Origin of the sequence: Pseudomonas chlororaphis subsp. piscium (assembly GCF_003850345.1) — a bacterium.
In the GTDB taxonomy this organism is placed as follows: Bacteria; Pseudomonadota; Gammaproteobacteria; order Pseudomonadales; family Pseudomonadaceae; genus Aquipseudomonas; species Aquipseudomonas piscium.
In genome coordinates this window covers 6959976-7016427 of the sequence record NZ_CP027707.1, presented here as the reverse complement: position 1 = coordinate 7016427, position 56452 = coordinate 6959976, and the positions used below count along the sequence as shown (strand labels likewise).

The 56452-nt window shown below is 64.5% G+C and carries 52 protein-coding genes (2 of these 52 only partly in view); 24 read left to right on the top strand and 28 right to left on the bottom strand.

The window, feature by feature from the left end; all coding sequences use genetic code 11:
* Nucleotides 1-376: the beginning of a GDP-mannose 4,6-dehydratase gene (gene gmd, locus C4K38_RS31995; RefSeq protein ID WP_007924592.1), read on the bottom strand. It extends 596 nt beyond the left edge of the window; only the first 376 of its 972 coding nucleotides appear in the window; the start codon lies at nucleotides 374-376; its stop codon lies off the left edge, out of view.
* Nucleotides 373-1284, bottom strand: a complete 912-nt coding sequence (locus C4K38_RS31990) for a GDP-mannose 4,6-dehydratase (protein ID WP_053276765.1) — start codon at nucleotides 1282-1284, stop codon at nucleotides 373-375. Before C4K38_RS31990 ends, gmd begins: the two co-directional genes overlap by 4 nt.
* Nucleotides 1285-1714: 430 nt before the next feature.
* Between C4K38_RS31990 and C4K38_RS31985 the strand changes: the two genes are divergently transcribed.
* The 5 genes from C4K38_RS31985 to C4K38_RS31965 are packed head-to-tail and all read left to right on the top strand — an operon-like array spanning nucleotide 1715 to nucleotide 7491.
* On the top strand, nucleotides 1715-3328 hold the full coding sequence (locus C4K38_RS31985; RefSeq protein WP_053276764.1) for a glycosyltransferase: 1614 nt from the start codon (nucleotides 1715-1717) through the stop codon (nucleotides 3326-3328).
* Nucleotides 3328-4632 carry a glycosyltransferase gene (locus C4K38_RS31980; RefSeq protein ID WP_053276763.1) on the top strand — a complete coding sequence of 435 codons (1305 nt, stop codon included), beginning with the start codon at nucleotides 3328-3330 and terminating at the stop codon, nucleotides 4630-4632. Before C4K38_RS31985 ends, C4K38_RS31980 begins: the two co-directional genes overlap by 1 nt.
* Nucleotides 4632-5519, top strand: a complete 888-nt coding sequence (locus tag C4K38_RS31975) for a class I SAM-dependent methyltransferase (RefSeq protein ID WP_053276762.1) — start codon at nucleotides 4632-4634, stop codon at nucleotides 5517-5519. Before C4K38_RS31980 ends, C4K38_RS31975 begins: the two co-directional genes overlap by 1 nt.
* Entirely contained in the window at nucleotides 5516-6673 is a 1158-nt protein-coding gene (locus tag C4K38_RS31970; protein ID WP_053276761.1) for an acyltransferase family protein, read from the top strand. The genes C4K38_RS31975 and C4K38_RS31970 overlap by 4 nt, the downstream gene beginning before the upstream one ends.
* Nucleotides 6667-7491 (top strand): class I SAM-dependent methyltransferase, encoded by an 825-nt coding sequence (locus tag C4K38_RS31965; RefSeq protein WP_053276760.1) that lies wholly within the window; start codon nucleotides 6667-6669, stop codon nucleotides 7489-7491. Before C4K38_RS31970 ends, C4K38_RS31965 begins: the two co-directional genes overlap by 7 nt.
* 148 nt (nucleotides 7492-7639) lie before the next feature.
* Here the strand turns inward: C4K38_RS31965 and C4K38_RS31960 are convergent, their stop codons facing one another.
* The gene (locus C4K38_RS31960) at nucleotides 7640-8266 is read right to left on the bottom strand and encodes a LysE family translocator (RefSeq protein WP_053276759.1); all 627 of its coding nucleotides are present in this window, start codon (nucleotides 8264-8266) and stop codon (nucleotides 7640-7642) included.
* 145 nt (nucleotides 8267-8411) lie between these two features.
* Here C4K38_RS31960 and C4K38_RS31955 point away from each other — a divergent pair, with 145 nt between their 5' ends.
* Nucleotides 8412-8885, top strand: a complete 474-nt coding sequence (locus C4K38_RS31955) for an Lrp/AsnC family transcriptional regulator (RefSeq protein WP_009051665.1) — start codon at nucleotides 8412-8414, stop codon at nucleotides 8883-8885.
* 129 nt (nucleotides 8886-9014) lie between these two features.
* Here the strand turns inward: C4K38_RS31955 and lpdA are convergent, their stop codons facing one another.
* The 7 genes from lpdA to C4K38_RS31920 form a co-directional block, all read right to left on the bottom strand.
* Nucleotides 9015-10415 carry a dihydrolipoyl dehydrogenase gene (lpdA, locus tag C4K38_RS31950; protein WP_053276758.1) on the bottom strand — a complete coding sequence of 467 codons (1401 nt, stop codon included), beginning with the start codon at nucleotides 10413-10415 and terminating at the stop codon, nucleotides 9015-9017.
* 221 nt (nucleotides 10416-10636) lie between these two features.
* Nucleotides 10637-11569 (bottom strand): phosphatidate cytidylyltransferase, encoded by a 933-nt coding sequence (locus C4K38_RS31945; protein ID WP_053276757.1) that lies wholly within the window; start codon nucleotides 11567-11569, stop codon nucleotides 10637-10639.
* 1 nt (nucleotide 11570) lies between these two features.
* Nucleotides 11571-12194, bottom strand: a complete 624-nt coding sequence (locus tag C4K38_RS31940; protein WP_053276756.1) for a lysophospholipid acyltransferase family protein — start codon at nucleotides 12192-12194, stop codon at nucleotides 11571-11573.
* Nucleotides 12195-12203: 9 nt separating this feature from the next.
* Entirely contained in the window at nucleotides 12204-12659 is a 456-nt protein-coding gene (locus tag C4K38_RS31935; RefSeq protein WP_025806920.1) for a hypothetical protein, read from the bottom strand.
* Nucleotides 12649-13992 (bottom strand): phosphatase PAP2/dual specificity phosphatase family protein, encoded by a 1344-nt coding sequence (locus tag C4K38_RS31930; RefSeq protein ID WP_053276867.1) that lies wholly within the window; start codon nucleotides 13990-13992, stop codon nucleotides 12649-12651. Before C4K38_RS31930 ends, C4K38_RS31935 begins: the two co-directional genes overlap by 11 nt.
* Complete coding sequence (locus C4K38_RS31925) at nucleotides 13992-15749, bottom strand: bifunctional alpha/beta hydrolase/class I SAM-dependent methyltransferase (protein ID WP_053276755.1); 1758 nt, start codon at nucleotides 15747-15749, stop codon at nucleotides 13992-13994. The genes C4K38_RS31930 and C4K38_RS31925 overlap by 1 nt, the downstream gene beginning before the upstream one ends.
* Nucleotides 15750-15759: 10 nt before the next feature.
* Nucleotides 15760-16425, bottom strand: coding sequence for a CDP-alcohol phosphatidyltransferase family protein (locus C4K38_RS31920; protein ID WP_053276754.1), 666 nt, complete (start codon nucleotides 16423-16425; stop codon nucleotides 15760-15762).
* Between the two features lie 240 nt (nucleotides 16426-16665).
* Between C4K38_RS31920 and hflK (C4K38_RS31915) the strand changes: the two genes are divergently transcribed.
* From hflK (C4K38_RS31915) to cfaB, 5 genes are all read left to right on the top strand, one after another.
* A complete protein-coding gene (gene hflK / locus C4K38_RS31915) occupies nucleotides 16666-18630 on the top strand; it encodes a protease modulator HflK (RefSeq protein WP_053276753.1) in 1965 nt (654 codons plus the stop codon).
* A complete protein-coding gene (gene hflC, locus C4K38_RS31910) occupies nucleotides 18627-19670 on the top strand; it encodes a protease modulator HflC (protein WP_053276752.1) in 1044 nt (347 codons plus the stop codon). The genes hflK (C4K38_RS31915) and hflC overlap by 4 nt, the downstream gene beginning before the upstream one ends.
* Complete coding sequence (gene hflK / locus C4K38_RS31905) at nucleotides 19667-20725, top strand: protease modulator HflK (protein ID WP_053276751.1); 1059 nt, start codon at nucleotides 19667-19669, stop codon at nucleotides 20723-20725. The genes hflC and hflK (C4K38_RS31905) overlap by 4 nt, the downstream gene beginning before the upstream one ends.
* On the top strand, nucleotides 20722-22626 hold the full coding sequence (locus C4K38_RS31900) for a cation-translocating P-type ATPase (protein WP_053276750.1): 1905 nt from the start codon (nucleotides 20722-20724) through the stop codon (nucleotides 22624-22626). The genes hflK (C4K38_RS31905) and C4K38_RS31900 overlap by 4 nt, the downstream gene beginning before the upstream one ends.
* Before the next feature lie 246 nt (nucleotides 22627-22872).
* Nucleotides 22873-24060, top strand: coding sequence for a C17 cyclopropane fatty acid synthase CfaB (gene cfaB, locus C4K38_RS31895; protein WP_053276749.1), 1188 nt, complete (start codon nucleotides 22873-22875; stop codon nucleotides 24058-24060).
* 1 nt (nucleotide 24061) lies between these two features.
* On the opposite strand, the gene cls is transcribed toward cfaB, so the two are convergent.
* A complete protein-coding gene (cls, locus tag C4K38_RS31890; protein ID WP_053276748.1) occupies nucleotides 24062-25501 on the bottom strand; it encodes a cardiolipin synthase in 1440 nt (479 codons plus the stop codon).
* A 274-nt stretch (nucleotides 25502-25775) separates the two neighbouring features.
* On the opposite strand from cls, the gene C4K38_RS31885 reads away from it, so the two are divergent.
* Nucleotides 25776-26297 (top strand): DUF3617 domain-containing protein, encoded by a 522-nt coding sequence (locus tag C4K38_RS31885; protein ID WP_025806930.1) that lies wholly within the window; start codon nucleotides 25776-25778, stop codon nucleotides 26295-26297.
* Nucleotides 26298-26429: 132 nt separating this feature from the next.
* Here the strand turns inward: C4K38_RS31885 and thrS are convergent, their stop codons facing one another.
* The 8 genes from thrS to folE2 are packed head-to-tail and all read right to left on the bottom strand — an operon-like array spanning nucleotide 26430 to nucleotide 34030.
* Complete coding sequence (gene thrS / locus C4K38_RS31880; RefSeq protein ID WP_053276747.1) at nucleotides 26430-28328, bottom strand: threonine--tRNA ligase; 1899 nt, start codon at nucleotides 28326-28328, stop codon at nucleotides 26430-26432.
* Between the two features lie 41 nt (nucleotides 28329-28369).
* The gene (locus tag C4K38_RS31875; RefSeq protein ID WP_053276746.1) at nucleotides 28370-29707 is read right to left on the bottom strand and encodes a dihydroorotase; all 1338 of its coding nucleotides are present in this window, start codon (nucleotides 29705-29707) and stop codon (nucleotides 28370-28372) included.
* Nucleotides 29708-29709: 2 nt separating this feature from the next.
* Nucleotides 29710-30270 carry a gamma carbonic anhydrase family protein gene (locus C4K38_RS31870; protein ID WP_009051649.1) on the bottom strand — a complete coding sequence of 187 codons (561 nt, stop codon included), beginning with the start codon at nucleotides 30268-30270 and terminating at the stop codon, nucleotides 29710-29712.
* The gene (hisI, locus tag C4K38_RS31865) at nucleotides 30267-30704 is read right to left on the bottom strand and encodes a phosphoribosyl-AMP cyclohydrolase (RefSeq protein ID WP_053276745.1); all 438 of its coding nucleotides are present in this window, start codon (nucleotides 30702-30704) and stop codon (nucleotides 30267-30269) included. Before hisI ends, C4K38_RS31870 begins: the two co-directional genes overlap by 4 nt.
* On the bottom strand, nucleotides 30701-31585 hold the full coding sequence (locus tag C4K38_RS31860) for a metal ABC transporter substrate-binding protein (RefSeq protein WP_053276744.1): 885 nt from the start codon (nucleotides 31583-31585) through the stop codon (nucleotides 30701-30703). Before C4K38_RS31860 ends, hisI begins: the two co-directional genes overlap by 4 nt.
* Before the next feature lie 11 nt (nucleotides 31586-31596).
* Nucleotides 31597-32463, bottom strand: coding sequence for a metal ABC transporter permease (locus C4K38_RS31855; RefSeq protein ID WP_053276743.1), 867 nt, complete (start codon nucleotides 32461-32463; stop codon nucleotides 31597-31599).
* The gene (locus tag C4K38_RS31850) at nucleotides 32463-33137 is read right to left on the bottom strand and encodes a metal ABC transporter ATP-binding protein (RefSeq protein WP_053276742.1); all 675 of its coding nucleotides are present in this window, start codon (nucleotides 33135-33137) and stop codon (nucleotides 32463-32465) included. The genes C4K38_RS31855 and C4K38_RS31850 overlap by 1 nt, the downstream gene beginning before the upstream one ends.
* On the bottom strand, nucleotides 33134-34030 hold the full coding sequence (gene folE2, locus C4K38_RS31845; protein WP_053276741.1) for a GTP cyclohydrolase FolE2: 897 nt from the start codon (nucleotides 34028-34030) through the stop codon (nucleotides 33134-33136). Before folE2 ends, C4K38_RS31850 begins: the two co-directional genes overlap by 4 nt.
* Nucleotides 34031-34160: 130 nt before the next feature.
* On the opposite strand from folE2, the gene C4K38_RS31840 reads away from it, so the two are divergent.
* The gene (locus C4K38_RS31840) at nucleotides 34161-35381 is read left to right on the top strand and encodes an N-acetylmuramoyl-L-alanine amidase (RefSeq protein ID WP_053276740.1); all 1221 of its coding nucleotides are present in this window, start codon (nucleotides 34161-34163) and stop codon (nucleotides 35379-35381) included.
* A 101-nt stretch (nucleotides 35382-35482) separates the two neighbouring features.
* Here the strand turns inward: C4K38_RS31840 and C4K38_RS31835 are convergent, their stop codons facing one another.
* A complete protein-coding gene (locus C4K38_RS31835; protein WP_053276739.1) occupies nucleotides 35483-35863 on the bottom strand; it encodes a hypothetical protein in 381 nt (126 codons plus the stop codon).
* 134 nt (nucleotides 35864-35997) lie between these two features.
* On the opposite strand from C4K38_RS31835, the gene dksA reads away from it, so the two are divergent.
* The 4 genes from dksA (at nucleotide 35998) to C4K38_RS31815 (ending at nucleotide 39476) form a co-directional block, all read left to right on the top strand.
* Complete coding sequence (gene dksA, locus C4K38_RS31830) at nucleotides 35998-36402, top strand: RNA polymerase-binding protein DksA (protein WP_053276738.1); 405 nt, start codon at nucleotides 35998-36000, stop codon at nucleotides 36400-36402.
* Nucleotides 36403-36427: 25 nt separating this feature from the next.
* Entirely contained in the window at nucleotides 36428-37636 is a 1209-nt protein-coding gene (zigA, locus tag C4K38_RS31825) for a zinc metallochaperone GTPase ZigA (RefSeq protein ID WP_053276737.1), read from the top strand.
* Nucleotides 37636-38346, top strand: a complete 711-nt coding sequence (locus C4K38_RS31820; protein WP_053276736.1) for a DUF1826 domain-containing protein — start codon at nucleotides 37636-37638, stop codon at nucleotides 38344-38346. The genes zigA and C4K38_RS31820 overlap by 1 nt, the downstream gene beginning before the upstream one ends.
* 167 nt (nucleotides 38347-38513) lie before the next feature.
* Nucleotides 38514-39476 (top strand): CobW family GTP-binding protein, encoded by a 963-nt coding sequence (locus tag C4K38_RS31815; protein ID WP_053276735.1) that lies wholly within the window; start codon nucleotides 38514-38516, stop codon nucleotides 39474-39476.
* Nucleotides 39477-39615: 139 nt separating this feature from the next.
* On the opposite strand, the gene C4K38_RS31810 is transcribed toward C4K38_RS31815, so the two are convergent.
* Nucleotides 39616-40011, bottom strand: a complete 396-nt coding sequence (locus C4K38_RS31810; protein WP_053276734.1) for a DUF3301 domain-containing protein — start codon at nucleotides 40009-40011, stop codon at nucleotides 39616-39618.
* A gap of 116 nt (nucleotides 40012-40127) precedes the next feature.
* Between C4K38_RS31810 and pdxY the strand changes: the two genes are divergently transcribed.
* A complete protein-coding gene (pdxY, locus tag C4K38_RS31805) occupies nucleotides 40128-41000 on the top strand; it encodes a pyridoxal kinase PdxY (protein WP_053276733.1) in 873 nt (290 codons plus the stop codon).
* A gap of 63 nt (nucleotides 41001-41063) precedes the next feature.
* Here pdxY and C4K38_RS31800 read toward each other — a convergent pair whose 3' ends face one another.
* Entirely contained in the window at nucleotides 41064-41546 is a 483-nt protein-coding gene (locus tag C4K38_RS31800) for an acyl-CoA thioesterase (protein WP_025806946.1), read from the bottom strand.
* 264 nt (nucleotides 41547-41810) lie between these two features.
* Here C4K38_RS31800 and C4K38_RS31795 point away from each other — a divergent pair, with 264 nt between their 5' ends.
* A complete protein-coding gene (locus tag C4K38_RS31795) occupies nucleotides 41811-43574 on the top strand; it encodes a cation:proton antiporter (protein WP_053276732.1) in 1764 nt (587 codons plus the stop codon).
* On the opposite strand, the gene C4K38_RS31790 is transcribed toward C4K38_RS31795, so the two are convergent.
* From C4K38_RS31790 to uvrD, 5 genes are all read right to left on the bottom strand, one after another.
* Nucleotides 43571-44335 carry a dienelactone hydrolase family protein gene (locus C4K38_RS31790; RefSeq protein WP_124345349.1) on the bottom strand — a complete coding sequence of 255 codons (765 nt, stop codon included), beginning with the start codon at nucleotides 44333-44335 and terminating at the stop codon, nucleotides 43571-43573. The genes C4K38_RS31795 and C4K38_RS31790 overlap by 4 nt on opposite strands.
* Before the next feature lie 147 nt (nucleotides 44336-44482).
* A complete protein-coding gene (locus C4K38_RS31785; protein ID WP_007927598.1) occupies nucleotides 44483-44890 on the bottom strand; it encodes an SMI1/KNR4 family protein in 408 nt (135 codons plus the stop codon).
* Nucleotides 44891-45029: 139 nt separating this feature from the next.
* Nucleotides 45030-45908, bottom strand: a complete 879-nt coding sequence (locus C4K38_RS31780; protein WP_053276731.1) for a Tim44 domain-containing protein — start codon at nucleotides 45906-45908, stop codon at nucleotides 45030-45032.
* Nucleotides 45909-46077: 169 nt separating this feature from the next.
* The gene (locus C4K38_RS31775) at nucleotides 46078-46518 is read right to left on the bottom strand and encodes an EamA family transporter (protein ID WP_053276730.1); all 441 of its coding nucleotides are present in this window, start codon (nucleotides 46516-46518) and stop codon (nucleotides 46078-46080) included.
* 68 nt (nucleotides 46519-46586) lie between these two features.
* Nucleotides 46587-48770: a DNA helicase II gene (gene uvrD, locus C4K38_RS31770; protein ID WP_053276729.1), complete on the bottom strand. Its 2184-nt coding sequence runs from the start codon at nucleotides 48768-48770 to the stop codon at nucleotides 46587-46589.
* Nucleotides 48771-49016: 246 nt separating this feature from the next.
* Between uvrD and C4K38_RS31765 the strand changes: the two genes are divergently transcribed.
* From C4K38_RS31765 to C4K38_RS31755, 3 genes are all read left to right on the top strand, one after another.
* A complete protein-coding gene (locus C4K38_RS31765) occupies nucleotides 49017-51881 on the top strand; it encodes a putative bifunctional diguanylate cyclase/phosphodiesterase (protein WP_053276728.1) in 2865 nt (954 codons plus the stop codon).
* Nucleotides 51882-52050: 169 nt separating this feature from the next.
* Nucleotides 52051-52917 (top strand): transcriptional regulator HexR, encoded by an 867-nt coding sequence (hexR, locus tag C4K38_RS31760; RefSeq protein ID WP_007927594.1) that lies wholly within the window; start codon nucleotides 52051-52053, stop codon nucleotides 52915-52917.
* 111 nt (nucleotides 52918-53028) lie between these two features.
* On the top strand, nucleotides 53029-53241 hold the full coding sequence (locus tag C4K38_RS31755) for a PA3496 family putative envelope integrity protein (RefSeq protein WP_025806953.1): 213 nt from the start codon (nucleotides 53029-53031) through the stop codon (nucleotides 53239-53241).
* Here C4K38_RS31755 and C4K38_RS31750 read toward each other — a convergent pair.
* On the bottom strand, nucleotides 53183-54145 hold the full coding sequence (locus C4K38_RS31750) for a LysR family transcriptional regulator (protein ID WP_053276727.1): 963 nt from the start codon (nucleotides 54143-54145) through the stop codon (nucleotides 53183-53185). The two genes, C4K38_RS31755 and C4K38_RS31750, sit on opposite strands and share 59 nt — an antisense overlap.
* A 353-nt stretch (nucleotides 54146-54498) precedes the next feature.
* On the opposite strand from C4K38_RS31750, the gene C4K38_RS31745 reads away from it, so the two are divergent.
* Both C4K38_RS31745 and oadA read left to right on the top strand, forming a co-directional pair.
* Nucleotides 54499-55914, top strand: a complete 1416-nt coding sequence (locus tag C4K38_RS31745; protein ID WP_025806955.1) for an acetyl-CoA carboxylase biotin carboxylase subunit — start codon at nucleotides 54499-54501, stop codon at nucleotides 55912-55914.
* Nucleotides 55915-55925: 11 nt separating this feature from the next.
* A protein-coding gene (oadA, locus tag C4K38_RS31740; RefSeq protein ID WP_053276726.1) for a sodium-extruding oxaloacetate decarboxylase subunit alpha crosses the window boundary here: on the top strand, nucleotides 55926-56452 show its 5' end (the start). It continues 1282 nt past the right edge of the window; only the first 527 of its 1809 coding nucleotides appear in the window; its start codon is at nucleotides 55926-55928; the stop codon falls past the right edge of the window.

The following is a 56452-nucleotide window of genomic DNA, read 5'->3' as shown; positions in this document are numbered from 1 at the left end:
TGGACGCCTGGTAGAAACGGGTGTGCGGGCTGAACTGGCGGATCGCCTCGAGCAGGTGGGTCACGCCCAGCCCGTCGACGATGCCGGTGGTCACCGGCTGGTCCCAGGAAGCGGCGACAAAGCTCTGCGCCGCCAGGTTATAGAGTTCGTCGGGCGCCGCCTTGATCACCGCCCGTTGCACGGAGCAGGCGTCGGCCATGTCGCCATCCAGGTAACGGATCTCGCCCTCGATGCCCATCTCACGCAAGCGCCAGCGCGAGTCGCTGCTGCGTCGCGCCACCAGTCCGTGAACCTGATAGCCCTTGTCCAGCAGCAACTTGGCCAGATAGGCGCCGTCCTGCCCGGTGATCCCTGTGATCAGTGCACTCTTTGTCATTCTTGTAGTACCCGTGACTCCCAGTCGGACAGGATCGCCCGCAGGGATTGTTTTATTGTGGTTTCAGGCGTCCATCCGGTGACTTGTTGCAGCCTGGCGTGACTGCCACAGACACGACGCTGTTCTGCCCGTCGCAGACGGGCGGGGTCTTGAACCAGTTCCATTTCCACCTGAGCGATGTCCGCCAACTGCTGGATCAGGCTGCGGATGCTGTGCTCCTGGCCGGAGCAGATGTTGTAGACCTGGCCCGGCACGCCACTGCGCAACAGGGCCAGGTAGGCGTTCACCACGTCAGCGACATCGAGGAAGTCGCGGGTGACGTCGATATCGCCGACTTCCAGCCTGGGTGCCTGCAGGCCGTGCTTGATCCGGGCGATCTGGCGCGCGGCGCTGGCGACGGCGAAGCTGTCCAGCTGCCCGGTGCCGATATGGTTGAACGGCCTGGCCACCATCACGTGCCAGCCTTCGCTCATGCCCCACTGCAGGCACAAGAGTTCGGCCGAGGCTTTGCTCACCGCATAAGGATTGCGCGGGCAGGGTGGCTGGTGCTCGTCGATGGGCAGGTCGTTTTCGCCGACCTGGCCGTAGACGTCACCGGAGCTGACGTACAGGAAGGTGCTGCTGAAGCCGCGGGCTTTCAGGGCTTGTAACAGGTTGAGGGTGCCCAGCAGGTTGATCTGCAAGGTCCGGGCAGGATCGCGGAAGGACTCGGGGACGAAGGTCTGGCCAGCCAGGTGAATCACCGCATCCGGTAGTTCGGGCCACAGGTCTTGCAGGCTTTGCGGTTGGGTCAGGTCGAAGGGCGGCGCGGGCAACAGTTCCCAGCCTGAATCGGCGGTGCTCAAGCGGGATCGCAGATGACGTCCCACGAATCCATTCAGGCCTGTTACAAACAAACGCTTTTTCAAGCAGCAGCCTCTCAGACGGAGACTTCGGCAATATTTCGACACATAAGTCATGTGAAAAAATTGAAAACCCTTCTACTTCTAAGAGTTTTCCTATTGACGAAGTTTGTTGTAGTTGTTTGGCGGTCAATCTGTGCCAATTGCGTTGGAATTTCAACAAGTCCTACCGTGACCGGTAAGTTCTCGTTTTCCAGCATAGGAAAAATCTTGTCGGGAGGTTCCCGAATCTTAAACGGATGTGTTTAGAATGCCCCTCGTCTCGACCCCAAAGCGATCAGAGTGGCTGTCTCGGAGCCATGCAAAACTGACCAATAGAACAAGAACGTAGACGGGCATGAGAACGATGGACGCACGCCCACAACACAGGCGTGGTGCCATGGCTCTACCGTCATTGTGTGAAGGTGCCAGGATGGCGGCTTCATCGTGAGATGCCATGAATTTCATTCTTTATTCGGATGTTAACGACGGCTCCATCAGCCAGAGCCTCGGGCGTCCGGAATACAGTTATTACTTCGTGCTCAAGGCCTATCGCCCGGTGCTGGAAAGCCTTGGGCGCGTTCACGTGGTGCAGGCGCCCGCCGAGGTTGATCGGCTGTATCACGAGCTGTGGCTCAAGGGCGAAGACAGTCTTTTTCTTTCGTTCACCCCACCCCAGAAAACCCCGCTCGACCTGGACTGCCCGACCCTGTGCGTGGTGGCCTGGGAGTTCGACTCGATCCCCCACGAATACTGGGATAACGACCCGCACCAGGACTGGAGCCGCACCCTTGGCCGCCATGGCCGGGTGATCACGTTGTCCAGCCATACGGCCCGGGCGGTGCGGCGGGTGCTGGGTGAGGATTTTCCGGTGTTGGTGCTGCCTACCCCGTTGTGGGAGCGCTTCGACGGCGTCCGCGGGCAATACCCCAATGTGTCGGTCAACGCCGGCACCACCTTGCAAATCAAGGGCTGCATCATCGACAGCCGGGCGCTGGGGCTTTCCGCCGACGGCCTGATCGCACCGGTGCTGGAGGAGGCGCCGCCTCCTCCAGCTCCCGTCGAGGCCGAAATCGTCGAAGCCCCACCGCTGACCGCCAGGCGTCGGTTGTTCATCGCCAAGCACTATCTGCGCGAATGGTATCGGGCGCTGGTCGGTGGCGAATGGCGCCGGCCGTTGTTCATCAGCAAGCACTATGTTCGCGAATGCTACCGCGAGGGGTTGCGCGACCGGGTCCCTGAGCGCCTGCGGGCGCTGATGGCGAAATCGAGCCCGGAGCACGCGGCACCGCTGCCCGTCGTTTTGCCGGAACCCGAGCCTGCGCCTGAGCCGGAACATCCCCAGGCCGTCCTCCCGGCCACCGACCAGCAGGTAGAGTTCCAGGTCGATGGCGTGGTCTATGTCAGCGTGTTCAACCCCGACGACGGTCGCAAGAACTGGCATCAGTTGATCACTGCGTTCTGCTGGGCGATGCGCGACACCGAAGACGCTACCCTGGTGTTGAAGATGACCCAGAACGACCTGTCGACCTATTACGTCGAGATGTTGACCCTGTTGTCGCAGCTGTCGCCCTTCAGCTGCCGGGTGGTGGCCATGCACGGTTATCTGGACGACGAGCAGTTCGCCCGGCTGTACGGCGCGGCCAGTTTCTACGTCAACGCCTCGCGTTGCGAAGGCCTGTGCCTACCGCTGATGGAGTTCATGGCTTGTGGCAAGCCAGCGATCGCGCCGCTGCATACGGCCATGCTGGATTACATCGACGAGGAGGTAGCCTTTGTCGTCAAGTCCAGCCAGGAGCCGGCGATCTGGCCGCAGGACTCGCGCATCCTGTTTCGCACCCTGCGCCACCGCCCGGACTGGGGCTCGTTGAAAACCGCCTACCAGGACAGCTACCGCATGGCCAAGGAAAACCCCGAGGGCTACCAGTCGATGTCCCTGGCAGCGGCCCGGCGCATGCAGGAGTACAGCAGCTTCGCCAGCGTCCAGGGGCGCCTGCGGGACTTCTTCGCCCTGACCCCACTGACCGAGGCCGACGGCGCGTCCTCCCTGGCTGTGGCGGGTAACGCCTGATGCTGATCCTCATCCATTCGGAAACCAACAAGAGCAACATCCAGCAAAACCTCGGCCGTCCCGAATACAGCTACTACTTCGTGCTCAAGGAGTTCCGGCCGGTGCTGGAACGCCTGGGCCAGGTGCTCGAGGTCAGCAACCCGGACGAGTTGGTGGACCGCCTGTATTTCGACTGCCAGAGCCGGGGCGAGGCGTGCATTTTCCTGTCGTTCTCGCCGCCCCATCGCACGCCCAACCATTACGCCTGCCCGACCATCCCGGTGTTCGCCTGGGAGTTCAGCACCATTCCCACCGAAAGCTGGCAGGGCGAGCCGCGGCATGACTGGCGACTGGTCCTGGGCACCGCGGGCGCGGCGATCACCCACTCCAGCTTTACCGTGCGAGCGGTGCGCGATGTGATGGGCGAGGACTATCCGATCTGTGCGATCCCGGCCCCGGTCTGGGATCGCTTCGCCAGCCGTGGCGAGCAACTGGGCAAGCAGGCGCGGGCGTCCCAGGTGATCCTCAACCTGCATGGCTTGCTGCTCGACAGCCGCACCCTGGACCTGAGCGGCTACGGCCCGAGCACGCTGCGCGAAGGCATGCCGCTGGCGCTCGATACCCAGGCCCGCGATTGCCAACTGCTGCTTGACGGGGTGATCTACACCTCGGTGTTCAACCCCTACGACGGGCGCAAGAACTGGCAGGACATGATCAGCGCGTTCTGCACCACCTTCCGCGACTGTGCCGACGCCACCCTGGTGCTGAAACTGACCCACCACGATATTGGCAACGCGCTGGCCGACATGCTGCACCACCTCTACAAGAACCAGTCCTACCAGTGCCGTATCGTGCTGATCCACGGCTTTTTGTCCGATCCGGACTACGAACGACTGGTGGAGGCCACCAGCTATGTGGTGAATTCCTCGTTCGGCGAAGGGCAGTGCCTGCCGCTGATGGAGTTCATGTCCTGCGGCAAGCCGGCGGTGGCGCCGTGCAACACCGCGATGGCCGACTACATCGACCACGACAACAGCTTCATCGTCGACTCCACCGACGAGCTGACCGCCTGGCCCCACGATCCCCGGGCCGCCTATCGGACCCTGCGCTACATCACCAACTGGGATTCGCTGTGCTCGGCCTATCGCGCCAGCTACGACGTCGCCCTGCGGGACCCGGAGCGTTATGCACAGATGTCGACCCATGCGATCGACAGCCTGCGGCGCTTCTGCAGCCAGGCCACGGCCGAACAGCGCCTGGGCGAGTTTTTCCGGCAGGTGCTGGAGCAACGCAAGGCGCCTGCCACCCCCGGGCTTGCTGGGTGATGCGGGCGTTTCTGCGGCGTTTGCGCAGGGGCGCGCCATTGCCTGCGCCGCTGCTGGCTGATGCGCCCAGGCCCGCGGTTTCTCCCCGCGATTGCGGCTTGCGCGACGCCATGCTCGACGGCTGGTTCCGTTCCGAAACCGGTGAGCTGCTCAAGGGTTTTGCCATCAGCGCTGAAGACACCCTGCTGGATGTCGGCTGCGGCGAAGGCGTGGCGACGCTGTTCGCCATGCGCCAGGGCGCCTCGGTGATTTTCACCGACAGTGAATTTGACAAGGTGCGCGAGCTGGCCCGGCAAGTCGCCGAGCAGTCGGACGTGCCCGCCCTGGGGCTGGTCAGCAACAGCCTGCCGTTGCCGCTGGCCCAGGGCTGCGCCAGCAAAGTGGTGTGCATGGAAGTGCTGGAACACATCGAACAGCCCGAGCCGTTTCTCGCCGAGCTGGTGCGCATGGGCCGCCCTGGCGCGCAGTACCTGATCAGCGTTCCGGACCCGGTGGGCGAGCATCTGCAGAAGGGCATCGCGCCGCCCGGCTATTACCGCGCGCCGAACCATGTGCAGATATTTTCCCGCGAGGGCTTTGGCCAGATGATCGAGGCCGCCGGGCTGGTCATCGAACACCGGCAGGCCACGGGCTTTTTCTGGGTCATGGGCATGATCTTCTTCTGGGCCAGCGAACGGGCCGCCGGACGCGAGCCGCCGGGCGCCGTGCGTGACCGCATCCAGGCGCCGTACCCGGCGCTGATGGAAGGCTGGGCACGGACCTGGGAGGAGCTGCTGGCGCAACCCGACGGGCTGGCGATCAAGCAGGTGCTGGATGGCTTCATGCCGAAGAGCCAGGTCATCATCGCCCGCAAGCCGCTGTCCGGCGCAGTGGCTGAGCCGTCTTGAACGACAAGCGGATCATGGACATCGAGCTGCTGCGGGGCATCGCGGTGCTGGGCGTGGTGTTCCATCATCTGCAAGGCAATCTGTTTCCAGGCGGGCTCGCCTGGCTGGGCAGCGTCGCGGCCTACGGCCAGTTCTGGTGGGGCGTGGACCTGTTTTTCGCCATCTCCGGTTTTGTCATCGCCCGCAGCCTGATCCCGCAACTGCGCGCCTGCACCAGCGCCGCGCAGTTCTGGCAGCGGACCCGCGACTTCTGGATTCGTCGCGCCTTCCGCCTGTTGCCCTCGGCCTGGTTGTGGCTGCTGCTGATGTTGCTGGCGAGCCTGTTCCTCAATCGCTCGGGGGCCTTCGGCAGCCTGCACGCCAACCTGTGGGCCACGGTTGCCGGCCTGCTGCAGTTCGCCAATTTGCGTTTCGCCGACAGTTTTTTCCACTATGAATACGGCGCCAGCTTCGTCTACTGGAGCCTGTCGCTGGAGGAGCAGTTCTACCTGTTGCTGCCGTTGCTGGTGCTGTTGTGCCGCAAGTACCTGGTCTGGGTATTGCTGGCATTGGTGGTCGTGCAACTGGTGAGCTTGCGTTCGGTGCTGTTGATGTTTATCCGCACCGATGCCATGGCCCTGGGTGTGCTGCTGGCGCTGTGGACCGCCCGCGCCAGCTACCGGCACTGGGAACCGAAATGGCTGGGGCGGCATCCGGGGCTCGGCCTGCTGCTGTTGATCCTGCTCGGCCTGGGCATGGGCTGGCTGGCCACCGATAAGTTCAATGTCACTCACTACCGGGTCGGTGCCCTGGCCGTGCTCTGCGCGCTGCTGGTGTGGATCGCTTCCTACGACCGTGACTACCTGTTGCCCCGCGGCCCGTTGAAAAGCCTGCTGGCCTGGGTCGGCAGCCGTTCCTACGGGATCTACCTGATCCATGTCCCGGTGTTTCTGCTGGTCCGCGAAGCCTGGTTCCGCCTGGCGCCTTTGGGCACGACCGGGCTGAACGAGCAGCCGCTGCTGGCGCTGGCCTGTGCCCTGGGCTTGCTGTTGTTGTTGAGCGAACTCAACTACCGTGTCATCGAGTTGCCCCTGCGCAATCGGGGTGTCGAGCTGGTGCAACGCCTGGGTCCATCCCGTTCTCCCGTTCCTTCCACTGGAGTCACTTCATGCTGAGCCTTCTGAAAAAACTCACGGCGAGCGCTCCTGCGGCCGTAACGCCCGACACACCGCCGCCGGCCAAGGTCGATCCGTACATGCTGGGCCTGCAGGACGCCATGCTCAGCGGCTGGTTCAACCAGGAAAACGGCGAGTTGTTCACCGGTTTTCCGGTGACGGCCGAGGACACCCTGCTGGATGTCGGCTGTGGTGACGGCGGCAACGTGCATTACTGCGCGATGCGCGGGGCGAAGATCATCATTGCCGACATCGATGCGGCCAAGGTCGAGGCGACGCGCCAGCGTCTGAGCGATACCCCGGCCCGCGGCGTGGAATGCCACGTCACCGACTGCAACCCGCTGCCGATCGCCGACGGCACCGCCAGCCGCGTGGTGTCCACCGAGGTCATCGAGCATGTGGACGATCCGGCGCAGTTTCTCTCCGAGCTGGTGCGGGTCGGCCAGCCGGGCGCGCTGTACCTGTTGAGCGTGCCGCACCCGAGCTCCGAGGACCTGCAGAAGGACATCGCCGCGCCCGAGTATTTCCAGAAGCCCAACCATATCCGCATCATCAGCGAAGAACAGTTCAAGCAGATGGTCGGCGACGCCGGGCTGGAAGTGCTCAGCCATAGCCAGTACGGCTTCTACTGGTCGATGTGGATGCTGCTGTTCTGGGAAGCCAAGGTCGAGTTCAGCAACCCCGACCACCCATTGCTCGACCAGTGGGCGAACACCTGGCAGACCATTCTCAACTCGCCGCGTGGGGTGCAGATCAAGCACGCGCTGGACGCCGTGGTCGCCAAGAGCCAGGTCATCATTGCCCGCAAGCCGGCCTGAACCGGCGAATGCGGTAGGACGCAGGCTTTTGTAGCCGCTGCCGCAGGCTGCGATAAGGCCGCAGACCTTCAGCGATTTTGCGACCTTGCGCGCCCTGCGGTCGCGATCGTCCGAACGCGGCCCGAGCCTGCGGCAGCGGCTACAGAGTTCAGGCCTGTTGCACGAAGGTCAGGCGCAGGGCGAAGCCGATCAGCAGGCTGCCGAACAGCCATTGCTGGACCCGCTGGGCGGCGCGGTTGTGCGCCAGCCAGCGGCCGATCCAGGCGCCGGCCAGGGCGTAGGCGCTGTCGAACAGCAACCCCACCAAGACCAGCAGCAGACCGAGGCTGGCGAACTGCGCGGCCACGGGGCCGGCCTGCGGGTCGATGAACTGTGGCAGCAACACCGAGCAGAACAGCAGCGCCTTGGGGTTGAGCAGGTTGGTCAGCAGGCCGCGGCGGATCGCTTCGCGCCAGCGCAATGCGCTCACGGCCTCGCCGTCCTGCAGGCTGGGCAGCAAGTTGGCCCGCAGGCACTGCACGCCGAGCCACAACAGGTACGCGGCCCCGCCCAGGCGCACCACCTCGAAGGTCCAGGGCGCGGCCTTGAACAGAGTGGCCAGGCCCAGCGCCGCCAGCGCCACATGGCAGCCCCGGGCGATCGCCAGGCCCACCGCCGTGGCCAGCGCCAGGCCCTTGCCCTGGCGGGCGCCGGTTTGCAGCAGCAGGATCATGTCGGGGCCGGGCAGCAGATAGACCACCGCCAGCGCCAGGAAAAACATCCACAGTTGTGCCACCTTGCCACCCCTTTCGTTGTCGATTCGGTAGGCAAAGTCTAGGGCCGAAGGGCAGGGCAGGTGCTTGCGTAGTCAGCCAACATGCAGGCGGAAATTGGCATAATCTTCCACCTGGACATGGAGTGACTATCGGAAAATGCCAAAGATGAAACTGGACGCCTACGACCGCAAGATTCTCGCCGCCCTGCAGCGCGACGGCCGCCTGAGCAACGTGCAACTGGCGGAGGAGATCGGACTGTCTCCTTCACCTTGCCTGCGTCGGGTACGGATGCTGGAAGAAGCCGGGGTGATTCGCGGCTACCAGGCCAACCTCGATCGCGATGAAGTGGGCCTGGGGCTGACGGTGTTCGTCGGGGTCAAGGTCGAGCGGCACACCGACGAGCATTCCGAAGCCTTCCACAAGGCGGTGACGGCGCTGCCGGAGGTGCTTTCGGCGTTCCTGGTGTCCGGCGAGTCGGACTTTCTGCTGCAAGTGGTGGTGCCGGATTTGCGGGCCTACGACCGCTTCCTCACTGGCAGCCTGCTGAAGCTGCCGGGCGTCAGCGATATCCGCAGCAACTTCGCGATCCACACGGTGAAAACCCCGGGGGCGCTGCCGCTGGGGCATTTGCCGGCCTGAAGCGATTATCTGTAGCCGCTGCCGCAGGCTCGGGCCGCGTTCGGACGATAAGGCCGAAGGCCTTCAGCGATCTTGAGAGTTTGCGCGCCCTTCGGTCGCGATCGCAGCCTGCGGCAGCGGCTACAGGATTTACATCTGCGTCGCCATCCCCTCGACATCCATCGCCGCCTGGCGCAACGCCTCGGAGCGGGTCGGGTGCGGGTGGCAGGTCAGGGCGATATCTTCGGCCGAGGCGGAAAACTCCATGGCCACGCAGTATTCGCCGATCATTTCGCTGACGCTCGGGCCGACCAGATGCACGCCGAGGATTTCATCGGTCTGCGCGTCCGCCAGGACCTTGGCGAAACCTTCGGTCTCGTGGTTGATCTTGGCCCGGCTGTTGGCCGTGAAAGGGAACTTGCCGACCTTGTAGGCCCGGCCCTCGGCCTTGAGCTGCTCTTCGGTCTTGCCGACGCTGGCCAGCTCCGGTTTGGTGTAGATCACACTGGGGATCAGGCCGTAGTTCACTTCACCGGCCTTGCCGACGATCTGCTCGATACAGGCCATGGCCTCGTCCTCGGCCTTGTGGGCGAGCATCGGCCCGGACGTGACGTCGCCAATCACCCACACGCCGGGGGCCTCGGTGCGGTGCTGGCGGTTGGCGAGCATGCCGCGCGAGTCGGTGCCCAGGCCGACGTTCTTCAGGCCCAGGCCCTGGGTATATGGCCGGCGCCCGATGGCCACCAGCACGTAGTCGGCTTCCAGCAGTTGCGCGGTGCCGCCCGCTGCCGGCTCGATACTCAACTGCACACCGTTGGCCGAGGTGCTGGCGCTGCTGACCTTGGTGCCGAGCTTGAAGGCGATCCCCTGTTTGCCCAAGGCCCGTTGCAGGGTCTTGCCCGCTTCGCCATCGACGCCGGGGCAGATGCGGTCCAGGTACTCGACCACGGTCACCTGGGCGCCCAGGCGCCGCCAGACCGAACCCAGCTCCAGGCCGATCACCCCGGCGCCGATCACCACCAGGTGCCTGGGCACTTCGCTGAGGGACAACGCGCCGGTGGAGTCGAGGATGCGCCGGTTATCGATCTCCACCCCGGGCAACGGGGTCGGTTCGGAGCCGGTGGCGATCACGATGTCCTTGGCCTGCAACCGGGTCTTGCCCCCGGCGCTGTCGGTCACCGTGACCTGGCCCGGGCCGTCGATATGGCCCCAGCCCTTGATCCAGTCGACCTTGTTCTTGCGCAACAGGAACTCGATGCCCTTGGTCAGGCCCGTCACGCTGTCGTCCTTCTGCTTCATCATCTGGGCCAGGTTGAGGCTGGGTTTGACCTCGATGCCCAGTTCGGCGAATTCCTTGCCCATGGCCGCGTCGTACAGCTCCGAGGCGTGCAGCAAGGCCTTGGACGGCATGCAGCCGACGTTCAGGCAGGTGCCGCCGAGGGTGGCGCGACCTTCGACACAGGCGGCCTTGAGCCCCAGCTGGCCGGCGCGAATGGCGGCGTTGTAGCCACCGGGACCCCCACCGAGGATGACGACGTCGTAGCTGCTCATGGCTGTTCTCCTGCAATCGGAAGGAAGGGCTTTAAAGGTAGTCGAGCAAAAAATTATGACCGTAATATGAGCGTGCGGAGGGCGGACGGTCAAGCAGGAGTTCGCATCCCCTGTAGGAGCGAAGCTTGCTCGCGATGGTATCGACGCGGTCCTGCTGTTGAACCGCGTTGGCTGCATCGCGAGCAAGCTTCGCTCCTACAGAAGAAGAGGGGGCGGGGTGTTCAGGTCCACCAGTAGCGTACGAGGTGGAAGAAGATCGGCGCGGCGAAACACACCGAGTCCAGGCGGTCGAGCATGCCGCCGTGGCCTTCGATCATGTGGCCCCAGTCCTTCACCCCGCGGTCGCGCTTGATCGCCGACATGACGATGCCGCCAGCAAAGCCCAGCAGGTTGATCAGCAGGGCGATCAGGAACGACTGCCAGATAGTGAACGGGGTGATCCACCACAGCGCGCCGCCGATCAGCGAGGCCAGCAGGATGCCGCCGACAAAACCTTCCACGGTCTTGGACGGCGACAGCCGCGGGGCGATCTTGCGTTTGCCGAAGAGTTTTCCACAGACGTACTGCAACACGTCAGACATCTGCACCACGATCACCAGGTAGGCGATCAGCAGCAGGTTGCGCCCTTCGTAGCCGGCGATATCCAGGGTCAGCAGTGCCGGCACGAACGACACGCAGAACACCGCGATCATCAGCCCCCACTGGACCTTGGACGCGCGCTCGAGGAAATGCGTGCTGTCGCCCCCCAGGGACGCCAGGATCGGCAGCAGCAGGAACACATAGACCGGGATGAAGATCGAGAACAGCCCGTACCAGTCGAAGTAGATCAGCAGGTATTGCAGGGGCAGGGCCAGGTAGAACGCCGCCACCAGCGCCGGGTAGTCGCTGCGCCGGGTCGGCATCAGGGTCAGGAACTCGCGCAGGGCGTAGAAGGACACCGCGTAGAACAGCAGGATCACCGCGCTGGTGCCGAGCCAGAAGGCGATGCCGATCACCAGCACCATCACCCACCAGGCGTTGATGCGTGCGTTGAGGTTGTCGATCACCGAGCTCGGCGCGCCACGGGTGCGCAGCTTGAGCAGAAAACCGATCAGCGAGGCCAGCACCAGTACCGCGCCGATCCCGCCGAACAACATCAGGGTTTGCCTATCCATCTCAAGAATGCTCCGGGGCCATGGCCAGCAGCGCTGCGCGGCTGCGTTCGAGGAATTGCTCTTTGCTTTCGCCGTCTTCGAGGGACAGCGGCGCGCCGAAGCTGGTGGTGCACAACAGCGGCAGGGGCAGGAAACGGCCCTTGGGCATCACGCGGTTGAGGTTGGCGATCCACACCGGAATCACCTGGGCCTGTGGGTAACTTTTCGCCAGGTGGTAGATACCGCTCTTGAACGGCAGCAGGCCTTCCTCCTCCAGGTTGCGCGTGCCTTCGGGGAAGATGATCAGCGAATCGCCGCTGGCCAGGGCGTCGAGCATCGGCTGCAAGGGGTTATCCACAGGCTCCTTGCGCTCGCGATCGATCAGTACGCCGTTGAACACGCGGTTGATGATGTAGCGGCGCAGCGGGCGGGTTTGCCAGTAATCGGCGCCGGCCACCGGCCGCGTCACCTTGCGCAGCGCGGGCGGCAGCGAGGCCCAGAGCAGCACGAAGTCGCCGTGGCTGCTGTGGTTGGCGAAGTAGATGCGTTGCACCGCCTGCGGCCCGCAACCGAGCCACAGGCTGCGCGCCCCGGTGATGGTGCGGGCGGCGGAGGTGATGAGGGTAGCGACCAGGGGTTCGAGCATGAGAATTCCTTATCCGGCGATGGCCAGCCAGGGGCTGGCCAGGATGAAGCCCAGTGTCAGCAGTACTTGTGCCGCCAGCAGCCAGGCCTGGCGACGCAACAGGTCGAGGGCGCCGCGGCTGCGTTGCTGCCACGGGCGGCCGCCGGCGTTCGCCGGTTGCAGGCCGAGGGCGCTCAGCGCCTGGTCCAGGGCGGCGCTGCGTTCGGCCAGGGGCAGTGGGCTGTCCGCCACCCGTTGGAACAGCTCGGCATCGAAGGCCACCCGCAGCGCCCAGTACTTTTGCAGCAATCCCAGGACCAGCAGGGCAACGCTCAGGGCGATGGCCCAGGGGGCGGACACGCCGAGCAGCCACTGGCCGAGGCCGAGCAGGGCGCCAAGCAGGCTCAGGCCTGTGGATAACAGGTCCAGCGAATGCCCGCGGCGCAACAGGCTTGCTACCGCGTGCAGTTCCATATCAGTGGCCATGCACCTTCCCCTGGGCTGTGGATAAAGGCTCCAGAGCCCGGCGGTGTGCGGGTTGCAGGACGATCTGCGGGCGCGCGCGGCGGATCTGCACGATGGCCGCATCGACGCTGGCGGCGCGGCCTGTGTGCAACAGCCAGGCGGCCACGGCGGTGGCGCTGCGCGAATAGCCCAGGGCGCAGCAGACCAGCAGCGGCGCGTGCTCGCGCAGGCTTTCGATGGCTTGCGCGGCCTCGCGGCATTGCTCGGTGGTGGGGGCGGTCAGGTCGAGCACCGGCACACAGCGATAGGCCAGGTGGCGGCCGTCCACCGGCAGCTCGGCGCACAGGTCGACCACCGCGCTGAACGGGCTGTCCTGCAACTCGCCCGGGGTCGGAATGCGCCCCAGCCAGACGTTATCCACAACCTCGTCGGGCTGTGGATGCTTGCGTGTCCACAGCCGGGAGTTGAGCCAGGCCGCCGCCAGGTAAGGAGCCAGTAGCCAGTGCGTGGCGTTGCTAAGGCGGCCGTCCGCGCCTTTCTGGAACCCCTTGGCGTCGAACAACCCGTAGTTCAGCGCCACCAGCAGCAGCGCCACCGCCGGCCACAGCAACCACAGCCAGGCACCGACGAAGGCCAAGGCCGGGACGGCAAGCGCCGCGGCGCCCAGGGCATAGAACAACGCCAGGCGCCAGCGCTGGCGATCGCGGGCCAGGCGCAGGTTCTGCAACAGGCCGGGGCGGTCCAGCGGCCACAGCCAGACACACAGCCAGCCGGCCAGGGCGCCTGTGGGCAGGTCGATAAAGTGGTGTTGATAAGTGGTCAGCACCGACACGCCGATCAGCGCGAACCAGCCGTGCACCAACCAGCGCCAGATACCCTGGACATGCCGCGCGTAGCAGACCCACAACACCACCAGCAGCGCGATGTGCAGCGACGGCGCCTGGTTGAACGGCTTGTCGAAGCCGGCCAGCACGTCGAACAGCCAGCCGAACAGGCCATCCAGCTCCGGCCGCTGGAAGGTGAAGCGCAACGGCCAGAGTAGAAAGCAGCTGACGGCGATGACTTGCGCGGTCAGCAGGCGCAAGGCATGGCGCTTGAGTTCTTCGCGGCTGGTGGGCAGCAGCAGGGAAAAGCCGTACAGCAGGTCGATCGACCAGTAGGGCACGATGCTCCAGGCCCAGAACGGCATCTGCTGTTCCCAGTCGAACACCAGGCTGCCGACCTCGGCCCGCTGCGAAGTGACCCAGGTGGCGAAGCCATAGGTGCCGAAAAACAGCGGCGCCAGCAGCAACAGCCAGAGCACCGCGGGTTTCAGCAGGCCGGGCTCGCGAGTGTATGTCGCGGCGGCAGTCATCATTGCACCCGCTGCGCCAGCGACACGCTGAAAATGCCCCACTGATCGACGCGCAGGGTGATCCGGCGGAACCCCGCGGCCTCCACCAGTTGGTCCATCTCGGCCTGGGTCCGGCGGCGCATGACCCAGGCCTGACCCGCGCGGTGGCTGGTCAGGGCGCGGGCGATCAGCTCCAGCTGCGGATGCCACGGCTGCCCGGTGTAGACCAGATAGCCGCCAGGCTCCACGGCGGCGGCCAGGCCCGCCAGGGAGTCGCTGACCATCTGGTTGTCGGCGAACAGTTCGTACAGGCCGGACACCACCGCCAGGGTCGGCTTGGGCTCCAGGGCCGCGAGGTCGTTGCGGTCGAAGGCGTCGGCTTTGACGAAGCGGGCGATCTGGCCCAGGCCTTTCTCGGCGATCAGCGCGCTGCCGTCGCGCACGTTGATATCGCTGTAGTCGCGCAGCAGGATCGACTCCGGCAGCGGGCTGACGCCCTGCAAGGCTTCGAGAATGTAGCGCCCGTGGCCGGCGGCGATGTCGACGATGCGCACTTCGCGCTGCTGGGCGCGCAATTTCTCCATGGCCAGGCGCAGCAGTTCTTCCACATGCAGCTTGCGTTGGCGAATGCCGCGCCAGCCGATGGAGTCCAGGTAGTTGCGGTCGATCATCCGGCCCAGGGCCGAAGTGCCGGTCGCTTGGTTGCGGTACACGTAGTCCAGGGTGCTGCCGGAGTCGAAACCGGTGTCGAAACCCAGCTTGACCCCGGCCGAGAGCTGGCTGCCCAGGCGCATGCTGGCGCGGGTCATGCGCCAGTAGAGGTCGCGCAGGGAATTGCGTGGCAGGGGCGCCGCCAGTGCCTCGGATTCGGCGCAGGTCAGGCCCAGGCGGTCGGCGTCGAGCAGGGAAGGGCGGTTCAGCGGCCGCGCGAAGTTCTGCAGGATGAAGCGCCGGACGCTGGCGACGGCCGGGGCCCGGGCCTTCTCGCCGAGGGTGTCGTGGAAGAAGCCCGGCAGGATGTGTTTTTCCTTGTGCAGGCTGCCCAGGCGTTCGAAGAACTGCTCCTGAGGTTGGCGATGGACGACGAAGTCGGCGCCGGAGATCAACAGCTGGGTCGGCACCTGGATCGCCTGGGCGTCGGCGACCACCCGTTCGGCGGCTTCGTAGAGGCCGAGCAGAACGTTCACCGAGATCGCCTTGGTGATCAGCGGGTCGCTGTCATAGGAGGCCACCCGCGCCGGGTCGTGGCTGAGGAAGCGTGCCTTGACGTAGCTGTTGACGAAAAAGTTGCCGCGAAAACGCCGCAGCAGCGCCAGGCCCGGGCGGGCGAAAGGCACGTAGAGCTTGACCTTGAACGCCGGCGACGCCAGCACCAGGGCGCGGATGCGCGGCGCGTAGTCGTGGACCCAGGTGGACGCGATCACCGCGCCGACGCTCTGGGCCACCACGGCCATGTGTTCTTCGTCGATGCCGTGGCTGGCCCGCAGGTGATCGCAGAAGGTCTGCACGTCGCGCACGCTGGTGGCGAAGCTCGGGCTGTCGCCCCGGGCGCCGGGCGACTGGCCGTGGCCGCGGGCGTCCCAGGCGAAGAAATCGAAGGCCGGCAGGTCCAGTTCGTCCACCAGGTGGGCGATGCGCGCGGAGTGCTCGTGGCCGCGGTGGAACAGCAGTACGGCCTGGCGCGGGCCGTCCGAAGGGGCGGCGGTGGCTGGCCAGTGGCGGTAGAACAGCTCGACGCCGTCGTGGGTGGTGAAGGTCTGGTGGAGAGCTTCGCGCATGGCAACTTCCTTATTCTGAGGGGGCGTTTTGCTGCACTTCTTGTTGTGCTTCTTGTTGCGGCACGTCTTGCTGTCGCGCTTCGAGCAGGCCCTGGCGAACCCGGTTGATCAAGGTGTAGACCAACAACGCGGCGACCAGCGCCAGCACGCCATTGATCCAGGCGGCGCTGAGCCAGCCCAGGGCGATACCGGTGGCCAGCACGCCGAGCACGAACGCCCGGTCGCTCTTGCCCATGGGGCCGTCGTAGCGGCGCGAGGCGCCGATCATCGGCCCGAGCACGCCGGCGTATTCGCTGAACAGCGCCAGCAGCGTCACCAGCAGGACCAGCGGCAGGCTGACGCCGGCAATCAGCGCGAAAGGCAGGATCAGCGCGCTGTCGGCAATCACGTCGCACAATTCGTTGAGGTAGGCGCCCAGGCGCGATTGCTGGCCGAATTCCCGGGCCAGCATGCCGTCGACGGCGTTCAGCGCCATGCGCAGGATCATCCACAGCGGGATCAGGATGAACAGCCAGAGGTGGTTGGCGAAACTGCCGATCAGCGCGCCCACCAGCACGGAAATCACTCCCGCCAGCACGGTGATCTGGTTGGCCGTGGTGCCGTTGTCGTACAGGCGCTGGACCCACGGCCGCAGCAGGTTCTGGAAGCGCGGTTTGAGCTGGTAGATGGAGAGCATGGCTGGACGTTTCCTTGTCACAAAGTGGGCCACGGATTATGGCCACAGATCTCGCGGGCTGGCATCAGCGCAGCAGCGGTTTTCCCTGGCTTTGTGACGCACCCATGGCAAATAAAGGCATAGGTAAGCGACGAAAATTTCACTACTATCGTTATATCGTAACGACTTGTGACATGTATGGCGGCTTGCAGGAGAGTTATCCACAGGCCGGAATGGGTTAACGACCAGCGTTGGGGTGGTATGCAAGTCGATCTTGAGACTGAAGGGGCGGGGGTCGAAGCCTTGCCGAGGTTTCAGCGGGCGGCCTTTCACGAACGCCGTCTGAAGCGTTGGGGCATCGGGCTGGCGGGGCTGGCCGGGGTGGGGCTGGTGTTGGCGTTTTTCGTCGAGCTGTTTGCCCCGCAATCCTTGTGGCCGGCGTTGCTGGTCAATCTGGCCGCGGCTTTGCTGGTGCTGGTCGGCGGCCTGCAGGCGGCGGGCTGGGTCAGTGCCTGGCGCGCGAGTGTGCTGCGGACGCCAGAGGCTGCGCCGAGCCCGCCGGTTGTCGATGAGCCGCTGCCCGATGACGGCTGGTACGAACGGCTGCTGGATGGCATCAGCCAGCGTTGGTCCGGGTTGCTGGCGCAGATCGGCGCGCCAACCTTGTGGCTCGCCGGCTGGGCCTTGCTGGTGCTGGTGGTGATCGAGCAGGCGTGGAACTTGAGCTTGCCCGCCGCAGCCCTGGGCCTGGCGGGCAATGTCGGCGCGGTGCTGGCGCTGTTGCTGGCCTTCGGCTTGCTGGTGTTCGAGCGCCAACTGAGCCAGGAACACCCCGGCGAATGGCCGGAAGCCGCGGCGCTGGCGCAGTTGGCGCGAGTGGCGATCATCTGCCTGGTGCTGGCGGCGCTGTGCCTGTTGTTCAGCAGCGATACGGCGCTCTGGCCGGTGCGCCTGGGCGTGCTGATCGGTGTCTTGCCGGCGCTGGTGGCCCTGGAGTTCCTGCTGCGTGCGGTGCTGTCGTTGTTCAGCCCGCGTCGCGAGCAGTTGGAGCCGCGCATGCTGGCCCACAGCGTGGTCGCCGACCTGTTGCGCTGGCCGCCGCAGCCTTTGCTGGCCTTGCAGCACGAGCTGCACAACCGCTTCGGCATCGATCTGCGGCAGATCTGGGCCTTCACTTATATGCGTCGGGCGTTCCTGCCGGTGCTGCTGGTGGTGCTCGGGGTGGGCTGGCTGCTTACCGGCCTGCACGAAGTGCCGTTGCAGGGGCGAGGCATCTACGAACGTTTCGGCAAGCCGGTGGCGGTCTTTGGTCCGGGTTTGCACGCGGGTCTGCCATGGCCGCTGGGCCGGGTGCTGAGTGTCGAGAACGGTGTGGTGCATGAACTGGCCACCAGCGTCGGCGAGGCACCCACCGTGGTCGAACCGGCGCCCGCCGAAGGGCCGCCACCGCTGGTGGCCAACCGCTTATGGGACGCCAGCCATGTGAACGACAAGTCCCAGGTGATCGCCAGCGGCGGTGCCGACAAGCAGAGCTTCCAGATCGTCAACATGGACGTGCGCTTCGTCTATCGCATCGGCCTGAGCGATCAGGCGGCGTTGGCGGCGACCTACAACAGCGCCGACATTCCAATGCTGATCCGCAGCACCGCCAGCCGCATCCTGGTCCACGACTTTGCCTCGCGCACCCTCGATGGCCTGTTGGGCGAAGACCGTACCAACCTGGCCGAGGATATCGGCCGCGCGGTGCAGGCCGACCTGGAGAAGCTCGACAGCGGGGTGGAGATTCTCGCCACCGTGGTCGAGGCGATTCACCCGCCAGCGGGCGCCGCCAATGCCTATCACGGCGTACAGGCCGCACAGATCGGCGCCCAGGCGCTGATTTCCCGCGAGCGTGGCGCGGCCAGCGAACAGACCAACCAGGCGCAGTTGCAGGCCAGCATCGCTCGCGATCAGGCCCAGGCCACGGCCCATGAAGTACAGGCCACGGCGCAAGCGGCCGACCTGCGTTTCAGCGCCGAGCAAAAGGCCTACGCCAGTGCCGGCCAGACGTTCGTGCTGGAGCAGTATTTGAGCCAGCTGAGCCAGGGTCTGCGCAACGCCAAGTTGCTGGTGCTCGATCATCGCCTGGGCGGTGCCAGCGCGCCGACCCTCGACCTGCGTACATTCACTTTGCCGACCGAGCCTTCGGTGCCGGGTAACACCGCTCAGCCAGGAGCCGTCCATTGAGCCAGTCCCACTCCCACGATCATCAGGATCACGCCGGCCACGATCACGGCCATGGCGGCCATCACCATCACGGGCACCATCACCACCACGGCGCACCGGAAGAGGCGGGGCCCTTTCCCTGGCGGCGCATGGCCTGGGCGCTGTTGCTGGTGCTGTTCGCCGTCGCCGCGGCGAGCCTGGTGCAAGTGCGTTCCGGCGAGGCCACGGTGATCACCCGTTTCGGCAACCCGGCGCGGGTGCTGCTGGAGCCGGGCCTCGGCTGGCGCTGGCCGGCACCGTTCGAGGCGGCGATCCCGGTGGACCTGCGCCTGCGCACCACGTCCAGCGGTTTGCAGGATGTCGGTACTCGCGACGGCCTGCGCATCATCGTCCAGGCCTATGTGGCGTGGCAGGTGCAGGGCGATCCGGACAACGTGAAACGCTTTATGCGCGCGGTGCAGAACCAGCCGGACGAAGCGGCGCGACAGATCCGTACCTTTGTCGGCTCGGCCCTGGAAACCACCGCCAGCAGTTTCGACCTGGCCAATCTGGTGAACACCGACGCGAGCAAGGTGCGTATCGCCGACTTCGAAGCCCAGTTGCGTAAACAGATCGAGCAGCAGTTGCTGAGCACCTATGGCGTGCGCGTGCTGCAAGTCGGCGTGGAACGCCTGACCCTGCCCTCGGTGACCCTGACCGCAACCGTCGATCGCATGCGCGCCGAGCGTGAAACCATCGCCACTGAGCGCACGGCCATCGGCAAGCGCGAAGCGGCGCAAATCCGTTCCGCCGCCGAGCGCGATGCGCGCATCGTCCAGGCCGACGCCACGGTGAAAGCCGCGGATATCGAAGCCCAATCCCGGGTGCAGGCGGCGGAGATTTACGGCCGCGCTTACGCCGGCTCGCCGCAGTTGTACAACCTGCTGCGCTCGCTGGACACCTTGGGCACTGTGGTGACCCCAGGCACCAAACTGATTCTGCGCACCGATGCGGCGCCGTTCCGGGTGCTGGTGGACGGGCCGCCGAGCCTCGGCAATAAAGCCGCCGGGTCGCAACCATGAGTTTGGTTCCACGTGGAACACATGAACTTGGCAGCCCCTGGATTCAGGCCGGGCGCCTGGCGTTTCTCGCCCTGTATGCGGTGACCGTGCTGGCAGCCTTGGCCTGGGCGTTTTCCAATGTGCGGCAGATCGATCCACAGAACCGCGCGGTGGTTCTGCATTTTGGCGCCCTGGATCGCATCCAGAACGCTGGCTTGTTGCTGGCCTGGCCGCAACCGTTCGAACAGGTGGTGCTGTTGCCTGCCGCGGACCGGGTGATCGAGCGGCGGGTGGAAAGCCTGTTGCGTTCCGATGCGGCCTTGCAGGGCGACAAGGTGGCGAGTTTCGCCGTACCCCTGAGCGATGCCCTGGCCGGTTCCGGTTACCTGCTAACTGGCGACGCCGGGGTGGTGCAGCTGGATGTGCGGGTGTTCTACAAGGTCACCGAGCCTTATGCCTTTGTACAGCAGGGCGAGCATGTGTTGCCGGCGCTGGATCGGCTGGTGACCCGCAGTGCCCTGGCCCTGACCGCCGCACGGGACCTCGACACCATTTTGGTGGCGCGTCCGGAACTGATCGGCGCCGATAATCAGGCCGCCGAGCGTCGCGAACGGCTGCGCGGCGATCTGGTGCAAGGCATCAACCAGCGGCTGGCGGATCTGGCAGCGACCGGGCAGGGGATCGGTATCGAAGTGACCCGGGTCGACGTCCAGTCCAGTTTGCCGGGGCCGGCGGTCAGCGCCTTCAACGCGGTACTGACTGCCAGCCAGCAGGCCGACAAGGCGGTGGCCAACGCCCGCACCGAAGCCGAAAAGCTCACGCAAACCGCCAACGAACAGGCCGACCGCACCTTGCAGGTGGCGCACGCCCAGGCCGGTGAGCGCCTGGCCAAGGCCCAGGCCGATACCGCGACCATCCAGAGCCTGGCCCAGGCGCAACGTAATGGCACCGACCCGGAAATGCTCCTGCGCATCTACCGCGAACGGCTGCCGAAGATTCTCGGCCAGGCTGGCTCTGTGACCACGGTCAATCCCAAAGACGATTCCCGCCTGATCATTCAGGGAGCCCAACCATGACTGCCCACACCCATGCCGCCGCGCCGGCGAGCATGCTCACCTCCGCCGAACAACGCAGCGCCGCGCGCCAGCTGACCCTGGCCATGCTGGCCTTGGGGCTGCTCGGCCTGGGCCTGGTCTGGCGCTGGCTGGCCCCGGAGCAGACTGGCGTCAGCCAGTTGCTGCTGGGTTTCGCTTCGTTGCTGGTGGCGCTGCCGGTGATGCGTTCGGCCTGGTACAGCCTGCGCTACCCGAGCCTGCATGGCATCACTGACCAGTTGATTGCCCTGGCCATGCTCGGTGCCTGGGCCACCGGCGACCTGCTGACCGCGGCGTTGTTGCCGATCATCATGATCTTCGGTCATGTGCTGGAAGAGCGCAGCGTCATCGGCTCCCAGGAAGCCATTCATGCCCTGGGCCGTTTGACCCGCAGCCATGCGCGACTGGTGCAGGCCGATGGCAGCATTGGCGAGGTGGACAACGCCACGCTCAAGGCCGGCGATATCGTCGAGGTGCGCGCCGGCGACCGGGTGCCCGCCGACGGCCTGGTGCTGTCCGGGCAGGCCAGCCTCGACACCGCGCCGATCACCGGCGAGTCAGTGCCGCTGGAGGCCGATGTTGGCATGCAGGTGTTCGGCGGGGCGATCAACCTCGATGGCCTGCTGCGCCTGGAGGTGACCCGTACCGGCCACGAATCGACCCTGGGCAAGGTCATCGCGCTGATGCAAAGCGCCGAGCGTTCCAAGCCACCGATTACCCGTTTGCTCGAGCGTTATGCTGGCAGCTACATGGTGCTGGTATTGCTGCTGGCGGCGGTGACCTGGTTCATCACCAACGATGCCCAGGCGATGCTCGCGGTGCTGGTGGCGGCCTGTCCCTGCGCCCTGGTGCTGTCCGCGCCGGCCACGGCGATTGCCGGGATCGCCGTGGCGGCGCGTCACGGTATTCTGATTCGCAGCTCGGCATTCCTCGAGGAACTGGCGGACCTGACCTCGCTGGTGGTGGACAAGACCGGCACCCTGACGTTTGGCACCTTGCGCCTGCAATCCATCGACAGCCCGCGGGAAGACCGCCAGGTCTTGTTGAACCTGGCGGCCAGCCTCGGTTCGGCCAGCAGCCACCCGGTCAGCCGCGCGCTGGCCGGGTTGGTGGCCCAGGAGCATTTCCTGGTGCTATCGGATATTCGCGAACGCCAGGGCCTCGGCGTGGTGGCGCAGACCGAGCAGGGCGAAGCGGCCCTGGGGCGTCCCGAGTTGTTCGGCCAACTCGGCATCGTCACCACCGCGGTACCGGAACATGACGGACCTATTGCCGGGCTGGCGCTGAATGGCGAGTTTCTCGCCTGGCTGTTGCTGGCCGACAGCGTCAAGCCGGAAGCGCGTTTTGCCCTCGACGAACTGCGCGAACTGGGGCTGGGTCGCCAGTTGTTGCTGACCGGTGACCGCCAGAGTGTCGCCGACAGCCTGGCACGGGATGTCGGCATCGGCGATGTCGAAGCCCAGGCGCTGCCGGAAGACAAACTCAAGCGTGTGCTGGGGGAAATCGACAGCGGTTTCCGGCCGATGGTGGTGGGCGACGGGATCAACGATTCCCTGGCGCTCAAGGCTGGCGTGGTCGGCGTGGCCATGGGCGCGGGCGGGGCGGACATCGCCCTGGCCTCGGCCGATATCGTGCTGATCGGCAGCGACCTGCGGCGCCTCGGCACCTGTGTGCGCCTGAGTCGCCAGTGCCGCCAGACCCTGCAGGTCAATGTGATCATCGGCCTGGGCTGGACCCTGGCCATAGTCGCCTTTGCCGCGTTCGGCTGGCTCGGCGCGGCGGGGGCGATGATCGCGGCGGTGCTGCATAACCTCAGCACCTTGCTGGTGCTGGGCAATGCCGGGCGCTTGCTGCGTTTCCAGGAGCCGTTGTTGAAGTTGTAGGGGGGCGGGCCGGGGCGGGAAGCGCGGGTTTGAGCGCCTGGAGCTAGAATTAAATCAGGTAGAACTGCGTACCCGCCTGACGGTCCTCTGTGAAGAGGGCCCAGCTCCCAGGACGGTCGGCTGGCGGTTGACCATGGATTGTTGCAATGCCGGCACTGATGAATTTCAGCTATCAGATCGATAGCCTGCTATTTTTTCAGTATGGTCTAACCTCACTCAGACGTCTGAAACAAGGGGGGATAATCCATGCTCGCGCAACTTCCACCGGCCTTACAGAATCTGCAACTACCGCTACGCCTGCGACTCTGGGACGGCCATGAATTCAACCTGGGGCCGGCGCCCAGCGTCACCATTGTGGTCAAGGACCCGCAACTGGTCACCCAGCTCACCCATCCCACTCTCGACGCGCTGGGGGCGGCGTTCGTCGAAGGCAAACTTGAACTGGAAGGCTCGATCAGCGAAGTCATCCGGGTTTGCGATGAGCTGACCCAGGTGCTGCTGGAGGGCGAGGAAGACGCGCTGCCGGTACGCTCCCAGCACGACAAGGCCACCGATGCGGCCGCCATCTCCTACCACTACGACCTTTCCAACGACTTCTACCAGCTGTGGCTCGACAGCGACATGGCCTATTCCTGTGCCTACTTCGAGACCGGCAGTGAAAGCCTGGAACAGGCCCAGCAAGCCAAATTCCGCCACTTGTGCCGCAAGTTGCGCTTGCAGCCCGGCGAGTACTTGCTGGACGTCGGTTGTGGCTGGGGCGGGCTGGCGCGTTACGCGGCGCGGGAATTCGGGGTCAAGGTATTCGGTATCACCCTGAGCAAGGAACAACTGGCCCTGGCCAAGGAGCGGGTGATCGCCGAAGGCTTGCAGGACCAGGTGGAACTGCAGCTGCTGGACTACCGCGACCTGCCCCAGGACGGCCGCTTCGACAAGGTGGTGAGCGTCGGCATGTTCGAGCATGTGGGCCACGCCAACCTGGCGCAGTACTGCAAGACGCTATTTGGCGCGGTGCGCGAAGGCGGCCTGGTGATGAACCACGGGATCACCGCCAAGCACATCGATGGACGTCCCGTGGGCCGCGGCGCCGGCGACTTCATCGAGAAGTACGTGTTCCCCAACGGCGAGCTGCCGCACCTGTCGATGATTTCGGCCGAGATCAGCGAAGCGGGGCTGGAGATCGTCGACGTGGAAAGCCTGCGCCTGCATTACGCCCGCACCCTGGACCACTGGAGCGAGCGCCTGGAAGACAACCTGGAAGCCGCCTCGCGGCTGGTGCCGGAGCAGGTCCTGCGTATCTGGCGCCTGTACCTGGCCGGCTGCGCTTATGCCTTCGCCCGTGGCTGGATCAACCTGCACCAGATTCTCGCGGTCAAGGCTCACGCCGATGGCAGTCATGAACTGCCCTGGACCCGCGACGACCTGTATTACTCGTGAGCTAAAGAATCGGTGAAATAAGCCGGGCGACCCGCATGCCAAGCTGTTGCAGGCGGTGGGTTTCCCGGCTTTCTTCTTTGGCGATTTCGCGCGAGCGCTCGAAGTCGAGGTTGAGCATCTGTTCCACCTCGCTGGCGAAGGCTTCATCCACGGTCAGTAGCATCACCTCGAAATTCAGGCGGAACGAGCGGTTGTCCAGGTTAGCACTGCCGATCGCGCTGATTTCGCTGTCGATCAGCACCACTTTCTGGTGCAGGAAACCTGGCTGATAACGGAACACCCGCACGCCGGCGCGTACCGCTTCGAAGGCGTACAGGCTGGACGCGGCGTAGACGATCCTATGGTCCGCGCGCGACGGCAGCAGGATCCGCACGTCCACCCCGCGCAGGACGGCCAGGCGCAGGGCGGAAAACACTGCTTCGTCGGGGACGAAATAGGGGCTGGTGATCCATATCCGTTCGGTCGCCGCGTGGATGGCTTCGACGAAGAACAGCGAGCAGGTTTCATAAGGGTCCGCCGGGCCGCTGGCCAGCACCTGGCACAGCACGCCATCGTCGGGGTAGGTGTCGGGCAGGATCAGCGGCGGCAATTGCCGCGAGGCCCAGAACCAGTCTTCGGCGAAAGACTCCTGCAGGCAGGCTACCACCGGGCCACTGACGGACACATGAGTGTCGCGCCAGGGCGACAGGGGCGGCTTTTTACCCAGGTATTCGTCGCCGACGTTATGCCCGCCGACAAACCCCAGCAGGCCATCCACCACCACAATCTTGCGGTGGTTGCGGAAGTTGATCTGGAAGCGATTGAGCCAGCCACTGCGGGTGGCGAAGGCATGCACCTGGATGCCGGCATCGCGCAGTGGCTGCACATAGGAGTGGGGCAGGGAATGGCTGCCGATGCGGTCGTAGAGCAGGTGGATCGCCACGCCTTCGCTAGCCTTTTTCAGCAGCAGGCTTTGCAGGCGCCGGCCAAGGTCGTCGTCGTGGATGATGAAGAACTGGATCAGCACTGTTGTGCGAGCGCGTTCGATGGCGGCGAAAATTGCGGCGAAGGTGGCATCGCCATTGACCAGCAGCCGTACATGGTTGCTGGCCAGGCAAGGCATGCGACCCAGCTTGGGCATGGCCCGCAGCGAAGTGTAGGCGGCCGAGGCGCGGGCGCTCAGGGCTTCCTCGATCCAGGGGCGCCAGTTCAGCTCGTTGATCGCCTTGCGCATTTCCACGTTGGCCTGGCGCCGGGCCTTGATATAGGCGTCGAAGGTGCTGCGGCCGAATACCAGATAGGGAACAAGGGTCAGGTACGGCATGAACAGCAGCGACAGGGCCCAGGCAATGGCGCCTTGGGCGGTCCTGACGGTCAACACTGCGTGGATGGCGGCGATCAGGCCGAGAAAGTGCAGGGTGGCAATCAGATAGCCGAAGATATGTGGGCCAAAATAATCCATGGGGCTGCCTTGCTCCTGAAGATTCAATGCCTAGGGTCTGTACGAAAGGTGGCTGCGCTCGCTCATGCTGCGTTAAAAACAGGCTCGGAATGCTCATGTAGGCCTCTACACTCCGCTTCCTCGCCTGTTTTTGCCTTGCCTGACCTTCGCTCGCCGACCTTTCGTGCAGACCCTAACAGACCATGTTCGAGCATGATTGTCGCTAATTAATTCGCCATGCAACGCCGCTGCATTTTTGGCGTCTAACGGGCCACTACTGTCTAGGAGTCACTCGATGAAGCTTCGTCTACTGGGTTTGGCCATGGCTGCCGTTGTCTCGCTTCCGCTGGCCGCGCAGGCCCAGATGCTGCAACCGGGCCTGTGGGAACTGACTACCAGCAACATGAAAGTCGATGACCAGAGCCTGCCGGATCTGTCGTTGATTCTCGGCCAGTTGCAACAACAGCTGACCCCCGAGCAACGGGCGCAGTTGGAGAAGCAGGGCGTGACCATGGGCGGCAAGGGCATCCGCGTGTGCCTGACGCCGGAGCAGGTGAAGTCCGACACCATTCCGCTGCAAGACCCGCAATCGGGCTGCCGCCAGGAGGTCACCGACCGCACCTCCAACCAGTGGAAATTCCGCTTCAGCTGCCCGAAAGCCCAGGGCTCGGGCGTGGCGAAATTCCTCAGCGATCGTGAGTTCACCACCAACGTCAGCGGCACCTTCAATGCCACCGGCTTCCAGCAGAAGGGCAGCATGGACACCCGCGCGGTATGGCTGGGGCAGGATTGCGGGACCGTTAAACCAAGGGCCTAAGAGCATCGCGAGCAAGTCGGATCGCCGCCCGCTCGCTCCTACACATCCGCGTATCGTTCATACCTTTCATGAACGCCCGCAGCCTTGTAGGAGCGAGGCTTGCCCGCGATAGCGTCCGTCCAGACGCCGCTGCTACAACGCCGAGCGCATTTGCTCGACCACCTCGCTCACTGCCCACCGCCCCAGATCCTCACCATGGCGGCTGCGCAAACTGACAAATCCTCCGTCCTTTTCCTTCTCACCCACCACCAGCAGGTACGGCACTTTCTGCAGGCTGTGCTCGCGGATCTTGTAGCTGATCTTCTCGTTGCGCAGGTCGGCGCCGATCCGCAGGCCCTGGCGCTGCAGGGTGTCGGCCACCGACCGGGCGTAGTCCGCCTGGCCTTCGCTAATGGTGATGACCACCGCTTGCCGCGGCGCCAGCCAGCACGGCAGGGCGCCGCTGTAATGCTCGATGAGGATGCCGATAAAACGCTCCAGGGAACCGAACAGCGCGCGATGCAGCATCACCGGGCGCTGGCGCTCGCCGTGCTCGTCGATGTAGCTGATATCGAAACGTTCCGGCAGGTTGAGGTCGACCTGCAGGGTGCCGCATTGCCAGTCGCGGCCGATGGCGTCGCGCAGCACGAACTCCAGTTTCGGGCCGTAGAACGCGCCTTCGCCAGGGTTGATCCGGTGGTCGATCGCCATGGTTTCCAGGGCACCGGACAAGGCACCTTCCAGCTGGTCCCACAGCGTGTCGCTGCCGATGCGATGGGCCGGTCGGGTGGAGAGTTTGACCGCGACGTCGTGGAAGCCGAAGTCGCGATAGATGTCGAACACCAGGGCGATGGTGCTTTCGCACTCCGCCTGCATCTGCGCCGGGGTGCAGAAGATGTGCGCGTCGTCCTGGGTGAAGTGGCGCACCCGTAGCAGCCCGTGCAACGCACCTGAGGGTTCGTAGCGATGCACCTTGCCGAACTCGGCGATGCGCAGCGGCAGTTCGCGGTAGCTTTTCAGGCCACGGCTGAAGATCGACACCGCGCCGGGGCAGTTCATCGGCTTGAGGGCGAACACCCGCTGGTCTTCGGTGGTGGTGCTGAACATGTGGTCGCGGTAGTTCTGCCAGTGCCCGGAGGTTTCCCAGAGGCTGCGGTCCATCACGTCCGGGGTGTTCACTTCCTGATAGCCGGCCTGGTCCTGGCGCTGGCGCATGTAGCCGATCAGTTGCTGGAACAGGGTCCAGCCCTTGGCATGCCAGAACACCGAGCCCGGCGCGCAGTCGTCGAAGTGGAACAGATCCAGTTGCTGCCCGAGCTTGCGATGGTCGCGCTTGCCGGCTTCTTCCAGGCGGGTCAGGTAGTCCTTGAGGTCTTTCGGCGTGGCCCAGCAGGTGCCGTAGATCCGTTGCAGCGGTGCGTTGTTGGCGTCGCCGCGCCAGTAGGCGCCGGCGACCTTGGTCAGCTTGAACGCCTGGAGGATTCCAGTGAACGGCACGTGCGGGCCCCGGCACAGGTCTTCGAAATCGCCCTGGCGGTACAGCGACAGCACCTGGTCTTGCGGGATGTCGCGGATCAGTTCGGCCTTGTAGTGCTCGCCGAGGTTGCCGAAGTATTCCAGGGCGTCGTCACGGGACAGTTCGCGCCGGCGCACCCCATGGTTGGTCGCGGCCAGGCGGGTCATACGGGTTTCGATACGCTGCAGGTCGTCGGGGGTGAAAGGCCGTTCGTAGGCAAAATCGTAAAAGAAGCCGTCCTCGATCACCGGGCCGATGGTGACCTGGGCCGAGGGGTACAACTCCTTCACCGCCATGGCCAGCAGATGCGCGCAGGAGTGGCGCAGGATCTCCAGGCCCTCGGGCTCGCGGGCGGTGACGATGCTGACCCGGGCATCGCCTTCGAGCATAAAGGAGCAATCCACCAGTTGATCGTTCACCCGGCCGGCGACGGCCGCCCTGGCCAGGCCGAGGCCGATGCTCGCGGCCACCTCGTACACGGAAAGCGGCTGGTCGTACTCACGTTGTGAGCCGTCGGGCAGGGTGATGTGAATCATCGGTGTTCCTTGGTGTTTCAGGGGGGATTCAGGGAAAGGGGTCAGCGGGTAAAGCGCAGTGGCAAACCCTGGCAGTTGTCGTACAGGCGCCCGGCGTGCCATGCCAGTTGCCCCGACACCAGGGTGGTGGCGACGCTGTGGCGAAAACGCCGTTCGGCGAAGGGTGTCCAGCCGCATTGGGCAAGGATTGGCTGCTGAGCCACGGCGAGGCCTTCGGGCTCGGGCCTGATCAGCACCAGGTCGGCCCAGTAACCCTCGCGCAGGTAGCCTCGGTCGGGAATGGCGAACAGGTCGGCGACCCGGTGGCTGGTTTTCGCCACCAGGGTGGTGATGGGCAGCACGCCGTCAGCCACCAGTTCCAGCAGGGCGGGCAGGGCGTGTTGCACCAGCGGCAGCCCGGCAGGTGCCTGGCGGTAGGGCAGTTGTTTCTGCGCCCAGGTATGCGGCGCGTGATCGCTGCCGATCACATCCAGGCGATTGCCGAGGAGGGCCTGGCGCAGGGCGTCGCGATCGGCACGGGTCTTGATCGCCGGGTTGCATTTGATCAGGTGCCCGAGGCGCGCGTAGTCACGGTCGTCGAACAGCAGATGGTGAAGGCAGACCTCGGCGGTGATGCGCTTTTGCGCCAGGGGCTTGTCTTCGAACAGCGCAAGCTCACGGGCGGTGGTCAGGTGCAAGACATGCAGGCGAGTGCCATGCCGCTTGGCCAGATCCACGGCCAGCGACGAGGAGCGGTAGCAGGCTTCGGCATCGCGGATCAGGGAGTGGGCCACGGCGGGAATCGCTTCGCCGAAACGCTCCTGCATGCGCCGCTCGTTGGCCTGGATGCTGGGGGTGTGTTCGCAGTGCGCCAGGAGAATGGTCGGCACCTCGGCGAACAGCCGCTCCAGGACCTGCGGATCGTCCACCAGCATGTTGCCGGTGGAGGCGCCCATGAACACCTTGACCCCGGCCACCAGGCAGGGGTCGAGGGCGGCGACTGTATCGAGGTTGTCGCGGCTGACGCCGAAGTGAAAGCCGTAGTTGGCCACCGAGTGGATAGCCGCGCGGCGCTTCTTGTCCTCCAGCGCGGCCAGGGTCAGGGTCGCGGGCTGGGTGTTGGGCATGTCCATGAAACTGGTGATGCCACCCGCCACGGCCGCCCGCGACTCGCTGTAGAAGCTGCCTTTCTCCGGCGCGCCGGGATCGCGAAAATGCACCTGGTCGTCGATCATCCCGGGCACCAGCCACTGGCCCTGGGCATCGATCTCGGTGCGGGCGTTCTCGCCTTCGATGCTGCTGGCGATCTTTACGATGCGCCCATGGTCCACCAGCAGGTCGGCGTCGAACTCGCGTCCTTCATTGACCAGCCGGGCATTGCGAATCAGCACGCTGCTCATGTTCAGAACTCGTTCTGCAGGGCTTTGTAACCGCGCACCAGATCGACGTTGGTGCGCGCCACGTCCTCGGAAAACTCCGAGGCGCTGACGCTGACCGGCGGGAACTGCGAGAGGTCGGTGTTGGGCCCGATGCGGGTGGTGGAGGGCACGTAGAAGCCCTGTGGCAGGTCGCGGCCATCGACCACCGAGTTGTGCCGCACCACGCTGCCGTTGCCGACCGCGCAGTTGAACAGCACGCTGTTGAAGCCGATGAATACCCGGTCGCCGACCGTGCACGGGCCATGGACGATGGAGCGGTGGGCAATGGAGGTGAACTCGCCGATGGTCACCGCCGCGCCGGATTTGGAGTGGATCACCACGCCGTCCTGGATGTTCGAATTAGCACCGATGATGATCGGGTCCATGGCGCCATGCTCGTTGACTTCGTCGGCGCGGATCACTGCGTAGGGGCCGACGAAGACGTTCTCGCCGATCACCACCTTGCCGCAGATGATGGCGGTCTTGTCGACGTAGGCCGACTCGGCGATGACCGGCAGATCGCCGGAGGGGTTCTTGCGAATCATGTTGGGGTTTCCTGTAGCGGCGTGCTTATGACCTGCACCGCGCCGTCGCGAATGGCGTTGTAGAAACAGTTGGGGCGCCCGGTGTGGCAGGCCGGGCCTTGTTGATCCACCAACAACAGGACGGCGTCGCCGTCGCAGTCCAGGCGCGCTTCGAGCAGACGCTGGCGATGCCCCGAGCTTTCGCCCTTGCGCCACAGCTGCCGGCGCGAGCGCGACCAGTAGCAGACCTGCCCGCTGGCCAGGGTCTCGGCCAGCGCCTTGCGGTTCATCCAGGCCAGCATCAGCACCTCGCGGGTGTCGTGCTGCTGGGCGATGGCGGCGATCAGGCCGTCGGCGTTCCACGGCAGGGCATCGAGCACAGCGGTGAGCGGCCAACGGCTGCCCTGGGGCGCGCTTTCCAGGTCGAGCATCGACAGGGGGGAACGTGGGGTCATGGCGTGCTCAGGGCGTCGTACAGGGTGTTCAGGTTGTATTCGAACAACCCGGTGAAGGTGCTGGCCGGGCCCTGGGCGGCGAGGGCGTCGGAGTACAGGGTGCCGCCGATATGGGCGCCGCTTTCGTCGGCGATCTGCTTGAGCAGGCGCGCGTCCTTGATGTTCTCCATGAACACCGCCTTGACCTTGGCGTTGCGGATCTGGGTGATCAGCGCGGCGACTTCGGCGGCCGAGGGCTCGCGTTCGGTGGACAGGCCTTGCGGGGCCATGAAGTCGATGCCGTAGGCCTGGCCCAGGTAACCGAAGGCGTCGTGGGAGGTGACGATCTTGCGATTGCCCGGCGGCAGCGCGCCGAACTTGGCCTTGGCTTCGGCCAGCAGCGCGTAGATCCGTTTCAGGTAGGCCTGGCTGTTGCGTTGGTAGTCGGCCTGGTTCGCCGGGTCGGCGGCCACCAGCGCCTTGGTGATATTGCTCACATAGAGTTCGGCGTTCGCCAGGTTGTGCCAGGCGTGCGGGTCGGGAATGGTCTCGCCGTCCTCATCCAGCGAGCGCGGGATCACTCCGCGACTGGCGCTGATCACCGGGGCCTGGGTGCCGGTACTGGCCACCAGGCGATCCAGCCAGGGCTCGAAACCCAGGCCGTTCTTGATGATCAGCCGGGCCTTGAGCAGGGCCTTGGCATCGTCCGGTGTCGGTTCGTAGGTGTGGGCGTCGGCGTCAGGGCCGACCATGTCGGTGATCTGGATGTGCTCGCCGCCGACCTGTCGGGTGATGTCGGCGAGGATGCTGAAGCTGGTGACCACAGCGAGTTTGTCCGCGGCCTGGGCAGTCGACAGCGACAACGGCAGCAACAGACTGAAGAGCACGAGTAGGGCGCGCATCGGGGAACACCTCATGGGGATGTGAGCAAAGGCGGGCGGCGCAGCAGACCGTGCACCGGACCGAACACCACGGACAGCAGGTACAGGCCGCCCGCCACCAGGACAATGGCCGGGCCGCTGGGCAGCGAGTAGTGGAACGACAGCAACAGGCCGAGCCACACCGAGAGGCAACCGAGCACCGCGGCAATGCCGATCAGCATCGGCAGACGGCGACTCCAGAAGCGCGAGGCGGCGGCCGGCAGCATCATCAGGCCGACCACCATCAAGGCGCCGATGGCCTGGAAACCTATCACCAGGTTCAGCACCACCAGGGTCAGGAACAGGCCGTGGGCGAGAGGGCCGAGGCGGCTGACGCTGTTGAGGAACAGCGGGTCGAGGGTGTCCAGCAGCAGCGCTTTGTAGATCAGCGCCATGGCCACCAGGCTGAACCCGGAGACCCAGAGCATGCCATCGAGGGTCGGCCCATCCACCGCCAGGGCCGAGCCGAACAGCAGGTGCAGCAGGTCCAGGCGCTTGCCGGCGAGGCCGAGAATCAGCACACCGCTGGCCAGGGAAATCGGATAGATCGCGGCCAGGCTGGCGTCCTCGCGCAAGCCAGTACGCCGGGTAATCCAGGCGGCCAGGCCGGCCATGCCCAGGCCGGCACCGAGGCCGCCGAGGGTCAGCGCCGGCAGGCTCAGCCCGGCGAACCAGAAGCCCAGCGCCGCGCCGGGGAGGATGCCGTGGGCCACGGCGTCGCCGATCAGGCTCATGCGCCGCAGGATCAGAAACACCCCCAGCGGCGCGGTGCTGCACGCCAGCACCAGGCCGCCGAGCAACGCCCGGCGCATGAACACGAACTCGTGGAAGGGTTGCCAGAGTTGGGCGGCGACGAGCATCAGGCCACCTGCATCCGCAGGGGCTGGACGATCAGTTCCTCGCTGCTGCCGAACAGGCAACCGCTGGCTTTGATCACCAGCGTCTGGGGGATATGTTGACGCACGGCGGCGAGATCATGGCAGACCAGGATCTGCGTGCGGCCTTGCTGCTGCCAGCTGTGGATGTGTTTCCACAGCAGGGCCTGGCCCAATTCGTCGAGGGCGGCGTGGGGTTCGTCCAGCAACAACAGCGGGGCATCGGCGAGGCTCAGGCGGGCGAGCAGGGCGCGTTGCAGTTCGCCGCCGGACAAGGCCATCAGCGGGCGTTGTTCCAGGCCGCTCCCGCTCAGGCACCAGTCTTCGAGCACCTGCTGCAAGCGTTCGGCCCGCTGTTGCGAGCTTTGCCGATCGCCCCAGAAACCGGCGGCCACCAGCTCTTGCAGGGTGATGGGGAATTGCCGGTCCAGGTATTGCTGCTGCGGCAGAAAGGACAAGCCGCCACGTCGGGGAACCTGCAATGTGATCTTCCCGGCCAAGGGCTTTTGCAGGCCGGCGATGACCTTCAGCAGGCTGCTTTTACCCGAACCGTTGGCACCGATGATGGCGGTCAGGCTGCCTGGCTTCAGCTCGAGGTCGAGGGCTGGCGTCAGCGGTTGGCCGGGTGCGCCCCAACGCAGCGATTGCAGGCTGATCATGCGGCCTCCCAGTTCCAGCGGCTTTCCGCTACGGCGTCGTGGGCGTGCAGGCTTTCGGCATGAACCACGCGCAGTTGGAAGGCGCGAATGCCGGGCGAGCGTTGCAAGGCCAGGTTCAGGCGGCGCGCGGCGTCTTCGCAGAACATCAGGTTCTGTCCGTTGGCCAGGGCGAAGGCTTGCTCGTCGGCGCGTTTCACCGCGGTTTGTACCGCGGTACCGAGAGCGGCTTCGGCGTCGTTGATCGCTGCCATCAGTGGCAACTCATCGAGAAAGTCGTCCAGGCGCAGCTGCAATTGCGCGGTGCTGCGCTGGCTGTGTGGAGTGGCGACTATGCCTTTCGAGGAGCCGAGCCAGGTCAGGATGTCTTCGTGGTGCAGCGGCCGATTAGCAAAATCATCGATGAATTGCTGCTGAATCAGCTGCCTGGAAAGCGCGGCGGAACAGGGGCATGTAGAGGAATAAGGCACCTCGATTTTTAGTTCCACGTGGAACATTGCGTTTTTCAGGCGCGCTTCGATGCTCACCGGATAGGTTTTCCAGCCGGCCAACGGGCTGATCAAGGCCGGGCGTTTCAGCAGCAGATCGGCATGAATTCGCAGGTAGGCGCTGCTGGACAGACCGTCGTGGCTGTCGAGAAAACGTTGCAGTACCTGACGCATCAGGGCCGGGGTGAGGTTTTCCTGTTCGAGCATTTCCAGCGCCAGATACAGGCGCGACATATGAATGCCGCGTGCTTCGCCATCGTCGAGGCTGACGCCGGCATCCGCTTTTGCGCCAATCCGCTGGCCATCAAACAACACAGGTAAGGCAATGCCACACATGCCCACCCACTCAAGGGGTAGGGCCTGGCGTGCGGCCTGCGCGGCGATATCCGGCAGAGTCAGCGCATTCATGAGCAGGTCCATCGTTGGAAACAATTTGCCATGTTATATTATAACAATACGATCGATGAAACCTTTTTCCTGAACGTTTTTTCATCCAGCCTTATCGAGTACGGATGCTCCTCAATCTGCGGTGTAAGTCATGCACAGACGTCAGTTGCTCAACCTGTTGTTGGCCAGCGCGGCCTTGGTTCTGCCTTTGGGGGTATCCGCCACCCAGATCCGTAACCTGCGGTTATGGAATTCGGCCGACAAGCTGCGCCTGGTGCTCGATCTGAGTGGGCCGGTGCAGTACAAGACTTTCTCCCTCAGCGCGCCGGAACGATTGATCATCGACCTTAGCGGCGCGCAGCTCAGTGGCGATTTCAGCCAACTGGCCCTGAACGGCACACCTATTCGCTCGATCCGCTCCGGGCACTTTAGCCAGGGCGATACGCGGATCGTTCTCGACCTAGCCGAGCCGCTGCGGCTCGACAGTTTTTTGCTGCCGCCCCAGGACGGTCAGGGTCACCGCCTGGTGCTCGACCTGAGCACCGCCACCCGTGTTCCACAGCAAATCGCGGCGGTCACCGCCCCGGCTTTGCCGCGTGAAACACTCGCGGGCCGGGCGCATCCCAAGCGCGACATCATCGTTGTGGTCGACCCGGGCCACGGCGGCAAGGACCCGGGGGCGGTCGGCGCCCGTGGCGAACGGGAGAAGGATGTGGTGCTGGCGATCGCCCAGCTGCTGGCCAAGCGGCTGAAGCGCGAGAAGGGCTTCGATGTGAAGCTGGTGCGCAATGACGATTTCTTCGTGCCGCTGCGCAAGCGGGTGGAGATCGCCCGCAAGCACAAGGCCGACATGTTTATCTCGGTGCACGCCGATGCGGCGCCTCGCCTGACGGCGTCCGGGGCCTCGGTGTATGCGTTGTCGGAAGGCGGCGCCACCTCGGCCACCGCACGCTTCATGGCGCAGCGGGAGAACGGCGCCGACTTGCTGGGCGCCACCAGCCTGCTCAACCTGAAAGACAAGGATCCGATGCTCGCCGGGGTGATTCTCGACATGTCGATGAACGCGACCATCGCCGCCAGCCTGCAGTTAGGCAGCACCGTATTGGGCAGCCTGGCGGGCATCACCACCCTGCATCAGAAGCGCGTGGAACAGGCTGGTTTCGCGGTGCTCAAGTCCCCCGACGTGCCCTCGATCCTGGTGGAGACCGGCTTCATCTCCAACAGCCGCGACAGCCAGCGCCTGGTGACCGCGCGGCACCAGCAGGCGATTGCCGACGGGCTGTTCGCGGGGTTGCAGAGCTACTTCCAGAAGAACCCGCCGGTGAACAGCTATATGGCCTGGGTGCAGGAGCAGAAAAAAGCCCAGGTCTGACGCCGCCCAGGCTTCTGTAGGAGCACAGCTTGCGTGCGATGAAGGCGCTGCGGTGTATCGGCTATACCGCGTAAGCGTTTATCGCGTACGCAAGGATCGATTCAGCAGCCAGTGATCCGGCTGCAAGTGAACTTGCCGCTGCTGCCGCCGGAGCTGGAAAAACGGTTGCGGGTGGTCCAGCCGACGCGCTGGCTGTAGCCGACCCAGGCTTCGCCGTCGGAGGCCAGGCCGGTAAAGAAGGTCAGCTGACCGTAGCGACTGTTGGTCTGTGCCCAATATCGCTTGCCGGCCACCTCGAAGCCTCGCAGATAGGTGGTGCTGCCCGCGGCCGCAACGCTGTAGGCATTGCCTTCGGCGTCCACGCAGGCCAGCAGGTTGGCGCTGCGGGTGCAGGTGGCCAGGGCGCTGGGTACCTGCGCGATGGCAGTGTTCGCGACCAGCAGGGACAGGCTCAGCAGCGTGTATTTCAGGGCGTGGCGCATGGGTTTTCTCGGCAAGGGACGCTCAAGCATCCCGCCCTTCGTCGCGGGCGGCAAGAGAGGGTTGGCTTATTTGTATTGTTATACTATAACATTAAATAAAGCCTGATCCGTGACCCGCCATGACTGAACGCCCCATGACCGAAGCGCAACTTCTCGCCCAGCCTGAGGCGGACTACATGAACGACGTCCAACAGGCCTATTTCCGTGAATTGCTGCTGGCCCAGCGCGTCGAGCTGCAAGAACGCATCGACGGTGAGTTCGAGGTGCTGCGCGAGCAGGAACCCCACAGCGACCCCGCCGACATCGGCAGCGCCGAAGAGCAGCGGCAGTGGCAACTGCGCCTGCTGGAGCGGGAAAAGAAGCTGCTGGACAAGATCGACGAAGCCCTCGAGCGCTTGGCCCGTGGCGAGTACGGCTGGTGCCGCGAAACCGGCGAGGCCATTGGCCTCAAGCGCCTGCTGCTGCGGCCCACCGCCACCCTGTGTATCGAAGCCAAAGAACGCCAAGAGCTGCGCGAACGCCACCAACGGGCGATCTGACCCAGCCCCCGATGAGGATCACCTGATGACCGACCGTCTTCCCGTTACCGTGCTGTCCGGCTTTCTCGGCGCCGGCAAAAGTACGCTGCTCAACTACGTCCTGCGCAACCGCGACAACCTGCGGGTGGCGGTGATCGTCAACGACATGAGCGAAATCAACATCGACGGCAGCGAAGTGCAGCGCGATGTCAGCCTCAACCGCGCCGAAGAAAAACTGGTGGAAATGAGCAACGGCTGCATCTGCTGCACCCTGCGCGAAGACCTGCTGGAAGAGGTCGGCAAGCTGGCCAGGGACGGGCGTTTCGACTACCTGCTGATCGAATCCACCGGCATCTCCGAGCCGCTGCCGGTGGCTGAGACCTTCACCTTTCGCGACGAGGCGGGGCAGAGCCTGGCTGACATTGCGCGGCTGGACACCATGGTCACTGTGGTCGACGGCATGAACTTCCTGCTCGATTACCAGGCCGCGGAAAGCCTGGCATCCCGTGGCGAAACCCTGGGTGAGGAGGACGAGCGCTCGATCACTGATCTGCTGATCGAGCAGATCGAGTTCGCCGACGTGATCCTGATCAGCAAGATCGACCTGATCGGCAGCGACGAGCGCCAGGAGCTGATCGCCATCCTCGAACGCCTCAATTCCCAGGCGGAAATCATCCCCATGGTGATGGGCGAAGTGCCGCTGGCGAAGATCCTCAACACCGGCCGTTTCGACTTCGAGCGGGCCGCACAGGCGCCGGGCTGGTTGCAGGAACTGCGCGGCGAGCATGTGCCGGAAACCGAAGAATACGGCATCGCCTCCAGCGCCTATCGGGCGCGGCGGCCCTTCCATCCGCAGCGCTTTTTCGACTTCATCAATCGCCCCTGGGGCAACGGCAAACTGCTGCGTTCCAAGGGCTTTTTCTGGCTCGCCAGCAAGCACCAGGAGGCCGGCAGCTGGTCTCAGGCTGGCGGTCTGATGCGTCATGGTTTCGCCGGGCGCTGGTGGCGTTTCGTGCCCAAGCAGCACTGGCCAGAGGACGCGGAAAGCACCGCGGCGATCATGCACAACTGGACCGCCGCCACCGGCGATTGCCGCCAGGAGCTGGTGTTCATCGGCCAGAACATCGACTTCGCCCGGCTCACCGCCGAACTCGACGGCTGCCTGCTGACTGACGACGAAATGGCCCTGGGCGTGGAGGGCTGGCGCCTGATGCGCGACCCGTTCGGCCCCTGGCATGAAGAGGCTGCAGCCTGATGTCCTACCTGTCCCTGAGCCCTGTGAGAGCTAGCGGCCGACGCTCGATTGCGGGTGCGGAAGTCTTGCGGCCAATCCTGCAAAAGCCGACACGCCGCCAGTCTTCCGGTTCGGCCCCCATCGTCCTGGCCGAGGTGCTGGACGACGAGGTCAACCTGGCCCTGTGGCGGCGCCGGTTGCCGGCGCATATCGCCGATTTCGGCGCCTTGCTGCTGTCGCTGAACGAACCGCTGGCCGAGTCGCTGTCGCTGGAACTCGACACTGAGGACGCCGAGCCAAACCTGCGCGGCCTGGCCTCCGGCTTCAGCGATCTGCAGGGATACGACGGCTTTATCGCCGATGTCGCCTGGCTGGTCAGCGCCTTCGCCTGCTTGCTGGGCGCCAAGCGCGTCGGCCTACGCCTGCGGGTGCTGGATAAGGCCATGTGCCCGCGTTTTCATGTCGACCATGTGCCGGTACGGCTGATCACCACCTATGCCGGCGCCGGCAGCCAATGGCTGCGCGAGGGTGCGATGGATCGCCGGCAACTGGGCCAGGCCGAGGCCGAACCCACGGATGCCGCGCTGGTCCAGCAGATCGCCAGCGGCGAGGTGGCCCTGTTCAAGGGCGAGAAATGGCTGGGCAACGAGGGCTTCGGCCTGATCCACCGCTCGCCGCAACCGGGCCCCGGCGAACGCCGGCTGATCCTCACCCTGGACTGGCTCGGCTGACTTTGTAGCCGCTGCCGCAGGCTGCGATAAGGCGCGTAGCGCCTTTTGACGTCCTCAAGAACGCGTCAGCTTTGTAGCCGATCGGAGCCTGTGGCAGCGGCTACGGGAATTTCGTTGCCGCGGGTTAGCGCGTAGGATCAATCACCTCCTTTCCGAGCGCCCCACCCATGCTGCACAACATCCCCACCCACGTCATCGCCGGCCCCCTCGGCGCGGGCAAGACCAGCCTGATCCAGCACCTGTTGGCGCAGCGTCCGGCCCATGAGCGCTGGGCGGTGTTGATCAACGAGTTCGGCCAGATCGGCCTGGACGCGGCGCTGCTGACCCGGGACGAGGAGGGTATCGCCCTTGGCGAGGTGGCCGGTGGCTGCCTGTGCTGCGTCAACGGCGCGCCGTTCCAGGTGGGCCTGGGGCGCCTGTTGCGCAAGGCCCGGCCCGATCGCCTGTTTATCGAACCTTCCGGCCTGGGGCACCCGGCGCAGCTGCTCCAGCAATTGCGCGAGGCGCCCTGGCAAAAGGTCCTGGCCGTGCAGCCTTGCGTGCTGGTACTCGATGCCCAGGCATTGGCGGCCGGCAAGCCGCTGCCAGGGGCCCAGCAGGAAGCGCTGCCCAGTGCTGGCCTGTTGCTGCTGAACAAGGATGAAGGGCTCGACGCGGTGCAGCGTCAGGGCATTCTCGAGCAGTTGCCGGCCTGTCCGGTGCTCTGGACCACTCGCGGGACCTTGCCTCTGGATCGTTTGCCTGGCGCGAGCGTTCAGGCGGGGGCGGCTGTAGAGGCCTTCGAAGTACCCAAGGGATTGGCGCAGCTGCCGGCGATCTGGACCGATCCGGCCCAGCCCATCTGCCTGAGCCAGGCCCAGGAGGGCGGTTGGAGCATCGGTTGGCGCTGGCACCCGAGCCGGGTGTTCGAGGTCGGGCTTGTCGAGCAATGGCTGGCGAGCCTCGACTGGCGTCGGGCCAAGCTGGTGATCCAGGGGGCCGATGGCTGGGTGTCGGGTAATGCCCTGGATAACGCCACGCTGCATTGGCAAACCAGCGAATGGCGCCGCGATTCACGGATCGAGCTGATTTTCAGCGAGCCGCAGGACGTGGCCGTCCTGCAACAGTCCCTGGCCGGGTGCTGCCGGTAATCCAACGCGGCCCGACGCTTCTGTAGGAGCGAAGCTTGCTCGCGATAGCCGCGAAGCGGCGGTCTATCTACCACTCCGTGTCATCGTCGACGTTCTTCGCGGGCAAGCCTCGCTCCTACAGAAAAATGGGATGTAGGTCTTACTTGCTGCGCTCTTCGCGCCATTGGCTCAGCTCGATCACCTCGGCGCTGTGTGTCGGCACGGGTGGGGGCGCGGGAGTTGCAATCGGGTAGGGCGCCAGCTCGATCTGCGCACTGTGGGCGCCGAACTGGGTGATGGTCCCCGCATGGCGGGTTTCGCCGGTGACGGTGAATTCGAAGTTGTAGATCCGGGCCAGGCGCCGGCGGCCACTGGCGTCCCTGACGAAGCCGATGCGCTTCAACGCCACGTTGCCGTCCAGCAGCTCGATATCGAGCCGCGCGCAATGCTGCTTGACCCTCTCCAGCGCCCGCTCGCGCAGGCCGTGGTTGTGCCATAGCCAGGCGGCGCCGGTCGCTAGCAGCATCAGCACGAAAATGTTTCCAAGGGTCAGCATGAGGTGCGCTCCAACGAAGTCGCACCAGCTTAACTGCGTCTTCGGTCTGTCGTACAGGTTGCGTTTAGTCGCATACTGCGCGGCTCGAATTTCAATCGTTTTACGGAATGACCCGAATGAAACGTACGCCTCATCTGCTCGCGATCCAGTCCCATGTGGTCTTCGGCCATGCCGGCAACAGCGCCGCGGTGTTTCCCATGCAGCGGGTCGGGGTGAATGTCTGGCCGCTCAATACGGTGCAGTTCTCCAACCACACGCAATACGGCCAGTGGGCCGGCGAAGTGCTGTCGCCGCATCAGATTCCGGAGCTGGTGGAAGGCATTGCCGCCATCGGCGAGCTGGGCAATTGCGATGCGGTGTTGTCCGGCTACCTGGGCAGCGCGGCGCAGGGGCGGGCGATCCTCGGTGGCGTGGCGCGGATCAAGGCGACCAACCCCAAGGCCCTGTACCTGTGCGACCCGGTGATGGGCCACCCGGAAAAGGGCTGCAACGTGCCGCAGGAGGTCAGCGACTTCCTGTTGGAAGAAGCAGCTGCCGTGGCGGACTTCCTCTGCCCCAACCAGCTGGAGCTGGACAGCTTCGCCGGACGCAAGCCGCAGTCGCTGTTCGACTGCCTGGCCATGGCCCGGGCGCTGCTGGCTCGTGGTCCGAAAGCCGTACTGGTCAAGCACCTGGACTACCCGGGCAAGCTGCCGGATGGCTTCGAAATGTTGCTGGTGACCGCCGAAGGCAGCTGGCACCTGCGTCGTCCGCTGCTGGCGTTCCCGCGCCAGCCAGTGGGCGTGGGCGACCTGACCTCGGGCCTGTTCCTGGCCCGGGTGCTGCTGGGCGACAGCCTGGTGGCGGCGTTCGAGTTCACTGCCGCGGCGGTGCATGAAGTGCTGCTGGAAACCCAGGCTTGCGCCAGTTACGAGCTGCAGCTGGTACGGGCCCAGGACCGCATCACCCATCCACGGGTGCGGTTCGAGGCGGTGCCGATCGAGCTGTAACGGGTTGCGCGGGGGCTTATCGCGAACAGGCTCGCTCCGTAGCAGCGAGCCTGTCTCGGACGATCAGGCGTCGGCCTTGATTTCCTGATAGCGCTTTTCCAGCTCTTGGCGGATCTGCCGGCGTTGCTGGGCCTGCATGAAGCGGCGCTTGTCTTCGCTGGTTTCTGGCTGCAGGGGCGGCACGGCGGCGGGTTTGCGCTGGTCGTCCACGGCCACCATGGTGAAGAAGCAACTGTTGGTGTGGCGCACCGAGCGCTCGCGGATGTTCTCGGTGACCACCTTGATACCGACCTCCATCGAGGTGTTGCCGGTGTAGTTGACCGAGGCCAGAAAGGTCACCAGTTCACCGACATGGATCGGCTCGCGGAAGATCACCTGGTCCACCGACAGGGTCACCACATAACGGCCGGCATAACGGCTGGCGCAGGCGTAGGCGACTTCATCGAGGTACTTGAGCAGGGTGCCGCCGTGGACATTGCCTGAGAAGTTGGCCATGTCAGGGGTCATCAATACCGTCATCGACAGCTGGGCGTTTCCGGGTTCCATAGCACACTCACGGGTTAAGGCAGGGTTGCGGGGCGCACCTCTGCGGGTGCTTGGTCAGCGTTTCAAACCATCGATAACGGGACGCTGCGCCCGCGGTCGCCGTCACGCGGCGATCTATCTGTTTCCATATATTGCACCGCCTTTCTGGCACAAGTCGCGATGTTAACCTTCAAAAGCCCGTCCCAAGGGCTTTTCCCGCTGGCCGGCAGGTCGCACGACGACCCGCGCCGTCCGCAAGAACACGACCCCAAGGAGCCCCACGCCATGCATGCCATCAGCTTTATTCAGGACCTGGCAGTGATCATGCTGGTCGCAGGCGTGGTGACCATTCTTTTCCACCGGCTCAAGCAGCCAGTGGTCCTCGGCTATATCGTCGCCGGCTTCATCATCGGCCCGCACACTCCGCCATTCGGCCTGATCCACGACGAAGGCACGATCAAGACCCTGGCCGAGCTGGGGGTGATCTTCCTGATGTTCTGCCTGGGCCTGGAGTTCAGCCTGCGCAAGCTGTTCAAGGTCGGCGCCACGGCCTTTATCGCGGCGTTCATGGAAATCGTGCTGATGATCTGGATCGGCTACGAGATCGGTCGCTGGTTCGACTGGAACACCATGGACTCGCTGTTCCTTGGCGCGATCCTGGCGATTTCCTCGACCACCATCATCGTCAAGGCGCTCAACGACCTGAAGATGAAGAACCAGCGCTTCGCTCAGCTGATTTTCGGCGTGCTGATCGTCGAAGACATCCTCGGCATTGGGATCATCGCCTTGCTTTCAAGCATCGCGGTCAGCGGCACTGTCAGCTCCGGGGAAGTGTTCTCCACCGTCGGCAAGCTCTCGCTGTTCATGATCGTCGCCCTGGTCATCGGCATCCTGCTGGTGCCACGGCTGCTGGCCTACGTGGCCAAGTTCGAAAGCAACGAGATGCTGCTGATCACCGTGCTGGGGCTGTGTTTCGGTTTCTGCCTGCTGGTGGTCAAGCTGGAGTACAGCATGGTGCTCGGCGCCTTCCTGATCGGCGCGATCATGGCCGAGTCGCGGCAATTGCTGAAGATCGAGCGCCTGATCGAACCGGTTCGCGACATGTTCAGCGCCATCTTCTTCGTCGCCATCGGCCTGATGATCGACCCGCAGATCCTCCTGCAATACGCCTGGCCGATCGCGGTGATCACCGTCGCGGTGGTGCTGGGCAAGATGCTGTCCTGCGGCCTGGGCGCCTTTATCGCCGGCAACGATGGCCGCACCTCGCTGCGGGTCGGCATGGGCCTGTCGCAGATCGGCGAGTTCTCCTTCATCATCGCGGCGCTGGGCATGACCCTGCAGGTCACCAGCGACTTTCTCTACCCGGTGGCGGTCGCCGTGTCGGCCATTACCACCTTGCTCACGCCTTACCTGATCCGCGCCGCCGACCCGCTGTCGCTGAAGCTCGCCGCCGTGCTGCCAACCCGCCTGAGCCGGGTGCTGGGCATGTACGGCGAATGGCTGCGCAGCATCCAGCCCCATGGCGAGGGGGCACTGCTGGCGTCGATGATCCGGCGGATCCTGTTGCAGGTCGGGGTCAACCTGGCGCTGGTGGTGGCGATCTTCTTTTCCGGCGGTTATTTCGCCGCGCGCATCGGCGAATACCTGCAGGACTGGATCAGCGACCCGAGCTGGCAGAAGGCGTTGATCTGGGGCGGGGCGCTGCTGCTGTCGCTGCCGTTCCTGATCGCCGCCTATCGCAAGCTCAAGGCCCTGTCGATGCTGCTGGCGGAGATGGGCGTGAAGCCGGAAATGGCCGGGCGTCACACCCAGCGTGTACGCCGGGTGATCGCCGAGGTGATTCCGGTGCTGTCGTTGCTGGTGATCTTCCTGCTATTGGCGGCGCTGTCTTCGAGCATCCTGCCGACCACCGAGCTGCTGGTGCTGATCGCGGTGGTGACGGCAGCGGTGGCCGCGTTGCTGTGGCGCTGGTTCATCCGCGTGCACACCCGCATGCAGGTGGCCCTGCTGGATACCCTGGATAATCACAAGCAAGACAACGGGCACTAATCGTTGGACGGTACACAACTCAGCGGCTGGTCGCGCCAGTGTTGCCAGGCGTCGACCCAGCCCTGGTCGTGGGTGACCCCGGGCAGGCTGACGGATTGCACGCAGAAGGCTTTCGCCCCCAGCGCCTGTCGATAGGCGGGGTAGAGGCTGGCAGGCACGCTGCGGTCGGCCTGGCCGAGCAGATGCCGTTGCGCTACCAGGGCCAGCTTGGGTGCCTGGTCCAGCGGCTCGAGGGAGCCATGCAACGGGCTCAGCCCCAGCGCATTGACCCATAACCGAGGGCTCAGATTGCCGGCCAGGGTTTGCACCTGGGCGATGTCGTCTCGCCGCGCGGCCAGCAACAGGGCCAGGGCCGCACCACCGGAATAGCCGATCAACTCGAAATCCTGATTGCCATAACGCTGCTTGAGGTGGTCGAGGGCCTGGTCGAGGCTGCGCAGTACCGCTGCGGAAAAGCGCTGGTCGGTCCAGATGGCCGCTGTACAGTCGGCCGCGCTGACGAACTGGCAGGGGCGGGCCAGATAGACGCTGGGGCGGGGATCGCTCAATGCCAGTTGCGCCATCAGCAGGTGCTGCGGGCTGGGGTCGAGGCTGGGTTGGCGGGCTGTCGCCCAGGCATGGCCGTCGCCTTCAAGATAGACGCGCAGACGGGGTTGTTTTGATAACCGCTGGGGCAGGCTGCTGGCAAGCGGGAAGGGTGAAGTGGGCAGGACTTCGACCTGATGGCTGTACTGCACACTCAGGGTTTGCAACTGAGCCATGGGCGACTGACAACCCGCCAGCAGGCTGCTGGCGAGTAGCGTCAATGCGGCGATCAACCCGCTGGGGTGACCGCTTGTGAACGTCACGCAACGGGCGGCAGTCGGTCCATGCGCCTGCGCCCGCGGGGCGAAACCGCACAAGGCCGCTCAGCTTTCCAGCCAGACGTCCCGCGCCCAGTGCCACACCGACTCCCAGGACTCTTCGGTGATCAGCTCTTCTTCGCCGGACCACAACACCACGGTGCCGTCTTCCTCGACGCAGTAGTAGTCGTCACCGTCCTGGCAGATCGGGATCAGCTCGCGCGGTACGCCCATGTCCCAGGCGGTGGCGGCCACTTCCGGCAGGTAGGTGTGGGATTGCGGGTCGGTCACGGTGACCGGCTCCAGGCTGCCGTAGACGACATCGCTCACGGTCAACAGGAACTCTTTGAAGACGAACGGGATATTGATGAACAGCTGTTCTTCGATTTCCACCAGCAGGTCTTCATCCGGCAGTTCCAGGGGAACGGGTACCGGTTCGTTTGCTTCACGGAGTTGCTCGATGACTTCTTCCACGGCCTGGGTCCTCTTAGCTCTATGGCGCGGTTTAAATAGACGGCGGTTTATACAGTAGCTCGCTATAAGTGCAATCGTGAAATGCAAAACCCCGACCTGAGCCGGGGTTTTGCGATTAGCGATATGACACTGGAGAGAATCAGCCGTTCTGGCGGATACCTGCAACCAGCCAAGGCTGGTTTTCGCCCTGGGCGCGCTCCATGTTCCAGCTTTCGCTGAACACTTCACCCTGGTCGAAACGCGAGGACTTCGACACGCCGCTGAAGGTCAGGGTAGCGATGGTCTTGTCGGCGCGGTCGTCGACGCCTTCCAGCTGCACATTGAGGTTGTCGATGTAGGTCGACTGGAAGCCGTCGCCCAGATCGGCACGTTCCTGTTTCAGGAATTGCAGCATCTGCGGGGTCACGAACTCGGCGATCTTGTCCATTTCGTTGGCGTCCCAATGTTGCTGCAGGGACTGGAAGTGGTTGCGCGCGGCTTCGACGAAACGCTGTTCGTCGAACCAGGCCGGCGCGTTGATCACCGGACGGGCCGCGGCGGCAGGTGCGGCCGAACCACCGAAGATCGAACCGGAGGCCGGTTTTGGCTCGAAGGCTTCACGCTGCATCGGCGCGTGGCCGGCTGGAGCGTACTGCTCCTGCTGCTTGCGACGACGGGCGGCGATAAAGCGGAAGACCAGGAAGGCGATGACCGCCATGATCAGGATGTCGAAGATCTGCATGCCCTGGAAGCCGCCGCCCATGAACATGGAGGCCAGCAGACCGCCTGCGGCGATACCGGCCAATGGGCCGAGCCAGCGCGAAGCACCGCCGGCTTTGGCGGCAGCGCCCGCGGCACCAGCAGCCCCTGCGGTTGCGGCAGCAGGGCCCATACCGGAAGAGGACGGAGCCATTTGGCTGGTCTGGTGGGTCGGCGCAGCGCCGGCGCTTTTGCCGCCACCAAAGCGCTTGGCATTGGCGTCGAGGCTCATCGTCAGGCCGATGCACAACGCCATGGCGATGCTAAGAAAACGTTTCATAAAGGGAATTCCCATTTGTGGATGGCACGCGCGCCATGTTGCACAGGTGAAGTGTCACTGGCTAGCGGCAGAGTGTTTCGGGCTTTTGCCTGACAGCCGCGGTTCAGCTTCGGTCGAGGCAGCGAGCCCTGTACGGGTTCGTTCGTTGGGCGGATGCAAGGTCAGGGTCTCAACGCTTCAGCGCCAGCAACACCACGCCAGCGCAGATCAGGCCGATTCCGCCCCATTGCCGCAGGTCGAGCTTCTCGCCCAGGAGCAGCACGCCCAGTACCGCGACGAATACCACGCTGAGCTTGTCCACTGGCGCCACCAGCGAGGCTGGCCCGACTTTCAGCGCGCGGAAGTAGCAGATCCACGACGCTCCGGTGGCCAGCCCGGACAGCACCAGGAACAGATAGCTTTTGGCCGAGATCGAGCCCAGGGACTGATATTGGCCCGTGGCGTACAAAATCAAGACCAGGCTGCACAGCACCACCACCGTACGCAGCAGGGTGGCGAAGTCGGAGTTGAGGTTTTCGATGCCGATCTTGGCGAAGATCGCGGTCAGGGCGGCGAACGCCGCCGAAAGCAGGGCCCAGAATGTCCAGGAGGAAAAGAAGCCCGAGCCCATGTGCGTTGCTCCTTATGCCTGAGTCAGTCATTGCAGAAGCGCCCGGCCGGCGCTCCTGCCTACAGGCTTCAGATGACTTCGAGCTTGGCGTAGCCGAGCATCAGCCACTTGCTGCCTTCGCTGAAGTTCACCTGGACCCGGGCCTGGGCGCCGGCGCCTTCGAAGTTGAGGATCACGCCGTCGCCGAATACCGAGTGGCGTACGGCCTGGCCGAGGCTGAGGCCGGTGTCCGGGATCTCGCTGCCGCCGAACAGGCTGCTGGTGCTCTGCGACTGGCCACCGCCGAACGGACGGCTGACGCTGTTGGACAGGCGCACTTCCTGGATCAGCCCCTTCGGTACTTCCCGTACGAAACGCGACACCTTGTTGTAGGTCTCGCTGCCGTACAGGCGTCGGGTTTCCGCGTAGGTCATCACCAGGTTCTGCATCGCCCGGGTGATGCCGACGTAGGCCAGGCGCCGTTCCTCTTCAAGGCGGCCGGGTTCTTCCAGGCTCATCTTGTGCGGGAACAGGCCTTCTTCCATGCCCACCAGGAACACGTAAGGGAATTCCAGGCCCTTGGCGCTGTGCAGGGTCATCAGTTGGATGCTGTCTTCGTGCTCGTCGGCCTGGGTGTCGCCGGCTTCCAGCGAAGCGTGGCCGAGGAAGGCCGCCAGCGGCGTCAGTTCCTGGTCTTCTTCTGTGTGCTCGAAGTTGCGCGCGGCGCTGACCAGCTCCTCAAGGTTTTCTACCCGGGCCTGGCCTTTCTCGCCTTTTTCCGCTTCGTGGTAGGCGATCAAGCCGGACTGCTCGATAACGGTCTGGGTCATCAGGTGCAACGGCATCTCGGCGGTTTTCGCCGCAAGGTGCTCGATCAGTTCCATGAAGGCGCCCAGGGCGCTGGCGGCACGCCCGGTCACGCCTTTATTGGCCACCAGCTGGCGCATCGCTTCCCACATCGACACATGGCTGTGACGCGCGTGTTCGCGAATCGCTTCGACGGTCTTTTCGCCAATGCCGCGGGTCGGCACGTTGATCACCCGCTCCAGGGCCGCGTCGTTGCCGCGACCTTCGAGCAGGCGCAGGTAGGCCATGGCATTCTTGATTTCGGCGCGCTCGAAGAAGCGCTGGCCGCCGTAGATGCGGTACGGAATGCGCTCGCGTAGCAAGGCCTCTTCCAGCACCCGCGACTGGGCGTTGGAGCGATACAGGATGGCGATGTCGCTGCGGGCCAGGCCGGTCTTCAGGGCGCTTTCGATGGTTTCCACCACGTAGCGCGCTTCATCGTGTTCGTTGAAGGCGGCGTACAGGTTGATCGCTTCGCCTTCGCCGCCGTCGGTCCACAGCTCCTTGCCCAGGCGCCCGGTGTTATTGGCGATCAGGGCGTTGGCGGCCTTGAGGATGCCGGCGGTGGAGCGGTAGTTCTGCTCCAGGCGGATCACTTCGGTGTCCGGGAAGTCTTCGGAGTACTGGTGGATGTTCTCGATCTTCGCGCCGCGCCAGCCGTAGATCGACTGGTCGTCGTCGCCCACCACCATCAGGCTGTCGCCGCCCTTGGCCAGCAGGCGCAACCAGGCGTACTGCACGGCGTTGGTGTCCTGGAACTCGTCCACCAGCACGTGGCGGAAACGCTTCTGGTAGTGCGCCAGCAGGCCCGGGTGGTCGCGCCACAGGTCCAGGGCGCGCAGCAGCAGCTCGGAGAAATCGATGACCCCGGCGCGCTGGCAGGCGGCCTCGTAGGCTTCGTAGATGCCGCGCATGGTGGCCAGGAACAGGTCGCCGCTGGCTTGAATGTGTTGCGGGCGCAGGCCTTCGTCCTTCTGCCCGTTGATGAACCACTGGGCCTGCCGGGCCGGCCAGCGCTGCTCGTCCAGGCCGAGGTCGCGGATCACCCGCTTGACCAGGCGTTGCTGGTCGTCGCTGTCGAGGATCTGGAAGGTCTGGCTCAGGCCGGCCTCCTGCCAGTGCGCCCGCAGCAGTCGGTGCGCCAGGCCGTGGAAGGTGCCGACCCACATGCCGGCCGGGTTGATACCCATCAACTGCTCGATGCGCTGGCGCATCTCGGCAGCGGCCTTGTTGGTGAAGGTCACCGACAGGATGGAGTGGGGCGAGGCGTTCTCGACCTGGATCAACCAGGCGATACGGTGCACCAGCACTCGGGTTTTACCGGAGCCAGCACCGGCCAGGACCAACTGACGACCCAAGGAGGCGGCTACGGCCTGGCGTTGGGCATCGTTGAGGGAGTTCAGCAGAAGGGAGAGATCATCGCGCATCGGGGCATTCTAGGGGGCTGGCGCACACCGGGCAAACCAAGCTTTGGTTTAGCCGATAAAAGAACGCCGGGGACGACCGGTCGGTCACGGGCTGTAGCCGTTGGCCGGGCTTGGCTGGAGGAATTTCACCGGGATCGGCGCTTGGGCGAATTTGCCGATTTTATGGTTCCAGGCTGTTTGGTCCGGGCGGTTGCTTGTGTATGCTCCGGCGACGTTTCGGGCTCAATCATTATAAGAACACTGCCTATGACACTCAGCACTGGCCCGTCCGGACCCTTCGTGGAGCCTCGGGTTGTTCGCAAGCAATACGCCATGGAGATGGCGGTAGAGCGCACGCGCCTGCTTTATCAGGGCTCCCTGTTGCCCACCCTGTTCATGCTGCTCAACGGCCTGGTCTGCGCTTGGCTGCTGTGGAGCCCCGAGCGTTATTGGCTGGTCAGCGTGTGGATGGTCTGGTTGCTGGCCCTGGTCGCCCTGCGGGTGATCCAGGTGGCGGCCTTCGACTCGGCGATTCCCAGCCGCCAGGCGCAACCGGTCTGGCGCCGCATGTTCCTGCTCGGCTCCGCCGTCAGCGGCCTGACCCTGGCCTGCGCCGGTATCGCCCTGATGCCCACCGACAATTTCCTGCAACAGGCCTGGGTCTTCGGCCTGATCGGCGCGGCGATCCTCTCGGCCAGCGTGGCCTATGCGGTCAGCCTGCCGGCCTTCCTGTCCTTTACCTTGCCCTGCCTGTTGCCGGCGATCGGCTACCTGTTCTGGGGCGGCGACGAGCAGCAGCGTGGCTGGGGCTGGCTGGGCTTGATCCTGCTGGTGTCGCTGAGTGTGGTGGCCTGGCAGGTCAACCGCCTGATCCAGATGGGCTTGCTGCGGCGTTTCCAGAACCAGGCCCTGATCGAGCATCTGCAACAGGCCCAGAGCCGCAGCGAGCAGCTCAACAGTGAGCTGCTGCGGGAAGTCGAGCAGCGCCGCCGTGCCGAAGAAGAGTTGCGCGAAGCCCAGGTCGGCCTGGAAAGCCGGGTGGCCCAGCGCAGCCTCGAACTGGACGCGGCCAACCAGGCCCTGAGCAAGAGCGAAGCGCGCCTGGCCCTGGCTCTGAAGGCCAGCCAGCTGGGGCTGTGGGACTGGAACCTGCAGACCGACGAGGTCCATCACAGCCATATCAAGGAGCTGTTCGGCCTGGAACCGGAGTTCGTGCGGGCGATGCTCAGCCACCTCAAGCCGCTGCTGCACCCCGAAGACCTGCCGCTGCTCAAGCGCGCGCTGGTGGAGCACCTGAAGGGGCGTACCGAGGATTACCTGGTGGAATACCGCGTGCGTCACGGCGATGGCCACTGGGTGTGGATCGAGGACCGTGGGCGCGCCGTGGAGCGCGGCCCCGGTGGTCGGGTGCTGCGCATGGTCGGCACCCGGCGCGATATCAGCGCCAGTAAGCAGCAGGAAGAGCAGCGACGCCTGGCGGCGATGGTGTTCGAGGCGGCCAGCGAGGGCATCGTGATTCTCGACCCGGATTACGTGCTGCTGGCGGTCAATCAGGCATTCAGCCGGGTCACCGGCTACCAGATCGAGGACATGCTCGGGCGCAATGTGGTCGACCTGCCGTGCAGCCGCGATGCGCGGCGGCACTACCCGGTGATTCATCAGGCCCTCGAACAGCACGGCAGTTGGCAAGGCGAACTGGTGGAGGCGCGCAAGAACGGTGAGCTGTACCCGCAGTGGCTGCAATTGAATGTGGTGCGCGATACGCGGGGAAATATCAGCCATATTGTGGGCTTCTTCGCCGATCTGTCGGCGCGGCGCGAATCCGAAGAGCGCATGCGCTACCTGACCCATCACGACGAACTCACCGGCCTGGCCAACCGTTCGCTGTTCCGCGAACGCTTGCGCGAAGCCCATCAACGGATGCGTCAGGGCGGCCGCAGCCTGGCCCTGGTGCATATCAATCTGGACCGTTTCAAGCTGCTCAACGACAGCCTGGGCCACGACGTCGCCGACCAGCTGTTGCAGAAAATGGCGCGGCGGCTGGTCAATGCATTGCCGGAAGCCGACACCATTGCCCGTTTGTCCGGCGATGAGTTCGCGGTGCTGTTCGATGCCTATGGCAGCCTGTCGAGCCTGACTCGGGTGGCCACGCGCTTGTCGGCGAAGCTGCGCTTGCCGATCACCGTGGAAGGCCATGAGCTGGTGGTCAGCGCCTCCATGGGCATCAGCATGCTGCCCGACAGCGCGCGGGAAATTCCGGCGTTGATCAGCCAGGCGAACATCGCCATGCAACACGCCAAGCACCTGGGCGGTAACAATTTCCAGTTCTACACCGCCAGCCTGCAAGCCAGCACCCTGGAGCGCCTGCAGCTGGAGAACCAGCTGCGCAAGGCGGTCGAGGAGCGCCAGCTGAAGGTGTTCTACCAGCCGAAACTGTGCCTCGCCACTGGGCGGCTGAATGCCGCCGAAGCCCTGGTGCGCTGGGACCATCCCGGCCTGGGGCGGGTACCGCCGGGGGACTTCATCGGCCTGGCGGAGGAGATCGGGCTGATCGGCCCGATCGGCGAATTCGTATTGCGCCAGGCCTGCTGGCAAGCCTGCGAGTGGCAGCGCCAGGGGCTGCCGGCGATTCGGGTGTCGGTGAACCTGTCGGTGCATCAGCTGCGCCAGGGCAAGTTGGTCAGCCAGGTGCGCAGCGTGCTGGAAGAAACCGGGCTGGCGCCGCACTTCCTTGAGCTGGAGCTGACCGAAAGCCATCTGCTCGACAGCGTCGAACACATCGTTTCCACCTTCCAGCAACTGCGTGACCTGGGAGTGAAGCTGGCCATCGACGACTTTGGCACCGGTTACTCCTCGCTGAGTTACCTCAAGCGGATTCCGGTGGACTACGTGAAGATCGACCAGGCGTTCATCCGTGGCCTGAGCGAAGGCGGCGCCGATGCGGCGATCACTCGGGCGATCATCGCCATGGCCCACGGGCTGTCGCTGAAAGTGGTGGCCGAAGGGGTGGAGCATCCGGGGCAACTGGCGTTTCTCAAGGAGCAGAAATGCGATGAGGTGCAGGGCTACCTGATCAGCCGGCCGGTGGACGCCGAGGGCCTTGCGGCGCTATTGAGGGCCGAGACCCGGTAGCCGCTGGCATAGGCCGCGCCAGCAGCTACAAAGAGCACGCGAGGCTGAAACAGTGGGGTGCAAAGGTGATTCAGTTACGCATTGAGCAGGCAAAAAGCGAATTCATGTAGTATAACTACAAAATTGCTACATCCTTGGGCGTCTGCCCCATAACAATGAGTCCAGCCCTTTGAATCTGTTGCAGCACATTGCCCAATCACGCCATCTCTTGCGCAAGTCGGAGCTCAAGGTCGCCGATCATGTGCTGCTCGACCCTGCGGCTGTGATGCACAGCTCCATGGCCGATCTGGCCCACAGCGTGGGTATCAGCGAGCCGACCATCGTGCGCTTCTGCCGGGCCATCGGTTGCTCGGGGTTCCAGGACCTGAAGCTCAAGCTGGCCCAGAGCCTGGCTGCCGGGGCGAGCTTCGGCCAGTTCGCGATTCACGAAGACGATTCGGTCGCCGACTACAGCCTGAAGATCTTCGACACCACTTTGCATACCCTGATGGAGGTTCGCGAGAAGCTCGATCCGGTGGAGTTGCAAAGGGCTGTGACCCTCATGTCCCAGGCCCAGCGCGTGGAGTTCTACGGCTTCGGCGCTTCCGGCGCGGTGGCGGCGGATGCCCAGCACAAGTTCTTCCGCCTGCTGCTGACCGCGGCGGCCTATTCCGACCCGCATATGCAGGCGATGTCGGCGGTGACCCTCAAGCCTACCGACGTGGCGATCTGCATTTCCCAGTCCGGGCGTTCCAAGGACCTGCTGATCACCGCCAACCTGGTGCGTGAAAGCGGCGCCTCGCTGATCACCCTGTGCCCGAGCCAGACACCGCTGGCCGAGCTGTCGACCGTCAACCTGGCGATCGACGTGCACGAAGACACCGAGATCTACACCCCGCTGACCTCGCGCATCGCCCACCTGGTGGTGATCGACGTCCTGGCGATGGGCGTGGCCATGGCCCGGGGCCCGAGCCTGGTCAACCATCTCAAGAGCGTCAAGCGCAGCCTTCGCAGCCTGCGCCTGTCGCCCAAGTCGGTGAAGGCGCTCGACGACTGATCGCGGCGTCTTCATTGCCGGCAATTTTCATCATCCTGTAACCGACCCGCAGCCAAATCATCATTGGCAGGCTTCATCTTGTACTCCCGTACTCGCATTGGGAGACTTGAAATGGCCCGGCCTTACGAAGAGAGCAACAGCGCAGTCAAAACCCGTCGTCAACAGGAAGACCAGCGCCGCATGGAATTTCGCCGCGCGATCGAACATCGCTGTGAGCTGCGCCGTCTGCAGCAGGAAATCAACGACTACCCCGAGCTGGACGCCGTCAATTACTGGCAGGCAGCCCCGGCAGCTTCCCGTCAAAACGTTCAACAAGCCCGCTGATCTGCACCCGTTCGCTGCGGATAAACCCCAGGAACGCATGCGCTACCGGTGACAGGCGTTTAGCCTTGGCCTGCACCAGGCACCAGCTGCGATACAACGGCAGCTCTTCCACCGGCAACTCGACGAGTCCTCCGGTTGCCAACTCAAGGTTCAGGGCGTGGCGCGTCAACAGCGCCACGCCCAGACCCGCCAGCACACACTCCCGCTGCGCTTCGGCCGACGACACTTCCAGGGTCTGGGTGAAGTGCACGCGCTTTTCCTTGAAATACTCCTCGCAGGCCAGGCGCGTGCCCGAGCCCTGTTCGCGCACCAGCAGGTTGTAGGGTTCCAGGTCCTGCAGGCGCAGCGGCCCCAGGTGGCACAGCGGATGGTCGGGCGGCGCCACGGCGACGATCGGGTTGTTGAGGAATGGCAGGAACTCCAGGCCCATGTCCTGCGGGACCATGGACATGATCACCAGGTCGTCGCGGTTGTCCGAGAGGCGGCGGATCACCTGGCCCCGGTTGACCACCGTCAGTTGCAGATTGACCTCCGGATGCTGGCGCTTGAAGGCGGCGAACAGGTGCGGCACGAAGTACTTGGCGCTGGACTCCACCGCTAGCTTCAACTGGCCCTGCAAGGAGCCCTGCATGTCCGACAGCTGCATGTCGAGGTTCTCCAGGCGCCCGAAGATGTCGCGGCTGGCCCGTTGCAGCGCTTCGGCGGCCTCGGTCATGTAGAGCTTCTTGCCCACGTAGTCGAACAGCGGCTGGCCGATCAGCTCCTCCAACTGGCGAATCTGCAGGCTGACGGCGGGCTGGGTCAGGGACATTTCGTCTGCAGCCCGGCTGTAGGAGCGCAGATCGCAGACCTCATTGAAAATCTGCAGTTGGCGTAATGTCATACGCATCAAGGACTTACGCATTATCTAAGGTCTCGCGCCGAGGGCTGTCGAATCAACTATAAGTCTTTGCTTATGAGCGACCCAATAATTATTGATTTTTGTTAATTCATCGACAGGAATAGTGTGGGCCTGCGACTGGCTTGAAACATTTGGTCACGCGCCGACCCGGTCGAGGGTCTGTACGAAAAGTAGGCGAGCGAAGGTCAGGCAAGGCAAAAACAGGCGAGGAAGCGGAGTTTAGGAGCCTAAATGAGCATTCCGAGCCTGTTTTTAACGCAGCATGGCTTGCGTAACGCCGAAGGCGCCCAGCATGCAGCCACTTTTCGTACAGACCCAGCGGGTTGTCTGTTCCAACGGCTCAAGGGTACCTCCAAGTGATAAAAAAGATCCTGATCGCCAACCGTGGTGAGATTGCCGTACGAATCGTGCGTGCCTGTGCCGAGATGGGCATTCGCTCGGTCGCGATCTTCTCCGACGCCGATCGCCATGCCCTGCATGTGAAGCGCGCGGATGAAGCCCACAGCATCGGTGCCGAACCCCTGGCCGGCTACCTGAACCCGCGCAAGCTGGTGAACCTGGCAGTGGAAACCGGCTGCGACGCACTGCACCCCGGCTACGGCTTCCTTTCGGAAAACGCCGAACTGGCGGACATCTGCGCCGAACGTGGAATCAAATTCATAGGTCCATCGGCTGAAGTGATTCGCCGCATGGGCGACAAGACCGAAGCCCGCCGCAGCATGATCAAGGCTGGCGTGCCGGTCACCCCGGGCACCGAAGGCAACGTCGCCGATATCCACGAAGCCCTGCGCGAAGGCGACCGCATCGGTTACCCGGTGATGCTCAAGGCCACGTCCGGCGGTGGCGGCCGTGGCATTCGTCGCTGCAACAGCCGGGAAGAGCTGGAACAGGCGTTCCCGCGGGTGATTTCCGAGGCGACCAAGGCCTTCGGCTCCGCCGAAGTGTTCCTGGAAAAGTGCATCGTCAATCCCAAGCACATCGAGGCGCAGATCCTCGGCGACAGCTTTGGCAACGTGGTGCACCTGTTCGAGCGCGACTGCTCGATCCAGCGCCGCAACCAGAAGCTGATCGAGATCGCCCCGAGCCCGCAACTGACCCCGGAACAGCGCGCCTACATCGGCGACCTGTCGGTGCGCGCGGCCAAGGCTGTGGGCTACGAGAACGCCGGTACCGTGGAGTTCCTGCTCGCCGACGGCGAGGTGTACTTCATGGAGATGAACACCCGGGTGCAGGTGGAACACACCATCACCGAGGAAATCACCGGCATCGATATCGTTCGCGAGCAGATCCGCATCGCTTCCGGCCTGCCGCTTTCGGTGAAGCAGGAAGACATCCATCACCGTGGTTTCGCCCTGCAGTTCCGGATCAACGCCGAAGACCCGAAAAACAACTTCCTGCCGAGCTTCGGCAAGATCACCCGTTACTACGCGCCCGGCGGCCCTGGCGTGCGTACCGATACGGCGATCTACACCGGCTACACCATTCCGCCGTTCTACGACTCCATGTGCCTGAAGCTGGTGGTCTGGGCCCTGACCTGGGAAGAGGCGATGGACCGTGGCTTGCGCGCCCTGGACGACATGCGTCTGCAAGGGGTCAAGACCACCGCCGCCTATTACCAGGAAATCCTGCGTAACCCGGAATTCCGTAGCGGCCAGTTCAACACCAGCTTCGTCGAAAGCCACCCTGAACTGACCAACTACTCGATCAAGCGCAAACCCGAAGAGCTGGCCCTGGCCATCGCCGCCGCCATCGCCGCCCACGCAGGCCTGTGAGGAAAAGAACAATGAGCAAGAAGATTTTTGTTACCGACACCATCCTGCGCGACGCCCACCAATCGCTGCTGGCGACCCGCATGCGCACCGAAGACATGCTGCCGATCTGCGACAAGCTCGACAAAGTCGGCTACTGGTCGTTGGAAGTCTGGGGCGGCGCGACCTTCGACGCCTGCGTGCGCTTCCTCAAGGAAGACCCGTGGGAGCGCCTGCGCAAACTGCGCGCCGCGCTGCCCAACACCCGCCTGCAAATGCTCCTGCGCGGGCAGAACCTGCTGGGCTACCGCCATTACAGCGACGACGTGGTCAAGGCCTTCGTCGCCAAGGCAGCGGTCAACGGCATCGACGTGTTCCGCATCTTCGACGCCATGAACGACGTGCGTAACCTGCGGGTGGCCATCGAAGCGGTGAAAGCCGCCGGCAAGCACGCCCAGGGCACCATCGCCTACACCACCAGCCCGGTGCACACCATCGAGGCGTTCGTGGCCCAGGCCAAGCAGATGGAATCCATGGGTTGCGACTCGGTGGCGATCAAGGA

Bases quoted from the DNA above. Each gene is read 5' to 3' on its own strand.
- C4K38_RS31985 (WP_053276764.1), top strand. From the start codon at position 1,715: ATGAATTTCATTCTTTATTCGGATGTTAACGACGGCTCCATCAGCCAG.
- C4K38_RS31980 (WP_053276763.1), top strand. From the start codon at position 3,328: ATGCTGATCCTCATCCATTCGGAAACCAACAAGAGCAACATCCAGCAA.
- C4K38_RS31975 (WP_053276762.1), top strand. From the start codon at position 4,632: ATGCGGGCGTTTCTGCGGCGTTTGCGCAGGGGCGCGCCATTGCCTGCG.
- C4K38_RS31965 (WP_053276760.1), top strand. From the start codon at position 6,667: ATGCTGAGCCTTCTGAAAAAACTCACGGCGAGCGCTCCTGCGGCCGTA.
- C4K38_RS31955 (WP_009051665.1), top strand. From the start codon at position 8,412: ATGAAACTGGACGCCTACGACCGCAAGATTCTCGCCGCCCTGCAGCGC.
- lpdA (WP_053276758.1), bottom strand. From the start codon at position 10,415: ATGAGCAGCTACGACGTCGTCATCCTCGGTGGGGGTCCCGGTGGCTAC.
- C4K38_RS31945 (WP_053276757.1), bottom strand. From the start codon at position 11,569: ATGGATAGGCAAACCCTGATGTTGTTCGGCGGGATCGGCGCGGTACTG.
- C4K38_RS31940 (WP_053276756.1), bottom strand. From the start codon at position 12,194: ATGCTCGAACCCCTGGTCGCTACCCTCATCACCTCCGCCGCCCGCACC.
- C4K38_RS31935 (WP_025806920.1), bottom strand. From the start codon at position 12,659: ATGGCCACTGATATGGAACTGCACGCGGTAGCAAGCCTGTTGCGCCGC.
- C4K38_RS31930 (WP_053276867.1), bottom strand. From the start codon at position 13,992: ATGACTGCCGCCGCGACATACACTCGCGAGCCCGGCCTGCTGAAACCC.
- C4K38_RS31925 (WP_053276755.1), bottom strand. From the start codon at position 15,749: ATGCGCGAAGCTCTCCACCAGACCTTCACCACCCACGACGGCGTCGAG.
- C4K38_RS31920 (WP_053276754.1), bottom strand. From the start codon at position 16,425: ATGCTCTCCATCTACCAGCTCAAACCGCGCTTCCAGAACCTGCTGCGG.
- hflK (WP_053276753.1), top strand. From the start codon at position 16,666: ATGCAAGTCGATCTTGAGACTGAAGGGGCGGGGGTCGAAGCCTTGCCG.
- hflK (WP_053276751.1), top strand. From the start codon at position 19,667: ATGAGTTTGGTTCCACGTGGAACACATGAACTTGGCAGCCCCTGGATT.
- C4K38_RS31900 (WP_053276750.1), top strand. From the start codon at position 20,722: ATGACTGCCCACACCCATGCCGCCGCGCCGGCGAGCATGCTCACCTCC.
- cfaB (WP_053276749.1), top strand. From the start codon at position 22,873: ATGCTCGCGCAACTTCCACCGGCCTTACAGAATCTGCAACTACCGCTA.
- cls (WP_053276748.1), bottom strand. From the start codon at position 25,501: ATGGATTATTTTGGCCCACATATCTTCGGCTATCTGATTGCCACCCTG.
- C4K38_RS31885 (WP_025806930.1), top strand. From the start codon at position 25,776: ATGAAGCTTCGTCTACTGGGTTTGGCCATGGCTGCCGTTGTCTCGCTT.
- thrS (WP_053276747.1), bottom strand. From the start codon at position 28,328: ATGATTCACATCACCCTGCCCGACGGCTCACAACGTGAGTACGACCAG.
- C4K38_RS31875 (WP_053276746.1), bottom strand. From the start codon at position 29,707: ATGAGCAGCGTGCTGATTCGCAATGCCCGGCTGGTCAATGAAGGACGC.
- C4K38_RS31870 (WP_009051649.1), bottom strand. From the start codon at position 30,270: ATGATTCGCAAGAACCCCTCCGGCGATCTGCCGGTCATCGCCGAGTCG.
- hisI (WP_053276745.1), bottom strand. From the start codon at position 30,704: ATGACCCCACGTTCCCCCCTGTCGATGCTCGACCTGGAAAGCGCGCCC.
- C4K38_RS31860 (WP_053276744.1), bottom strand. From the start codon at position 31,585: ATGCGCGCCCTACTCGTGCTCTTCAGTCTGTTGCTGCCGTTGTCGCTG.
- C4K38_RS31855 (WP_053276743.1), bottom strand. From the start codon at position 32,463: ATGCTCGTCGCCGCCCAACTCTGGCAACCCTTCCACGAGTTCGTGTTC.
- C4K38_RS31850 (WP_053276742.1), bottom strand. From the start codon at position 33,137: ATGATCAGCCTGCAATCGCTGCGTTGGGGCGCACCCGGCCAACCGCTG.
- folE2 (WP_053276741.1), bottom strand. From the start codon at position 34,030: ATGAATGCGCTGACTCTGCCGGATATCGCCGCGCAGGCCGCACGCCAG.
- C4K38_RS31840 (WP_053276740.1), top strand. From the start codon at position 34,161: ATGCACAGACGTCAGTTGCTCAACCTGTTGTTGGCCAGCGCGGCCTTG.
- C4K38_RS31835 (WP_053276739.1), bottom strand. From the start codon at position 35,863: ATGCGCCACGCCCTGAAATACACGCTGCTGAGCCTGTCCCTGCTGGTC.
- dksA (WP_053276738.1), top strand. From the start codon at position 35,998: ATGACCGAAGCGCAACTTCTCGCCCAGCCTGAGGCGGACTACATGAAC.
- zigA (WP_053276737.1), top strand. From the start codon at position 36,428: ATGACCGACCGTCTTCCCGTTACCGTGCTGTCCGGCTTTCTCGGCGCC.
- C4K38_RS31820 (WP_053276736.1), top strand. From the start codon at position 37,636: ATGTCCTACCTGTCCCTGAGCCCTGTGAGAGCTAGCGGCCGACGCTCG.
- C4K38_RS31815 (WP_053276735.1), top strand. From the start codon at position 38,514: ATGCTGCACAACATCCCCACCCACGTCATCGCCGGCCCCCTCGGCGCG.
- C4K38_RS31810 (WP_053276734.1), bottom strand. From the start codon at position 40,011: ATGCTGACCCTTGGAAACATTTTCGTGCTGATGCTGCTAGCGACCGGC.
- pdxY (WP_053276733.1), top strand. From the start codon at position 40,128: ATGAAACGTACGCCTCATCTGCTCGCGATCCAGTCCCATGTGGTCTTC.
- C4K38_RS31800 (WP_025806946.1), bottom strand. From the start codon at position 41,546: ATGGAACCCGGAAACGCCCAGCTGTCGATGACGGTATTGATGACCCCT.
- C4K38_RS31795 (WP_053276732.1), top strand. From the start codon at position 41,811: ATGCATGCCATCAGCTTTATTCAGGACCTGGCAGTGATCATGCTGGTC.
- C4K38_RS31790 (WP_124345349.1), bottom strand. From the start codon at position 44,335: ATGGCTCAGTTGCAAACCCTGAGTGTGCAGTACAGCCATCAGGTCGAA.
- C4K38_RS31780 (WP_053276731.1), bottom strand. From the start codon at position 45,908: ATGAAACGTTTTCTTAGCATCGCCATGGCGTTGTGCATCGGCCTGACG.
- C4K38_RS31775 (WP_053276730.1), bottom strand. From the start codon at position 46,518: ATGGGCTCGGGCTTCTTTTCCTCCTGGACATTCTGGGCCCTGCTTTCG.
- uvrD (WP_053276729.1), bottom strand. From the start codon at position 48,770: ATGCGCGATGATCTCTCCCTTCTGCTGAACTCCCTCAACGATGCCCAA.
- C4K38_RS31765 (WP_053276728.1), top strand. From the start codon at position 49,017: ATGACACTCAGCACTGGCCCGTCCGGACCCTTCGTGGAGCCTCGGGTT.
- C4K38_RS31755 (WP_025806953.1), top strand. From the start codon at position 53,029: ATGGCCCGGCCTTACGAAGAGAGCAACAGCGCAGTCAAAACCCGTCGT.
- C4K38_RS31750 (WP_053276727.1), bottom strand. From the start codon at position 54,145: ATGCGTAAGTCCTTGATGCGTATGACATTACGCCAACTGCAGATTTTC.